This is a genomic window from Pseudomonas sp. GW822-FHT02E03, assembly GCF_058802325.1.
In genome coordinates this window covers 1-48,114 of sequence record NZ_JBXAOA010000041.1, presented here as the reverse complement: position 1 = coordinate 48,114, position 48,114 = coordinate 1, and the positions used below count along the sequence as shown (strand labels likewise).

General features: G+C 57.8%; 46 protein-coding genes and 1 pseudogene. 21 read left to right on the top strand and 26 right to left on the bottom strand.

Annotation, left to right across the window (positions count from 1 at the left end):
• Positions 1 to 136: 136 nt before the first annotated feature.
• Positions 137 to 1,357: an aspartate aminotransferase family protein gene (locus AC1RQB_RS23130; protein WP_007904683.1), complete on the bottom strand. Its 1,221-nt coding sequence runs from the start codon at positions 1,355 to 1,357 to the stop codon at positions 137 to 139.
• Positions 1,358 to 1,696: 339 nt separating this feature from the next.
• On the opposite strand from AC1RQB_RS23130, the gene AC1RQB_RS23125 reads away from it, so the two are divergent.
• Positions 1,697 to 6,697, top strand: a complete 5,001-nt coding sequence (locus AC1RQB_RS23125; protein WP_310650421.1) for a dermonecrotic toxin domain-containing protein — start codon at positions 1,697 to 1,699, stop codon at positions 6,695 to 6,697.
• A 34-nt stretch (positions 6,698 to 6,731) separates the two neighbouring features.
• Here AC1RQB_RS23125 and argR read toward each other — a convergent pair whose 3' ends face one another.
• From argR to acs, 7 genes are all read right to left on the bottom strand, one after another.
• Positions 6,732 to 7,712, bottom strand: a complete 981-nt coding sequence (argR, locus tag AC1RQB_RS23120) for a transcriptional regulator ArgR (protein ID WP_008071845.1) — start codon at positions 7,710 to 7,712, stop codon at positions 6,732 to 6,734.
• A 245-nt stretch (positions 7,713 to 7,957) separates the two neighbouring features.
• The gene (locus tag AC1RQB_RS23115) at positions 7,958 to 8,722 is read right to left on the bottom strand and encodes an ABC transporter ATP-binding protein (protein WP_007904680.1); all 765 of its coding nucleotides are present in this window, start codon (positions 8,720 to 8,722) and stop codon (positions 7,958 to 7,960) included.
• Positions 8,723 to 8,749: 27 nt separating this feature from the next.
• Positions 8,750 to 9,862, bottom strand: coding sequence for a M14 family metallopeptidase (locus tag AC1RQB_RS23110; RefSeq protein ID WP_008071848.1), 1,113 nt, complete (start codon positions 9,860 to 9,862; stop codon positions 8,750 to 8,752).
• 1 nt (position 9,863) lies between these two features.
• The gene (locus AC1RQB_RS23105; RefSeq protein ID WP_063342829.1) at positions 9,864 to 10,562 is read right to left on the bottom strand and encodes an ABC transporter permease; all 699 of its coding nucleotides are present in this window, start codon (positions 10,560 to 10,562) and stop codon (positions 9,864 to 9,866) included.
• Entirely contained in the window at positions 10,559 to 11,248 is a 690-nt protein-coding gene (locus AC1RQB_RS23100) for an ABC transporter permease (RefSeq protein WP_063342828.1), read from the bottom strand. The genes AC1RQB_RS23105 and AC1RQB_RS23100 overlap by 4 nt, the downstream gene beginning before the upstream one ends.
• A 90-nt stretch (positions 11,249 to 11,338) precedes the next feature.
• Entirely contained in the window at positions 11,339 to 12,112 is a 774-nt protein-coding gene (locus AC1RQB_RS23095) for an ABC transporter substrate-binding protein (protein WP_063342827.1), read from the bottom strand.
• Between the two features lie 701 nt (positions 12,113 to 12,813).
• Positions 12,814 to 14,769 (bottom strand): acetate--CoA ligase, encoded by a 1,956-nt coding sequence (gene acs / locus AC1RQB_RS23090; RefSeq protein ID WP_008071854.1) that lies wholly within the window; start codon positions 14,767 to 14,769, stop codon positions 12,814 to 12,816.
• A 467-nt stretch (positions 14,770 to 15,236) separates the two neighbouring features.
• Here acs and AC1RQB_RS23085 point away from each other — a divergent pair, with 467 nt between their 5' ends.
• The 4 genes from AC1RQB_RS23085 to AC1RQB_RS23070 all read left to right on the top strand — a co-directional run bounded on the left by AC1RQB_RS23085 (position 15,237) and on the right by AC1RQB_RS23070 (position 18,771).
• On the top strand, positions 15,237 to 15,500 hold the full coding sequence (locus AC1RQB_RS23085) for a DUF2790 domain-containing protein (RefSeq protein ID WP_008071855.1): 264 nt from the start codon (positions 15,237 to 15,239) through the stop codon (positions 15,498 to 15,500).
• 190 nt (positions 15,501 to 15,690) lie between these two features.
• A complete protein-coding gene (locus tag AC1RQB_RS23080; RefSeq protein WP_008071858.1) occupies positions 15,691 to 15,963 on the top strand; it encodes a hypothetical protein in 273 nt (90 codons plus the stop codon).
• Between the two features lie 645 nt (positions 15,964 to 16,608).
• Positions 16,609 to 17,859, top strand: coding sequence for a ribonucleotide-diphosphate reductase subunit beta (locus tag AC1RQB_RS23075; protein ID WP_007905373.1), 1,251 nt, complete (start codon positions 16,609 to 16,611; stop codon positions 17,857 to 17,859).
• 366 nt (positions 17,860 to 18,225) lie between these two features.
• Entirely contained in the window at positions 18,226 to 18,771 is a 546-nt protein-coding gene (locus tag AC1RQB_RS23070; protein ID WP_404943021.1) for a BRO-N domain-containing protein, read from the top strand.
• Positions 18,772 to 18,828: 57 nt separating this feature from the next.
• Here the strand turns inward: AC1RQB_RS23070 and AC1RQB_RS23065 are convergent, their stop codons facing one another.
• Both AC1RQB_RS23065 and AC1RQB_RS23060 read right to left on the bottom strand, forming a co-directional pair.
• Positions 18,829 to 20,130 (bottom strand): McrC family protein, encoded by a 1,302-nt coding sequence (locus AC1RQB_RS23065; protein ID WP_063342824.1) that lies wholly within the window; start codon positions 20,128 to 20,130, stop codon positions 18,829 to 18,831.
• Positions 20,127 to 21,686: an McrB family protein gene (locus AC1RQB_RS23060; RefSeq protein WP_063342823.1), complete on the bottom strand. Its 1,560-nt coding sequence runs from the start codon at positions 21,684 to 21,686 to the stop codon at positions 20,127 to 20,129. The genes AC1RQB_RS23065 and AC1RQB_RS23060 overlap by 4 nt, the downstream gene beginning before the upstream one ends.
• A 253-nt stretch (positions 21,687 to 21,939) precedes the next feature.
• Between AC1RQB_RS23060 and AC1RQB_RS23055 the strand changes: the two genes are divergently transcribed.
• Complete coding sequence (locus tag AC1RQB_RS23055; protein WP_063342822.1) at positions 21,940 to 22,929, top strand: hypothetical protein; 990 nt, start codon at positions 21,940 to 21,942, stop codon at positions 22,927 to 22,929.
• Between the two features lie 61 nt (positions 22,930 to 22,990).
• Here the strand turns inward: AC1RQB_RS23055 and AC1RQB_RS23050 are convergent, their stop codons facing one another.
• The 4 genes from AC1RQB_RS23050 to AC1RQB_RS23035 all read right to left on the bottom strand — a co-directional run bounded on the left by AC1RQB_RS23050 (position 22,991) and on the right by AC1RQB_RS23035 (position 25,608).
• Positions 22,991 to 23,224 carry a hypothetical protein gene (locus AC1RQB_RS23050; protein WP_032830393.1) on the bottom strand — a complete coding sequence of 78 codons (234 nt, stop codon included), beginning with the start codon at positions 23,222 to 23,224 and terminating at the stop codon, positions 22,991 to 22,993.
• Positions 23,221 to 23,415, bottom strand: coding sequence for a T6SS effector amidase Tae4 family protein (locus AC1RQB_RS23045; protein WP_238543572.1), 195 nt, complete (start codon positions 23,413 to 23,415; stop codon positions 23,221 to 23,223). Before AC1RQB_RS23045 ends, AC1RQB_RS23050 begins: the two co-directional genes overlap by 4 nt.
• Positions 23,416 to 23,484: 69 nt before the next feature.
• Positions 23,485 to 24,675 carry a hypothetical protein gene (locus AC1RQB_RS23040; RefSeq protein WP_063342821.1) on the bottom strand — a complete coding sequence of 397 codons (1,191 nt, stop codon included), beginning with the start codon at positions 24,673 to 24,675 and terminating at the stop codon, positions 23,485 to 23,487.
• Positions 24,676 to 24,789: 114 nt separating this feature from the next.
• The gene (locus AC1RQB_RS23035; RefSeq protein WP_063342820.1) at positions 24,790 to 25,608 is read right to left on the bottom strand and encodes a sulfite exporter TauE/SafE family protein; all 819 of its coding nucleotides are present in this window, start codon (positions 25,606 to 25,608) and stop codon (positions 24,790 to 24,792) included.
• Between the two features lie 271 nt (positions 25,609 to 25,879).
• Between AC1RQB_RS23035 and AC1RQB_RS23030 the strand changes: the two genes are divergently transcribed.
• Positions 25,880 to 26,647 (top strand): AraC family transcriptional regulator, encoded by a 768-nt coding sequence (locus AC1RQB_RS23030; protein WP_063342819.1) that lies wholly within the window; start codon positions 25,880 to 25,882, stop codon positions 26,645 to 26,647.
• Between the two features lie 130 nt (positions 26,648 to 26,777).
• Here AC1RQB_RS23030 and bglX read toward each other — a convergent pair whose 3' ends face one another.
• Entirely contained in the window at positions 26,778 to 29,006 is a 2,229-nt protein-coding gene (gene bglX / locus AC1RQB_RS23025) for a beta-glucosidase BglX (RefSeq protein ID WP_404943053.1), read from the bottom strand.
• Positions 29,007 to 29,344: 338 nt separating this feature from the next.
• On the opposite strand from bglX, the gene AC1RQB_RS23020 reads away from it, so the two are divergent.
• Positions 29,345 to 29,662 carry a helix-turn-helix domain-containing protein gene (locus tag AC1RQB_RS23020; RefSeq protein WP_063342818.1) on the top strand — a complete coding sequence of 106 codons (318 nt, stop codon included), beginning with the start codon at positions 29,345 to 29,347 and terminating at the stop codon, positions 29,660 to 29,662.
• An 11-nt stretch (positions 29,663 to 29,673) separates the two neighbouring features.
• Positions 29,674 to 29,928, top strand: coding sequence for a helix-turn-helix domain-containing protein (locus AC1RQB_RS23015; protein WP_081235287.1), 255 nt, complete (start codon positions 29,674 to 29,676; stop codon positions 29,926 to 29,928).
• Between the two features lie 93 nt (positions 29,929 to 30,021).
• On the opposite strand, the gene AC1RQB_RS23010 is transcribed toward AC1RQB_RS23015, so the two are convergent.
• Complete coding sequence (locus AC1RQB_RS23010; protein WP_063342817.1) at positions 30,022 to 31,080, bottom strand: MBL fold metallo-hydrolase; 1,059 nt, start codon at positions 31,078 to 31,080, stop codon at positions 30,022 to 30,024.
• A gap of 215 nt (positions 31,081 to 31,295) precedes the next feature.
• Between AC1RQB_RS23010 and AC1RQB_RS23005 the strand changes: the two genes are divergently transcribed.
• Both AC1RQB_RS23005 and AC1RQB_RS23000 read left to right on the top strand, forming a co-directional pair.
• Positions 31,296 to 31,904, top strand: coding sequence for a TetR/AcrR family transcriptional regulator (locus AC1RQB_RS23005; RefSeq protein WP_008071884.1), 609 nt, complete (start codon positions 31,296 to 31,298; stop codon positions 31,902 to 31,904).
• Between the two features lie 141 nt (positions 31,905 to 32,045).
• Positions 32,046 to 32,222 (top strand): annotated as a pseudogene (locus AC1RQB_RS23000) (DUF1003 domain-containing protein); the annotation flags it as partial.
• A 78-nt stretch (positions 32,223 to 32,300) separates the two neighbouring features.
• Here AC1RQB_RS23000 and AC1RQB_RS22995 read toward each other — a convergent pair.
• A complete protein-coding gene (locus tag AC1RQB_RS22995; protein WP_081235286.1) occupies positions 32,301 to 33,242 on the bottom strand; it encodes a LysR family transcriptional regulator in 942 nt (313 codons plus the stop codon).
• A 15-nt stretch (positions 33,243 to 33,257) separates the two neighbouring features.
• Here AC1RQB_RS22995 and AC1RQB_RS22990 point away from each other — a divergent pair, with 15 nt between their 5' ends.
• Both AC1RQB_RS22990 and AC1RQB_RS22985 read left to right on the top strand, forming a co-directional pair.
• Positions 33,258 to 33,965, top strand: a complete 708-nt coding sequence (locus AC1RQB_RS22990; RefSeq protein ID WP_063342814.1) for a CTP synthase C-terminal region-related (seleno)protein — start codon at positions 33,258 to 33,260, stop codon at positions 33,963 to 33,965.
• On the top strand, positions 33,962 to 34,285 hold the full coding sequence (locus AC1RQB_RS22985) for an antibiotic biosynthesis monooxygenase family protein (RefSeq protein ID WP_063342813.1): 324 nt from the start codon (positions 33,962 to 33,964) through the stop codon (positions 34,283 to 34,285). The genes AC1RQB_RS22990 and AC1RQB_RS22985 overlap by 4 nt, the downstream gene beginning before the upstream one ends.
• Positions 34,286 to 34,430: 145 nt before the next feature.
• On the opposite strand, the gene AC1RQB_RS22980 is transcribed toward AC1RQB_RS22985, so the two are convergent.
• A complete protein-coding gene (locus AC1RQB_RS22980; RefSeq protein WP_063342812.1) occupies positions 34,431 to 34,757 on the bottom strand; it encodes a DUF2025 family protein in 327 nt (108 codons plus the stop codon).
• A gap of 233 nt (positions 34,758 to 34,990) precedes the next feature.
• Here AC1RQB_RS22980 and AC1RQB_RS22975 point away from each other — a divergent pair, with 233 nt between their 5' ends.
• Together AC1RQB_RS22975 and AC1RQB_RS22970 are read left to right on the top strand one after the other, a co-directional pair.
• Positions 34,991 to 36,118, top strand: a complete 1,128-nt coding sequence (locus tag AC1RQB_RS22975) for a glycerophosphodiester phosphodiesterase (RefSeq protein ID WP_063342811.1) — start codon at positions 34,991 to 34,993, stop codon at positions 36,116 to 36,118.
• Positions 36,119 to 36,802: a helix-turn-helix transcriptional regulator gene (locus AC1RQB_RS22970; RefSeq protein WP_008071895.1), complete on the top strand. Its 684-nt coding sequence runs from the start codon at positions 36,119 to 36,121 to the stop codon at positions 36,800 to 36,802.
• Between the two features lies 1 nt (position 36,803).
• On the opposite strand, the gene AC1RQB_RS22965 is transcribed toward AC1RQB_RS22970, so the two are convergent.
• Positions 36,804 to 37,691 (bottom strand): sterol desaturase family protein, encoded by an 888-nt coding sequence (locus tag AC1RQB_RS22965; RefSeq protein ID WP_063342810.1) that lies wholly within the window; start codon positions 37,689 to 37,691, stop codon positions 36,804 to 36,806.
• Positions 37,692 to 37,849: 158 nt separating this feature from the next.
• On the opposite strand from AC1RQB_RS22965, the gene AC1RQB_RS22960 reads away from it, so the two are divergent.
• Both AC1RQB_RS22960 and AC1RQB_RS22955 read left to right on the top strand, forming a co-directional pair.
• Positions 37,850 to 38,155 (top strand): PepSY domain-containing protein, encoded by a 306-nt coding sequence (locus AC1RQB_RS22960; protein WP_008071898.1) that lies wholly within the window; start codon positions 37,850 to 37,852, stop codon positions 38,153 to 38,155.
• Positions 38,156 to 38,313: 158 nt separating this feature from the next.
• Entirely contained in the window at positions 38,314 to 39,492 is a 1,179-nt protein-coding gene (locus AC1RQB_RS22955; RefSeq protein ID WP_063342809.1) for a GAF domain-containing sensor histidine kinase, read from the top strand.
• Here the strand turns inward: AC1RQB_RS22955 and AC1RQB_RS22950 are convergent.
• The 3 genes from AC1RQB_RS22950 to AC1RQB_RS22940 all read right to left on the bottom strand — a co-directional run bounded on the left by AC1RQB_RS22950 (position 39,489) and on the right by AC1RQB_RS22940 (position 41,888).
• The gene (locus AC1RQB_RS22950) at positions 39,489 to 39,923 is read right to left on the bottom strand and encodes a hypothetical protein (protein WP_063342808.1); all 435 of its coding nucleotides are present in this window, start codon (positions 39,921 to 39,923) and stop codon (positions 39,489 to 39,491) included. The genes AC1RQB_RS22955 and AC1RQB_RS22950 overlap by 4 nt on opposite strands.
• 111 nt (positions 39,924 to 40,034) lie before the next feature.
• A complete protein-coding gene (locus AC1RQB_RS22945) occupies positions 40,035 to 41,660 on the bottom strand; it encodes a methyl-accepting chemotaxis protein (protein ID WP_063342807.1) in 1,626 nt (541 codons plus the stop codon).
• A 66-nt stretch (positions 41,661 to 41,726) separates the two neighbouring features.
• Positions 41,727 to 41,888, bottom strand: coding sequence for a hypothetical protein (locus tag AC1RQB_RS22940; RefSeq protein WP_157893829.1), 162 nt, complete (start codon positions 41,886 to 41,888; stop codon positions 41,727 to 41,729).
• 47 nt (positions 41,889 to 41,935) lie between these two features.
• Here AC1RQB_RS22940 and AC1RQB_RS22935 point away from each other — a divergent pair, with 47 nt between their 5' ends.
• The gene (locus AC1RQB_RS22935) at positions 41,936 to 42,958 is read left to right on the top strand and encodes a transporter (protein WP_008071907.1); all 1,023 of its coding nucleotides are present in this window, start codon (positions 41,936 to 41,938) and stop codon (positions 42,956 to 42,958) included.
• A gap of 107 nt (positions 42,959 to 43,065) precedes the next feature.
• Here the strand turns inward: AC1RQB_RS22935 and AC1RQB_RS22930 are convergent, their stop codons facing one another.
• Positions 43,066 to 43,503, bottom strand: a complete 438-nt coding sequence (locus AC1RQB_RS22930; RefSeq protein ID WP_063342805.1) for a multidrug/biocide efflux PACE transporter — start codon at positions 43,501 to 43,503, stop codon at positions 43,066 to 43,068.
• Between the two features lie 89 nt (positions 43,504 to 43,592).
• Between AC1RQB_RS22930 and AC1RQB_RS22925 the strand changes: the two genes are divergently transcribed.
• Positions 43,593 to 44,447: a LysR family transcriptional regulator gene (locus AC1RQB_RS22925; protein ID WP_008071910.1), complete on the top strand. Its 855-nt coding sequence runs from the start codon at positions 43,593 to 43,595 to the stop codon at positions 44,445 to 44,447.
• Positions 44,448 to 44,586: 139 nt separating this feature from the next.
• Here AC1RQB_RS22925 and AC1RQB_RS22920 read toward each other — a convergent pair whose 3' ends face one another.
• The 3 genes from AC1RQB_RS22920 to AC1RQB_RS22910 all read right to left on the bottom strand — a co-directional run bounded on the left by AC1RQB_RS22920 (position 44,587) and on the right by AC1RQB_RS22910 (position 46,769).
• Positions 44,587 to 45,822 carry an RNA polymerase sigma factor gene (locus tag AC1RQB_RS22920; protein WP_063342804.1) on the bottom strand — a complete coding sequence of 412 codons (1,236 nt, stop codon included), beginning with the start codon at positions 45,820 to 45,822 and terminating at the stop codon, positions 44,587 to 44,589.
• Between the two features lie 76 nt (positions 45,823 to 45,898).
• The gene (locus tag AC1RQB_RS22915) at positions 45,899 to 46,243 is read right to left on the bottom strand and encodes a YciI family protein (protein ID WP_063342803.1); all 345 of its coding nucleotides are present in this window, start codon (positions 46,241 to 46,243) and stop codon (positions 45,899 to 45,901) included.
• Between the two features lie 100 nt (positions 46,244 to 46,343).
• Positions 46,344 to 46,769 carry a YybH family protein gene (locus AC1RQB_RS22910; RefSeq protein WP_063342802.1) on the bottom strand — a complete coding sequence of 142 codons (426 nt, stop codon included), beginning with the start codon at positions 46,767 to 46,769 and terminating at the stop codon, positions 46,344 to 46,346.
• Positions 46,770 to 46,910: 141 nt separating this feature from the next.
• Between AC1RQB_RS22910 and AC1RQB_RS22905 the strand changes: the two genes are divergently transcribed.
• On the top strand, positions 46,911 to 47,396 hold the full coding sequence (locus AC1RQB_RS22905; protein ID WP_008071919.1) for a GNAT family N-acetyltransferase: 486 nt from the start codon (positions 46,911 to 46,913) through the stop codon (positions 47,394 to 47,396).
• A gap of 18 nt (positions 47,397 to 47,414) precedes the next feature.
• Positions 47,415 to 48,020 carry a pyridoxamine 5'-phosphate oxidase family protein gene (locus AC1RQB_RS22900; protein ID WP_063342801.1) on the top strand — a complete coding sequence of 202 codons (606 nt, stop codon included), beginning with the start codon at positions 47,415 to 47,417 and terminating at the stop codon, positions 48,018 to 48,020.
• Positions 48,021 to 48,114: the final 94 nt, after the last annotated feature.

Here is a 48,114-nt window from a genome sequence, read left to right as displayed (position 1 = left end):
CCCCCCCCCCCCCCCCCCCCCCCCCCCCCCCCCCCCCCCCCCCCCCCCCCCCCCCCCCCCCCCCGCTCCCACATTTGATCCGGCCCGGTACAAAAATTTGGTTCGACGCCTGAACAGTCAGGCGTCGAAAGGTCTATCAGGCTTGCGTCAGTTTTGCTGCCGCACGCTCGAAGCGGTCCAGACCGGCATCGATATCGGCGTCTTCAACCACCAGGCTTGGGGCGAAACGAATCACGTCCGGGCCGGCTTGCAGAATCATCAGGCCTTCACGCTCGGCGGCGTTGAAGATGTCTTTGGCCTTGCCTTTCCAGGCATCGCTCAGCACACAACCGAGCAGCAGGCCCAGACCGCGGACTTCAGTGAACAGGCCATACTTCTCGCCGATCTGCTCAAGACGGGTCTTGAACTTGTCGTGCTTGGCATTGACGCCGTTCAGCACTTCGGGCGTGTTGATCACATCGATCACCGCTTCAGCGACAGCGCACGCCAGCGGGTTGCCGCCATACGTGGTGCCGTGGGTGCCGACGACCAGGTGTTTGGCCAGGTCTTCGGTGGTCAGCATCGCTGCAATCGGGAAACCTCCGCCCAGGCTCTTGGCGCTGGTCAGGATGTCCGGGGTCACGCCGTAATGCTGGTAGGCGAACAGCTTGCCGCTGCGGCCCATGCCGGTCTGAACTTCGTCGAACACCAGCAGCGCGTTATGCGCATCGCACAGCTCACGGGCGCCTTGCAGGTAAGACAGCTCGGCCGGCAGTACGCCGCCTTCGCCCTGGATCGGCTCCAGAACCACCGCGCAGGTCTTGTCGGAAACAGCGGCTTTGAGCGCGGCCAGATCGTTGTAAGGCACGTGGGTGATGCCGGTGATCTTCGGACCGAAGCCATCGGAGTACTTCGACTGGCCACCGACGTTCACGGTGAACAGGGTACGGCCGTGGAAGCTGTTGAGCGCGGCAACGATTTCGTACTTCTCGGTACCAAAACGGTCGTGGGCCACGCGACGGGCCAGCTTGAAGGCAGCCTCGTTGGCTTCGGCGCCGGAGTTGCAGAAGAACACGCGCTCGGCAAAAGTGGCGTCGACCAGCTTATGGGCCAGGCGCAAGGCCGGCTCATTGGTGAACACGTTGGACACGTGCCACAACTTGTTCGCTTGCTCGGTCAATGCAGCGACCAGCGCCGGATGCGCATGGCCCAATACGTTAACGGCAATCCCGCCGGCGAAGTCGATCAGCTCACGGCCAGACTGGTCCCAAACACGGGAACCGGCACCACGCACAGGAATGAAAGCGGCTGGTGCGTAGTTGGGAACCATTACTTGGTCGAAATCGGCGCGTTCTACCGCAGCGTGCTCAACGGACATCGGAGTCTCCTGAAAAGGAACACTCGCCTGAAACTGGCGAGCTTGGTGAGGATTGTAAGGACAGTTTTCAGCCCGGCCTTGCCGCCAAGCGACAACTTCTTATAGCGCAAACACAGGTTTTGCCCGGGTTTACGGCAATGCGACAAATAGCGTCGCAAAGGCGCAGTTTAAACTGCTGACGGGGTTTGCGGCAGGCGTGCTCAGTTCTATCTGATGCGGTGTTGCCGATGGCGGTAAATATGTACCGCACGCCGTTCAGGCTGATGGGTTTTTCTAGAGGTCTTTCGAACCCAGACGACCTCTTCCATGAACATGAACACCGAACACCCAGACGCTTGGATGCCATCTTTCAGGCCGGATGCGCACTATCAGCACCTGATGAGCGTCATTCCTTCCTGGCTGATGCAGGCGAACGCACAAAAGCGCGAAGCCTTGCTGAAGGTCAAATCGCAGCTACCCGCTGAACTCAAGGCAGCCTCCAGGGCACAGCACGTCGAACTGGGCAAACTCAATGCACGGCATTGGGAGGCGCAAAACCGTGTCGATCGGGCCTTGGCGCGCCTACAAAACGCCAGCACCTTTGCCGAGCCAATACTTGCAGCCGAGATCAAGAAACGCTTTGGGCTGGAACTGGATGTCAGCCATACCTTTTTGCGTCTTTATATTCCTGCCCGCATTCCCTGGCTGCGATTGAAGTCCGGGGCAGCACGCATCTGGACCGTGTCGCTGCTGGATGCCGCCCTGCACAATTTTGAAAGCAGCGAGACGACAGACCAAGCCTTTGAGTCCGCTTCCACCTATATCACCCCGCCTTCTTCCACCGGGCAATTCAAACAACTGCCGCATATCCTGCAAAAAATGCCCATCGCTGCATTTACCCGATTGTGCCGGGAACTGGATATTGGCGAGCGCTACAAAGAGCACCTCGAAGAAAACCTGGGCCTGCGCAATCCGGTGGCGACAGCGGTCATGCAATCCAAAGTTCGCAACAGCCAGAAAGCGGCACTCACCGCCGCCCTGCAAATGGCGTACATGCAAAACAAGCTTGGCGGTGCTGTTCATCAACTGATCCTTGGCTTATTGGATGGCCTGCAACACTTGCGCCTGCGCGGCCAGGAATGGGGCTGCCATGAACTGACAATCATGAACGCCAACCTGACCGGTATCGTGCTGTTTGCCCCGGATCTGGAGCGTTCGCACGAAACGGTTCGGGTAGTGGCCTATATTCCCGACGACCCCGAACACCCGATCAAGGAGTATTCCTCCACCGGCGCATTCGCCCAGGAACTGATCCAGCGTTTGCGCAATCATGACTATCAACAATTCTTCAGTCGCTTTATCGACCATGAGGATCGCGGGCACTTTTTCGCTCAGTTGAACAACCGCCTCACCCCCATCACCTGGCAACCGCTTCAACCTGGCGATTCGCGCCCCACGTGGAGAGACAATCCAGACCAGCGCGTGAACCTGCAAATGGCGGCAGTGCCAATCCAGGGCGATCTGTGGACTCATCTCTACCAACGCAAACTGGACAAGATCCTCAACGATGCACGGGTCATCGCAGTATCCACTGCCCTGGTCGACCAAAAAGCCCGATGGGCGTTATGGGACTCCTTCACCGACGTTGCCTCGGCGCTGCTGAACATTGCAGCCTTTGTCGCCCTGCCGTTCGTGCCGTTCCTCGGCGAACTGATGCTGGGCTACATGGCATATCAATTGCTCGACGAAACCTTCGAAGGCATCGTCGACTGGGCAGAAGGCCTGACAGATCAAGCGCTCGAGCATTTTATGGAGACGGTTCAGTCCGCGGTCCAACTGGGCACTTTGGCAGTAGGAGGCGCCCTTGTCGTAGGGGAGTTTCGCTCAGTCCTGCCTCGAGAAGTCGTTGAGTTCATTGACCGTTTCAAACCGGTCAAGACACCGAATGGCGAAACCCGCTACTGGAAGCCCGATCTGGCGCCGTTCGAACAACGCGCAGAACTGCCCAAGGGTTCGCCAACCGACGAACGCGGGCTGCACAACCATCAGGGCAAATCCCTGTTGAGGCTGGAAGACAAACTCTATGCCGTGATCGAGGATCCGCAAACCGGCCAGCACCGCATCGACCACCCGACTCGCCCCGACGCCTATAAACCAGCGCTTAAACACAATGGCGAGGGCGCCTGGCAAACCGAGCTGGAGCAACCGCTGGAATGGGATCAGGCCAAGTTGTTGCGCCGTATCGGTCCCGACATGGAACGTTTTTCCGTCATCGAGCGTGAGCGCATGCTCAAGATCAGCGGCGACGATGAAAACACGCTGCGCAAGATGCACACGGATGTCGAACGGCTGTCACCCATGCTTGCCGACACCCTCAAACGGTTCAGGATCGAACAGGACATTCAAACCTTTATCGAACAGATGAACAGCGACCGGCCTGAAGACTTCCTCAAGGCCGATCCCGTGACACAGCTGGAATTACTCCACGAAAACGGCTACTGGCCCGAGCGCAAAGGCCTGCGCCTGATTGATGAAAAGGCTCAAACCCTCTGGCAAAGCCCCGGCTCCGCGGTGCCGGACCTGCAAATCGATGTCACCCAAATGAACGACGGCGACTTGCTCAAAACGTTTCTTCTGACACTGGATGAAGCCGAAATAAAAACGCTGATGGGCGAGGAGTTCGGTGCCCCCGTCGCCCGTCTCGACACCCGCACTCGCACACTGCGTCGCACGCTGGCTGAGATTGTCGAACGCAAAAGAGCCATCTTGTTCGACTATCGCTATCGCAAACTCGAACGCGGCGCTCGCGCCCTGGCACACACCATCATCAATGCCGAACCCGGCCTGCCGACGAGCCTCGCAGAAGCAGTGCTCGACACGGCGAGCGATCAGGAACTGCAACAGCTCAAACAGGGAACATTGCCCGGACGACTGGTGGAACTGAGCCGTGAGGCCGCTTTGCAAACACGGGTGACACGCGCCTACGAAGGCCTTGAGCTTAAGTCGACCGCCGATAACCTCGACACACAGCGACTGGCCCTGCACTCGCTCGAACGTTTACCGGGCTGGTCGGGGCAACTGCGCATCGAACTCCGGCAGTACCGCTATGAGGGACAGCTGATCGACAGCGTCGGCAACGTAGATGCGTCGCTGCGCAAAGTCCTGGTCATGACTGAAGAGGGCTCGTTTCAGGCCTATGACGAGACAGGCCAGGCACTCAATTCCGCCAGCGACCTGTATGCCAGCCTGCTGCAGGCATTCCCCGACCCGGAGCGTACCGCGCTGAAGATCCACATCGGCGAGGGTGAAAAACTCAAACAATCGATCCGCGAACATGCCTTAAGCCGCGATGAGTTGCGCACACGACTATCGCATCACCCCATCTTCAAACCCACTTACGACCCGTCAGTGATGCGCCTGTTGGGCGGCTCCGACGGCTATCGGCGTATGCCGAGCCAGTCACCGACGTTACAAGACAGAGCCCATAGTCTGTTCCCCCATCTTTGGGCCGAGGAACTGCAGGCGTACGTCGAACGGCTACAACTGCATCCGAGCGGACCGCGAGCAGAATTGACGCGACTGATCGGCGAACACGAAAGGCTCGTCGATGAACTGCAACTCTGGACCGGCGATATCCCGCTGTATATCCCGGATACCGATGTCAGAATCGTCGCCAACCAGTTCACCACACAACAACGCAATCGCAGGCAGTTCATGAACCAGCTGCTCGACTGCTGGCGTCGGCAGGCCTCCCACCCCCTGACCGACACCTGGCACGTCGATTTTATTTTTTCACGGCCGATTTTGGGCGAACTCCCGGTGCTGAGCGCCGATTTCACGCACGTGAGCAACCTCTCATTGACCGGCCATCGAGCCACTCGGGGCGTGAATGGATTCTTGAAACGCTTCTTCGGGCTGCATCGTTTGGCCCTGCGCAATTTCAACCTTGGCAATCTCCCGGACGCCATCACCCAATGGCCGCACCTCAACGAACTGATTATCAGCGACTGTGCGCTCACCCTCACCCCGCAGAGCCAGGCGACACTCGCTGCGCTGGGCGAGCTGACAACACTGGATCTGTATCAAAATCCGCTGGGGTTACTCCCCAACGTCGAAAACATGCCCTATCTGGATTACATCGATGTGGCAGGGACCGGCGTCTCCAGCATCCCCACCGGTTTGCTGACGCGCCCCCACCTTCGAACCGCCCTGCTCAATGACAATCGAATCCCGGAACTGCCTGCCGCCCTCTTCGAATTGCCACCGGACATACAGAATGGCTTTGACTTGGGCGGCAACCCGATTTGCGCAGCAGATCGCGAACGCATCAAGCGCTACTTCGTCAAGACCGGCCGTGACTTCGGTGTCTTTGCTGAACAGGCGGATATCCAACGACTACAACGACTCTATCCGCGACTGGATCAAGAGCGAGCCAGCGATTTCATTTATCGCCTGCCTGGCACACTGCAAGAAGGTCAAACAGAGCTGACACGCCTGGAAGGCGAGTTCGAAACGCTGAGGACCACCCTGGAAATCTGGACCCAGGACATTCCCACCCACCACCCGGTTTCTGGCCAAGCCTTGACGGACGTGGAGCGGGTATTCGAAGAGTTGAACCGAATTGAAACCAAACGGATTCTGGAGCGTTGCTGGCGCCATGAAACCAATGTGGATGGCTTCAACGCGACACTGACACCCACCTATGATTTGACACTGACCATCAACATCACTGGCAACCTGCCGGTGCTGAGCGCCGACTTCAGTCACGTCACACTGCTCTATTTACACAGTAGCGCCGGCATGACCTCAGGGGCCGGGCGTTTTCTGGAATGCTTCCCCCGTCTCAAAAGCCTGACCATCCGCGAATACACACTGAACGAAATCCCCGACGCCGTTTTCAGGATGGGTGATCTGACAGCATTGGCCCTGACCCGGTGTCAACTCACCCTGACCACGCAAACCCTGCTCGAACTGGCGCAAATGGAGCGCCTTGACTATCTGGAGCTGAGCAACAACCCATTGGGGCTGACACCTGACGTCAGTCAGATGCCCGAGCTTACCGTACTGCTGTTAAACAGCACCGGCATCACTGAGTTTCCCCCGGGGCTGCTGCAACTTGAGTTTCTGGAAGTGGTCGATCTGAGCGCAAACGCGATCATTGAGATACCCAGCGACATTCTGGAGCTGCCGATGGAAATTGGCGAAAGCCTCAACCTGAGAGGGAATCCGTTGTCCGAAGACAGCCTTCGACGACTCTTTGATTACTTCAGGTTGAACAACGTTGACTTCGGGCATGATGAAATCATCGATAACGCGCAACTGGAGATGTCATCTTCTGGAAACTCAGAGGTTGAGGAATAATCAACGCCTGATTCGAGTGCAGCCCGGCGCAGATTCAACCGCGCTCTGACGGCACCGATGACAACTCGAACGGGCTGCTGCTGCGCCGCTGGTTGCGATCTTCCCGGGGCGTGGCGCCGAAGAAGTTGCGGTAGGCGCTGGAGAAATGCGGCCCCGAAGAAAAGCCACACGACAGGCCGATCTGGATGATCGACTTGCTGGTTTGCATCAACATCTGCCGGGCCTTGTTCAGGCGCAGCTCCAGGTAGTACTGGCTCGGCACACGGTTGAGGTATTGCTTGAAGATGCGCTCCAGCTGCCGACGCGATACGCACACGTGCTGGGCGATTTCGTCAGTGGTCAGCGGCTCTTCGATGTTGGCTTCCATCAGCAACACCGCCTGGGTGAGCTTCGGATGACTGGAACCGAGGCGGTTCTGCAGCGGAATGCGTTGGCGTTCGCCGCCCTCGCGGATGCGCTCGACCACCAGCTCTTCCGACACCGCACCGGCCAGTTCGGCGCCGTGATCGCGGGCCAGCACCGCCAACAACAGGTCGAGTACCGACATGCCGCCGCACGCGGTCAAGCGATCGCGATCCCAGTCGAACAGGTGACTGGTGGCAATCACCTTCGGGAAACGCTCGGCGAAATCGTCTTGCCAGCGCCAATGCACGGCAGCGCGATAACCGTCGAGCAAACCCAATTGCGCCAATGGGTAAACACCGGCCGACAACCCGCCGATTACACACCCGGCGCGCACCAGTTGTTTCAGTCCACTGCTGAGCGCTGGCGCGAGCGAGGTCGGCGGCTCATCGGCGAGCAGGAACAGTTTCTGGAAGTTTTCGAGCTTGCCGGCCCACGGTTCACCCGGCAATTGCCAGGCGCCTTCGGTCGGTGGTTCGGCCTGCAAAAACGACAGTTCGTAAACAACGTCCGGATGCACACGCTGGGCAACACGCAAGGCCTCCTCAGCCAGCGCAAGCGTCAGAGCTTTAGTGCTGGGCCAAATCAGGAAACCAATTCGATGGGCAGTCATGGCGGGCAATCCGAAGCAAAGAACAGAATGAAGGCATGGGCCAAGGCTAGCCCGTAAATGAACACAAATCTTGAAACCGATGGAAATCAAACTGTGGGAGCTGGCCTGCCAGCGATGGCGGTGTGCCTGTGCCAAAGATGCAAACTGGCCCCCCCCTATCGCTGGCAGGCCAGCTCCCACAGGGATCGGGACCGGCCTCTAAATCGCGAAGCATGCACTATCCCGGTGCACAACGGCAGTCCTGATTATTTCAAGCTGCCGGACAAAAATTGTTGCAAACGCTCGGACTGCGGATTGACCAGCACTTCGCGCGGGTTGCCGCTTTCTTCGACGACGCCTTTGTGCAGGAACACCAACTGGTTGGACACTTCACGGGCAAAGCCCATTTCGTGCGTCACCACCACCATGGTCCGGCCTTCCTGCGCCAGGGCCTGCATGACTTTCAGCACATCACCGACCAACTCAGGGTCGAGGGCCGAAGTCGGTTCGTCGAACAGCATCACCTCAGGCTCCATCGCCAGCGCACGGGCAATGGCCACACGCTGTTGTTCACCGCCGGACATGTGGCCCGGGTAAGCGTCTTTGCGATGAGCAACGCCGACCTTGTTCAGGTAGTGCTCGGCCTTCTCGCGGGCTTCGGTCTTGGACATGCCGAGCACGTGGACCGGCGCTTCCATGATGTTTTCCATCGCGGTCATGTGCGACCACAGGTTGAAATGCTGGAACACCATCGACAGGCGCGAACGCATGCGTTGCAGCTGTTTCGGGTCGGCGGCTTTCAGCGCGCCGTCCTTGTTGGCGACCAGCTTCAGCTCTTCGTTGTTAAGCAGAATCTTGCCGGCGTGCGGTTGCTCGAGCAGGTTGATGCAGCGCAGGAAAGTACTTTTGCCGGAGCCACTGGAGCCGATGATGCTGATCACATCGCCAGCCGCCGCTTTCAGGGACACGCCCTTGAGCACTTCGTGACTGCCATAGCGTTTATGCAGGTCTTGGACTTCAAGTTTGTACATGCGGTCGGTTCTCACAAAAACAGTCAGTCAGTCGTTGAGCAAGCGCCCGTGACGCAGCGCTTCGCGCCCCGCCACCTTGGCCAGCCAGAAACCGGGTTGGGCATAACGCAGCCGTTCAATGGCAAACAGCACCCCGGACGTACCAGCACACACCGTGCTGACCCGATCCGATAACGGATCGATCACTTCAAAAATCTCGTCGCCCGCCTCAACCCACTCACCGGGTTTACGCAGGAAACTCACCACGCCCGGATGCGGCGCGAACAGCAATTCAGTGCCTTCGAACGGCAGGCCTTCGCAAGCGTCTTGCGCAGGTTTTGGCCACTCGCCGCTGATCAACCCTTGTTCAGCGAGGAACGCCAGAATGCCTTCGGCGTAAGCCTCTGCCTCTGGGCGGCCGGTATCGGATTGGCCGCCCAACTCGATGGTCGTCGCCAGGCAGGCCAGTGGAATCTGGGCATCCGGAAACAGACGCGACAGACGCAGCCATGGCAGCGAACACGCTTCATCAAAGGAGCTGCCGCCGGAATCTTCCGCCAACAGCCCGACCTTGACGTTCAAGTGTGCAGCCAGCGAACGCCAATGCGGCCAGTGTTGCGGCAAGGCGTACATGTGCAGCGCCGCTTCGCAATCGCAGTGCAAATCCAGCACCACATCGGCAGTGCAGGCATGGCTGAGCAAGATGCGCTGCATGCCTTGCAACTGACTCGCGGCAGGCGGCAAGGCAGCCAGCACATCGCTCATGGTTTCACGGATCAAACGGACATTGGCGTGAGGATCGTCACCCAGATGCCCTTGCAGCTCAGCGGCCACAGGCTCACTCAGCTCGACGAAATCCCGGTTGAAATTCTTGCCGCTACCCGCCTCGAATCGCCCCTGATGGTTACCCTGAAGCAGTTGACCCAGGCCCAGTGGATTGGCCACCGGCACCAGTTCGATCACACCGTTGAGCAAGCCTTGGGCTTCGAGTTCGGTCAGGCGCTTTTTCAGCTCCCAGGCCGTGCGCATCCCCGGCAGTTCATCGGCGTGCAGACTGGCCTGGATGTAAGCCTTGCGCTCGCCAGCGCCGAAGCGGAACACCGAAATCCGGCGTTCGCTGCCCAGGTGGCTCCACGGCAATGCATGATCGATGCGTTCCATATCAGTGCTTCCGCGGGGCCAGATAGCCCAGCCAGCGGTGCTCGGCCATCTTGAACAGGCGCACCAGAATGAAGGTCAGGCACAGGTAGAACACGCCGGCGGTGATGTAGGCTTCGAACGGCAAGTAGAACTGAGCGTTGACCGTGCGCGCGGCACCGGTGATGTCGATCAGGGTCACGATGGACGCCAGACTGGTGGTCTGCAGCATCATGATCACTTCGTTGCTGTACTGCGGCAGTGCCCGGCGCAGGGCCGATGGCAACAGGATTCGCTTGTACATTTTGATGCGCGACATGCCCATGGCCTTGGCCGCTTCGATCTCGCCATTGGGCGTGGCACGCAGGCTGCCGGCGATGATTTCAGCGGTGTAGGCGCTGGTGTTGATGGCGAAGGCCAGGCACGCACAGAACGTGGCGCTGGACAGCCACGGCCAGAGGAAGCTTTCACGCACCGCTTCGAATTGCGCCAGGCCGTAGTAGATCAAAAACAGCTGCACCAGCATTGGCGTGCCGCGAATCACGTAGGTGAACAGCCAGGCACTCATGTTGACGACCGGCTGCTTGGAGACGCGCATCAGCCCCAGCGGCAGTGCCGCCAGCAGACCGAAGAACAGCGACAGCGCGAGCAGTTTGAGGGTGGTCACCAGGCCGCCGAGGTACAGCGGCAAGGCCTCCCAAATGACGTTGTAGTCGAAGATCATAGATCAGCCGCCCTTACGCCTACCGAGTAGCGCTTCTCAAGGTGACGCAATGCCAGCAACGAGACGCTGGTGATCACCAGGTACATCGCCGCCACTGCGAGGAAGAAGGTGAAAGGCTCGCGGGTAGCATCTGCCGCCTGCTTGGCCTTGAACATCATGTCTTGCAGACCGACCACCGAAATCAGCGCGGTCGCCTTGGTCAGTACCAGCCAGTTGTTGGTAAAACCCGGAATCGCCAGACGAATCATCTGCGGCACCAACACCCGGAAGAACACCTGAAAACTGCTCATGCCGTACGCCATGCCGGCTTCTGCCTGCCCCTTCGGGATTGCCATGAAGGCACCACGGAAGGTTTCCGACAGGTACGCACCGAAGATGAAACCCAGGGTGCCGATACCGGCGGCCAACGGGTTCAGGTCGATGTAATCGTCATAGCCGAACATCGGCGCCACGCGGTTGAGCAGGTCCTGGCCGCCGTAGAAAATCAGCAGGATCAGCACCAGATCGGGAATCCCGCGGATCACCGTGGAGTACAGGTCGCCCAGCCATGCCAGCCAGCGTATCGGGGACAGACGCAGCGCAACGCCGATCAGCCCCAGAACAATGGCCAGGACCATGGACGACAAGGCGAGCTGAAGCGTCAGCCATACGCCATCGAGGATGACAGCCCCGTAGCCTTTCAACATGATTCAGGTCCTCGAAAGTTGGGATGAAAAAATGGCGCAAACCTCAGAGATCCTGTTGCTTGCGCCATTTCGCACGTGTTGCGGGGACGATTACTTGCCGTAGATATCGAAGGCGAAGTACTTGTCCTGGATTTGCTTGTACTTGCCGTTCTCGCGAATGGCCGCGATCGCAGTGTTGATCTTGTCTTTCAGCGCGTCGCCCTTGCGAACCGCGATACCCACGCCGTCGCCGAAGTATTTGACGTCGGTGAAGGCCGGGCCAACGAAGGCGAAACCTTTGCCGGCGTCGGTTTTCAGGAAACCGTCATCCAGCAGGGTAGCGTCTGCCACGGTGCCGTCGAGGCGGCCAGCAGCCACGTCGAGGTAGATTTCGTTCTGCGAACCGTAAGGCTTGATCTCGGCACCCAGCGGGGCCAGGACTTCGCGGGCGAAACGCTCGTGGATCGAACCACGTTGCACGCCGATGTTCTTGCCCTTCAACTCAGCCAGGTTTTCGCTGACTGCAGTGCCAGCCTTCATGACCAGGCGAGCCGGGGTGTTGTAATACTTGTTGGTGAAGTCCACGGACTTCTTGCGGTCTTCGGTGATCGACATGGACGACAGGATCGCGTCGATCTTGCGCACCTTGAGTGCCGGGATCAGGCCGTCGAACTCTTGCTCGACCCACACGCACTTGACCTTCATCTCTTCGCACAGGGCGTTGCCGATGTCGTAGTCAAAACCCACGATGCTGCCATCCGGTGCTTTGGAGGCGAACGGAGGGTAAGCCGCTTCGATACCGATTTTCAGAGGTTTTTCATCGGCGAAGGTCGGCAGGGACAGCACGGACAGTGCCAGGGCGCCAAGCAGCACGAGTTTCTTCATCTTGGGACTCCATCGGTAAAGGGCAAAAACGGCAGAGTGAGCGACAGCCCAATATGCGAATGGGTTAAACCGCAAAGCGGTGCTGCGTCCTAGGAACCGTGCGCTGATTTCAACACAGGCAACGACGAGCGAGTGATCGGCATTCTAACGACAGGCCCGAAGCCGATATTTCTTCAATGCGACAACAAATTACAGATGCACTGAGAAAGCCGCTTGAACGCGTTGACAGCCTTGCAATTTCATGCAAGAGCAAAAGACAGTGAACCGATCTATATTGCAAATTGCGGGCCTATTATTGGCAAACCCTTCTAATCCGGCAAGCGCAGCGTAGTGTCTTATTTTTCATGCCGGGTTTAGAGGCCCTGTGACGGGGCTTTGCGTTTCCCAATGCCTCGTTATCGGGCGGGCGGTTACACATTCAGTTACTTGAAGGGTGATGGGTAACAGTGGGAAATGGCCTACATAGGAAGCCGATAATTATTGGTCGTTGTTTATGGGGTGTCGGACCTGGCCTCATCGCGGGCAAGCCCGCTCCCACAAGGATTTGTGGCGTGCGAGCAATCTCAATCAATTCCGAAAACCTGTGGGAGCGGGCTTGCCCGCGATGAGGCCCGCCCGGACAGCCAAAACAAAAATCACAGACCAAAAAAGCCCCATCCGGCACGACACCGGATGGGGCTTTCACTAACTCAGAACCGTGCTTACGCGACGTTCATGGTCTTGTGCGTATCAATCAGATGCTGCACCACACCCGGATCGGCCAAGGTCGAAATATCCCCCAACCCATCGTATTCGGCCGTCGCTATCTTGCGCAGAATCCGGCGCATGATCTTGCCCGAACGGGTTTTCGGCAGCCCCGGCGCCCACTGGATGACATCCGGCGAAGCAATCGGACCAATTTCCTTGCGCACCCAGTTTTTCAGCTCCAGGCGCAATTGCTCGCTCGGCTCTTCGCCAGCATTCAACGTGACGTAGACATAAATGCCCTGCCCCTTGATGTCATGCGGCACACCAACCACCGCCGCTTCGGCGACTTTCGGGTGCGCGACCATCGCGCTTTCGATCTCGGCGGTACCCATGCGGTGGCCGGATACGTTAAGCACGTCATCCACGCGACCGGTGATCCAGTAGTAACCGTCTGCGTCACGACGCGCACCGTCACCGGTGAAGTACATGCCACGGAACGTCTTGAAATAGGTGTCGACGAAGCGGTCATGGTCGCCAAACAGCGTACGCGCCTGGCCTGGCCACGAATCGAGAATCACCAGGTTGCCCTCGGCCTCGCCTTCGACGATGTTGCCCAGGTTATCCACCAGGGCGGGCACCACGCCGAAGAACGGACGCGCCGCAGAACCCGGCTTGAGGGCGTGAGCGCCCGGCAGCGGGCTCATCATGTTGCCGCCGGTTTCGGTCTGCCACCAGGTATCGACGATAGGGCAACGGGATTGGCCGACATTCTTGTAGTACCAGTCCCAGGCTTCCGGGTTGATCGGCTCGCCCACCGACCCCAACAGACGCAGGCTGCTGCCATCGGCGCCTTCAACGGCGGCGGTGCCCGAGGCCATCATCGCGCGGATCGCGGTCGGTGCGGTGTAGAGAATGTTGACCTTGTGTTTGTCGACGATCTTCGCCACCCGGGTGATGTCCGGGTAATTCGGTACGCCTTCGAACAGCAACGTGGTCGCGCCGTTGGCCAGCGGGCCGTAGACGATATACGAGTGGCCAGTAACCCAGCCGACGTCGGCGGTGCACCAGTAGATTTCACCCGGACGGTAGTCGAACACGCGCTCGTGGGTCATCGCCGCATACAGCAGGTAACCGCCGGTGGTGTGCTGCACGCCCTTCGGCTTGCCGGTGGAACCGGAGGTATAAAGGATGAACAGCGCTTCTTCAGCGCCCATCTCTTTCGGTGCACACACGGTGCCCGCCACTTTCATCAGGTCTTCAAACCAGATGTCGCGGTGCTGGTTCCACTTGATGTCGCCACCCGTGCGCTTGCACACGATGACTTTCTGGATGCTGCTGGTTTCCGGGTTGGTCAGCGCGTCGTCGACGTTGGCCTTGAGCGGAATCTTCTTGCCGGCACGTACGCCTTCGTCAGCGGTGATCACCACTTTCGAGCGGCAGTCGATAATGCGACCGGCCAGGGCTTCCGGAGAGAAACCGCCGAACACCACCGAGTGAATCGCGCCGATCCGGGTGCAGGCCAGCATGGCGACCACGGCTTCGGGGATCATCGGCATATAGATCGTCACCACGTCGCCGCGGTGCACATCCTGGCCGCGCAAGGCGTTGGCGAACTTGCAGACTTGTTCGTGCAGCTCGCGGTAAGTGATGTTGCGGCTTTCGGCAGGGTCATCCCCTTCCCAAATGATCGCGATTTGATCGCCGCGCTCGGCCAGATGACGGTCGAGGCAGTTGTAGGAAACGTTCAGCGTGCCGTCGGCGAACCATTTGATGTCGACATGGTGATCGTCGAAGGACGTCTGCTTCACCGTAGTGAAAGGCTTGATCCAGTCGAGGCGCTTGGCTTGTTCACGCCAGAAGCCGTCCGGGTTGACGACCGACTGCTGGTACATGGCCTTATAGGTGGCCTCGTCAGTCAGCGTGTTGGCTAGAACCTCGGGACGAACGGGATACAAAGAAGCCGCACTCATCTTTCTTACCTCGGTGGAATAGTTGTTTTTGTATGCCCCCAGTTGTAGCCGGGCGGGGCCTATAGAACCATTCGACGATGGTAGTAACAAGCCCCTACAAAATGTGGCTATACCGCAACAAGGCGCTCAAACCCGGCTATTAGGGCCTGCGTGGAAGCAGGCGAAGCCTGTGATCTTTTGATCTTCGGCTTTTTAAGTCGAAAGATCGCAATCTTCGGCAGATTCTACGCAGTGGATTCGGGCGGGCTCTCGGGGATTGTTACCAAATCTGCCAAAAGTGTTTATCAAAAGCACGGCTATATGCACGCCCCCCTCAGGCCTAAAATCGGTCTCGCCAACACGGCAACGTGATTAACCCAGTTGCAGCCCCCACGAAGGCAGTTAATCCAAGACTCTTTATTAAAGCTCCACACGCAATCCCAAAAAGATTGCGTGACCCCATTCGACCTCAGAAAGGTAAATTTGAAATGAAAGCTTTATGGGTTCTGGTCCTCAGCAGTCTGTGCTTAACCGCCATGGCGGATGAGGTCCCGACTGATGTCGCACAGCAACAACCCGCTATCGAGGAATACACCTACTCCACCCACCTGGACATCGCCAAAGTCATATCGATGAGCGAAATCCCGAATGTCTGCGAAGTGGTTCCAGCCAAAATGGAATACGACGACTCCAAAGGTCAGCGACACATTCTGCGCTACAGCGTCATGGGCAACGGCTGCTCTAACGGCTGATCCGCCCCCCTCTTATTTATCAAGGCTCGACCCACCCCCCCCCCCCCGCCTTCAAGGCAGATGAAGCGCCGAGCATTACATCTACAAATACGATTGTTTTAAGCGTTTATTTGCGCTTTTTAATCAAAATAGTTGGCGTAGGATGAATTCCACACAAGGCACACACGCCAACGAACCTGGAGATACCACCATGAAAACCAAACTGATCCTCGCCCTGACCCTTTCCGTCCTGGCCGCCAACACCTTCGCCGCCGATGGTTACGACCACACTGGTTCGGCTACTTTCACTGAAGCGGCTGTCGCTTCTGACGGTTACGACCACACTGGCTCGGCCTCTTTCGCTTCCGATGGTTTTGATCACACTGGCGCTGCCAAAGTCGCTGCTGACGGCTTTGATCACACCGGCGCTGCCAAGGTCGCTGCCGATGGTTCTGATCACGTAGGTGCCGCTCGTTTCAGCTGAAAACCGAAAGCGACATCACAGCCCGACTTAGGTCGGGCTTAGTTGTGTCTGGAGTGGTCAAAAATCGACCAAAACCACTACATGTAGTAAAAAATGCCGTTTCTGGTTGTTTTTTGAGCAATCGATTTCAAGAACATTTTTAGCCAAAAACTCCCCCCACAAAAACGGCTCCTCTCCCCCGAAAGCCCCGCCCCACCTGGCTTGCAACACAACAGCAGACCATAACCACGCGAACACCCAGCCCTCACCGTCAAAAACCAGCCAAAACAGGCGAAAAAAAAACTTCCTCCGCCAAAGCCCTGTAAACCCTCGCTCCAACCTGAAAACGCCCCCCACCGACCGCTGCGAGTGCCATTTCGCCGCACCACGGGGCCGAAAATTTCCTTATAATGCGGACTTAAACGGGCCTGCAATATTCCCTTACAGGGGTGAAAAGCCAGTCTGAAGCCCACGCAGAGCGGTTCACATTTTCTGCGCCCATCGGCGGCTTCGGAACACCCGTACAAAATTCTGTTTATTGCCTGCGTTGTACTGCTGCAAAAAACGATTCCTTTAGATCCAACGCGGCCAGAAACGGCTGTGTGAAAAACCAACCTATCAGTTTTCACACGGGCAATCTGGCCCTCACGCAGGAGACGACACGTCATGCTGAGCTGGGACGAATTCGACAAAGAAGACAGCGGCGAGACCGTGGTAAAAGGCGCCAACGCCGGCCACGCGACTGAAGCCAACATGGACCGACTCGACACCGCTGGTGGTGTCGCCGCTCAAGAAGCTCGCGCTGTTACCGCGACCGACTCTGCCGCAATCGCCCGTGCCAAAGCTGCCCTGGACACCCTCGACGTCGCCGAAGGCCTCGCCGAACTCGAAGGCGCCTCTGCCCGCGTTGCTGTCGACGAAAAGCGCATGATCAACTGCCGTGCCGACCTCAACCAACTCGTACCGTTCAAGTACGACTGGGCCTGGCAGAAGTATCTGGACGGTTGCGCAAACCACTGGATGCCGCAAGAAGTCAACATGACCGCCGACATCGCCCTCTGGAAAGACCCGGAAGGCCTGACCGACGACGAGCGCCGCATCGTGATGCGCAACCTCGGCTTCTTCTCCACCGCCGACTCCCTGGTTGCCAACAACCTGGTCCTGGCCGTGTACCGCCTGATCACCAACCCGGAATGCCGCCAATACATCTTGCGCCAGGCCTTCGAAGAGGCGATCCACACCCACGCTTACCAGTACTGCATCGAATCGTTGGCCATGGATGAAGGCGAAATCTTCAACATGTACCACGAGATCCCATCGGTCGCGAAAAAAGCCACCTGGGGCCTGAAATACACCCGTTCGATCTCCGATCCGAAGTTCGAAACCGGCACCGTCGAAACCGACAAAGAGCTGCTGCGCAACCTGATCGCCTACTACTGCGTTCTGGAAGGCATCTTCTTCTACTGCGGCTTCACCCAGATCCTCTCCATGGGCCGCCGCAACAAAATGACCGGCGTCGCCGAGCAGTTCCAGTACATCCTGCGCGACGAATCCATGCACCTGAACTTCGGCATCGACGTGATCAACCAGATCAAAATCGAAAACCCGCACTTGTGGGATGCTGAGATGAAGGAAGAAGCTTCGCAGATGATTCTGCAGGGGACTCAGCTGGAGATTGAATACGCTCGTGACACCATGCCTCGTGGGGTGTTGGGCATGAATGCGGCGATGATGGAGGATTACCTCAAGTTCATTGCTAACCGTCGGTTGTCGCAGATTGGTTTGAAGGAAGAGTATCCAGGGACGACTAACCCGTTCCCTTGGATGAGCGAGATCATGGACTTGAAGAAAGAGAAGAATTTCTTTGAGACGAGAGTTATTGAGTATCAGACTGGTGGGGCGTTGAGCTGGGATTAATAGCCTCGCTCGCCACGTTTTGACGATTTGCTGCCTGAGTCGACAAGTCAAAAAAGCAAAGCCCCGATCAGATCGGGGCTTTTTTATGGGCCATGAGTAGTCCTTTTTCATCCCTACGCCACAGAGCTAAATCTCCTACAGCACTTACAGCTGTTTCTCCATTGATACCCGCTAAAAGCACCTCTAAGCTCCATCGCAGGTGCCTAAGAAACGCCCAACGTAGAAAGCTTGGTCAATCACACAGATTCGCAATTCACCCTTTGGTGGTTTGTCGTTGGTATGTGATGGCTTTGCTCGTTGGGATTTCTTAATTCCACTCTACGTTGGGTCTGGCCCTGCCCCCTTAATACGTAGAGGTCACGGATTATGTCCACTCAACTCGCATCCAGAAATTTATCCGCACCAATGAACGACGAGTGGGAGCCTCTCCCATCCACCCTATTCACTCGCCACGACATTCATCTCCACGCCCTACTCTTCGAAAACCAAGCCTGGTTTTGCGCGCGCGATATAGGGCGGTTGATGGGCAAGTATTTGGACGAGCGAATGTCCCGAAAACTCGATATGGATCAGCGACGGATGTTATTGGTACATGCTCATGGAGCAGCAGAGGAGCGACTGATGCTCAGCGAGTCGGGCGTGTATGCATTATTGGTTTATCACTATTGCCCGGAATATCGCTCACTACGCGAATGGCTGACGCATCAGGTTGTAGCTGCACTGCGTGACGCAAGACCGGCGCAGGCAGTTGAGCGTCCAACCTTGAGCGTTTTGGATTGGCCTCAGATGCAACTAAGTTTGCTGCACTGGCGGAATGAACCATGGATACGGATGCGGGACATGCCTTGCATCCTGCTGCCCCAACAGCAAACATCTTGGTGGAGGAAAGCTTCACGGCTATTTCTATTTTAGAAAGCCGCTAAAGATGGGTGCAGCTTTCTGCACCCATTTGATTGGGAGCGTTGAGCATCACGCCAACCGTTCACTTGATCGCTGTTGCTGAGAGTGAAGCGGGAACCCTTCAGGAGCCCCTAACAATACGCCACGTTCCATATCAAACGGCAGCACCCAAAGCTTGAGTTGCGATGCAAACTCAAATACCTGCAACGGCGCATCAAACGCAGATCGTCTTGGATAAATCAGCACCAACTCCCCCTCACCCGCTAGGTATTTGTGGCCATAGGCGAACAACTGATAGAAATCGGACTGCTTCAAACCGTAGTTCTTATCCTCACCAGATGAGTTCAACCGCTTCCATTTTGTGTCCAGCACCCAGCTTTTATTCTGATGGTGAACCATCAAATCCGGCCGCAATTGAAAGAAGTTTTTGCCTTTGTGCTGACACAAATATTCAGTGTGGGCTTGAGTTTGAAGTCGAGCGTCTTGCAGCAGATCCCTGTCTAGACTCGCAGCTACATAGCGCTCAAACAGCTTCTCCATAGGAAACAACAAGCTCATGCCATGCCACTCCCCTGCGACCGCCAAAGGCATCTTTTGCTTGATAATCAGCTCACACCAGGGTTTCACTGGCATGTAGTGCGCCATCAGCCGCTCGCTGCTCCATTGGTTGAAATCCTGCTGCACATTGCGACTTGTAGGAACCTCTAACAACACACTTCTTAACTCGTGAGCCAGACGCCAGTTACCAGCATCTTTTGTTGCTTTGCAGACCTCATCTAACGCGAATTTGAGTAAGCGGTTTTCTGGTCGGTCGGGCAAATAGACATCGTGTCGAATCTGGAAATGGTGCTGGCGTCCAGGGGGTTGACGCATTTGCTTAACCACATCCAATTGACCACGTAGGAACCGTTGTTCCTCCTCTACGCACTGGTAGTCAAAGCGTAGACCTCGCTTGATCAAGTGATCCAGAGTCAGTAGGAATCGGCCCATGACCCATTCGCTCAGCGGTGCATCGAAATTTTGAAGATCTGCCGCGCCGACTTCACGGGTGGGTAAATTTAAAGAAGCTTGGATCATGCGCCGCAACAACACTCTGCTCTGCTTAATGCAGTTCTCTCGCTCAAAATGCTTGGGGAGAATTTCAAGACGCGTGCCACAGGGTGTTTCCAACACACCAACGTAGTTGTCGAGTTTAAGTAAACACCGATTTTCAAGCTGAACCAGTGCAGCTCCAGCATTGCTGAAAGTAGCATTCAATTTGCACAGCCAGTCAAAGGCAGAAATCGATACCTGAGCAAGATCCAACGTCGGCTCAGTGATTTTATCTGTCGTCAGCCTCGCGTACTCGCGGACCGTGATGACGGGTTTCACACCGTCACGCCTTTCAATGCGCTGATTACGGCCGCGCCAAGATGGCGAGTATTAAACTCAAGACCACTTGCATGGTGTGTTGTCAGACCATGCGCTGCGGCAAGCTCTCGCAAAATAGGTTTAGATGGGCTGACGATCTTCCCAGACTTTAAAACCTCGATTGATCCGCTTTCAAGCTGACGAACCTGAATGTCGTCTTTTTCAACTTCAATAGCCTCCTGGACCTTTGGAGGTACTGCTTGGTGATCAATGACACCCCAGAAAGACTCAATCCGAGCAAAGGCGTCTTCGTTGATAATCCATTGATTATTTTGGTTACTTAGAACCACTTGATCGCCAAACAAAGATCCTGAGTTGAATAGCGCCTGCGCGATAAAGCAGTTTTCAGGGGCCTTGCGATGATCGTTAAGGACCCATTGAATCCGTAGCCAATCTTCGAAAAAATACTCTTGCAGCAATGGGAGCACTTGCTCGCGAAAGATTTGCCCCAATCGTTCCAGCGTACAATCCTCCACTAGCGGCATAAAGTACGCGTGCCCTAAACAATGATCTCGATCTAACAGCATCTCAATTCGTTGATTCATCACTATTAGAAGTTGGGCAACATTGAGTTCCCCCACAGTGACGTCTTTCAGCAGCTCAGGCTTAGGCGGCATTTCGCGGAACGTGAAACGACGACGCAGCGCGATATCTAGACCAGCCAATGAACGATCAGCGGTGTTCATGGTGCCAATGAGGTAGACATTACTCGGAACGCTGAAATGATCCTTCGAATACGGCAGCGTAACCTTTAATGCCTCATCAGCTCCTGCACGCTTGGATGGCTCGATGAGAGTAATCAGCTCACCGAAGATCCGAGAGATATTGCCGCGATTTACTTCATCGATGATGAGTACGCGTGCGTCGCTGGATTGAGTTGTCTCCTTGACCTTTGCGTCTTCGGATGACGTATCCAAAATGCGCTGAACCAAAACCGGCAAAATATTGTTGTAGCCATTGATGAGATATGGTTCCAGCTTAGTTTCTGACACTTTGTCAAAAACCAGCTTGTTGCGGACATCTGCGACGGTTAACCGCCCTGCGCGCACATATTCAGCGAGCGTGTGAAGAATACTCATCCCAATCGGTAGCTCTTTACCATTAGGTTTAACCAAGCTCAGTAACTCAGCAGATGCACTCGCGACTATGTACCCAGAACCAAATGACTCCCCCTTTATAAATAGAACACCGGGGCTCTTTACCTTGGCCATGGCAGAGGTGCACATTTTTTTGAACACACCATCGACAACTTCGTAGTGCAATTGCCCATCTTCTCCGCTTTCAGCACGTAGACCTTCGACGAAGTCCTCGTAGCTGAAGCTTTGATGAAAGGTGACGAACTCAACGTGCCCATCTTCGGCTAACTCATCAAAGCGCTTCTTTAAAGCCACCCGTTTGCCTTTGTTGGCCCGAAGAAACTCAGGAACAAGAATTTCCAGCGCAGCCTCGATAGTGGCGTACGTCTTACCGGTTCCCGGAGGGCCAAACAAGATTTGGTTAAGTGCAGGCGAAGTCATCGAGTCGCTATCCTTGCTACGAGAGCAAATGGTCATCGCGGGATGCGGCTCAATCACTGTCGACACGGGTTGCAGAAACCGAAACTCGACGTAGGAAATAGCGCACAGCCGCAGGAAATTTATCCTACAACGGTAGCTACATTGCCATCACTGGTAAAGCCGCACAGAGAAGTAGATCGCGCTGTGGAAAAAGCTGTGCAGGACGAGCGCTTAGCGACTATAAAAACGATCCCCTCAAAGAGCCCGATAGCCCATGAAATTCGACCTCGCCTACTGCCTCAGCCTCGACGACAAGCTGTCGATCTATGACGTGCGCGATTTGAATTTCGACGAGACGATGGAGTTCGATTCCGCCAAGGAGCACTTCCAGTGCCCCAACGATGCCTGCCGTTCGGCGTTTGATGCGGCCAACGTGTTGGGGACGTTCAACGCCAAGAATGTGAATTACGTGCGCACGCCGCACTTCAAGAACATCCCCAGCACGCGGCATGTCGAGGGTTGTCCTTATGTCAGTCTGAAGACGCCGGCGTCGGGCCTGGAGGCGGACGGTGCGGAATCGGATGACGGTCGCGAGGAGCATTTCCCGTCGGAGTTGTTGCTGACTCGGCGTGAGTATGTGCGTAAGCCTGCGAGCCCGGCGGTGGCGGCGGATGTCATGCGGGATGACCCAAAACCAGCTTCAGCGGCCAGTAACGTCGAGCAGCCGAGCCGGGAGTCGGCGCCGGACAAGACCAGTGTCTTCGCCCATCCGGTGGAGTGTTTTGTGTCGAACTTCGAGGACAAGGAACTGCTCAAGCGCATGCCGCTGAAGATTGGCGAGCACTCGGCGCCTTATGGGTCGTTCTTCAAGAAGATTGAGTATCTGCAGGACAACAAGGGGCTGATTTACTGGGGCAAGATCAAGGAGATCAAGGATTACACCCAGAGCTTTCGCATCGATTTCGAACAGAAGGTCTGGTTCAAGCAACCGGATGAGGCGAAGAAGAAGCCTTTTTCGGTGAACGTTTATTTGAGCAAGAAGCTGATCGACAACTACCGCAAGCGCAAGGCGTTTCTGGAAGAGATCAAGCACGCGGTCGATAGTGACGCCGAGTTGTATTGCTTCTTTTATGGGGTGACTCCGGAGTTGAAGCAAGTGCCGAGCAAGAAAAACCCCGAACAGACGTTCGGGGTGTTCAGTGCCAATATTGAGAACCTGGATCACTTCATCATTCGTGAAGCGCCGGGGTTGGCGGGTAAGTAATCGGTGTCACAGCGTTATTGCTGTGGCTGATATTGCGTCGGGACGACGGCCATCGTGTCGTTCAAACACGTGCTCTGCGCAGATAACGCCGATACAAAACAACCCCCATAACAATCGAAAGCATCCCAACCCCCGCATTACCCAAAAGCCAAATTGCAAAGTTCCGATGTTGGTCCGCTTCACTTTCGTAGAACGGCCCAAAGTAGTCAGACACTGCCACGAATAACAAATTAAATGCCCCAACGGCCAAGGCAACCATAAGGATGACGAACAAGGCCCCTTTAACAATTTTCATATGACCTTCCAAAACCATATTTCCTTCGACTCGTGGTAGTCGGAGAAACTGCCCTCAATGGAAAACCCCAACTGAATACGAGGGTAGCTCAGCCAGTCCGTTAGTCTTCGCCCGTTCCATAGGTCGATATGATCGCCACTGCGATTGCCGATGGTCTCGCTTCCTCGGCGCCAGAAGTCTTTGAAGAAAATGATGCCTTGCTGCCCTTCAAGATCATCCTCGAAGTCCTTCGGCTTTATCGTTTGGCGTCGGGCTAGGGATTAGTCCTGAGGCAGTTCAAGTTTGACCGCGCCGGGATGTTGCTTGACCACGGCGTACGGCAGCACTGACCAGCCCGGGTCATCGCAACTGCGTTGCACGCGGGCGAAGTACGGTCCCAGGTACAGGCCTTTTGCGGTGAAGTACCAGTTGGAATAACCCCAAACGCTTTCGTGGGTGTAGTCGCAGCTGTCCTCATCCACCGGCTTCTGCATGTCGTTGGGGTACAGCGCGGTGAATTGCTTGATCAGCCACGGTACGAACACTTCGCGCTGATAGGTGAATCGTGCTTTGCTCTCTTCCTCGGTCAGGGCTGTGTCGCCCGTGCCGTCGCGATCGGCGTGCAGCAGCGGCTTGCCTTTGCCAACCCACAACACATCTTCCAGCGACAGGTTATGACCGGTATGAACGTCGAGGTTGATCGGCGAATTGCCAAAATCCGGGTGAGCGCCGCCGCAGTAATAGCTGGTGGAGATGTTCAGGCTGACCACATCGGGCGACAGGAATTGGGGACTGACACCTTGATCGAACTCGGCATTATCTGACCCCTGCAGCACACAACCGTGGTAGCTGATGACTTCGCTCCAGAGCCGCCCCAACAATTGCTGATTGATTCGCTGCTGGTCGGCTTTCGGGTAGCCGGACTCGACGCTGAACATGGAGAGACTGGACTCGGGCTGCGTCCACCATTGCAGGTCGTAACCCATGAAGGACTCTTTCTTGCCCGGTTTGAGCTTCAAGCCTTGCAGGCGCAGATATTCGTAGGGGTCGCTTTTCGGCAGCGCGGCGATGAAGGGCAATGTGTCTGCCGCCGGTGTCGGGAGCTTGGCCTCGGTCAACTGCATTTGCAGAATTTTGCCCTTGGGGCTTTTCCATTCGCCCTGCCAGCCGTTGGCCGTTTCTTGCAGCTTCAGGATTGGCAGGGGTTTGTCGTCACCGTAGCGGTTGTTGCCTTCGGTTAGCGTCAGGGTCTTTTCTTGCAGCGAGCCGCTCAGCTCAAGGTCGCGATGGTATTTCTCATAGAAGTAGCGGCCGGTGACTCCGTTCTCCTCGCTGGTATTGAGTTCCAGCACGATCGGCATTTTGCCCAGGGTGCCGGTGAACACTCGTCTCCCATCCTCGGCATGAGCAGTGGAACACAACATGAGTAACAACGCGGCGACTGGCGCCAGGCGTAACAATCCTTTGAGCATTGATCGATCCCTGAATAAGTCGGAAGCAGCGCCGGGCAGATTGAAGGCGGCGCAGGTTGAACGAGGACGGATTATGGCGAGGTTGCAGGGGGGAATCGAGCCTCATTGCACGCCTCACTTCATCGCCATGCTGAGCATCACTACCACCAGCAAACCAATATAAACCCGCGCATGCACCCGATCCGGTATCCGCCCGATCCACGACGTCGCCAGGCGAATCCCCACCAGCGATCCAACCGTCAACACCGCAAACGCCAGCACATCCACATAACCGACAAACCACCGCCCCAGATCAAACCCGGCAAACCCCGCCATCGCCATGTAAGTCAGCGTCCCAGCCACCGCAACCGGCAGACTCAACGGATTGGCCATGGACGTCGCCTTGGACATGCTCAGCCCACAACGCCGCAACAACGGCACGGTCATGACGCTGCCGCCCACGCCGAGAAACGTGGCGATGGTGCCGATACCTACACCGCCGCCCGACACTTCTGCCCTGCCCAATCGCCGTGGGATTACAGCGTCGGACTGTGTGAGAAATCCGCGTCGGAACAGGCAGTCCAGAATCGTCACGCCGAGGTAGGCGATGAAGGCAAAACGAATCAACTCGCCACTTGCCCACATCGCTGCAACGGCGCCGATGATCGCGCCCAAACCGATGAACCCGCCCAACGGCCACAGGTAATGGCGAATGAGGTTTCCGGCGCGGTGATGCTTTGCGCTGGCGATCAGGGCGTTGACGATCATCACGCAGGTCGAGGTGGCTACGGCGATGTGCATCGCCGATTGACTGATGGGATCGTCGGCACCGTGGCTGGCCGTGAGCATGCGGTACAGCAAGGGCACGACGACGAAGCCGCCGCCGAAGCCGAACAGCACGGCGGTGACGCCGGTCATGCAGCCGAAGAGTGCCAGTAAGAGATAGAAGAACATCGCGCATCGTCCGTTGGTTGAGAGTGGCCGACGATAGAGCGATGGGGCTTGGCCTATCGCCGGTAAGTTAAGTAAGAGCACTCCATTGTGGGAGCGGGCTTGCTCGCGAAAGCGGTGTGTCAGGCGACATTAATGTTGGCTGTGCCGCCGTCTTCGCGAGCAAGCCCGCTCCCACATGGATTGCTCTTAACTTACGGGTATTAGGGCTTGGCCTGCCTCAGCAAGTCAGCCAATAATGTTTGCGTTTACGCCAACCGCTGGATACCGCTCGATGCGCAATGTTTCGATTGATTTGCTGGACGACACGCCACGGCGGGTGGTGGCCCTCGGCACGGATTACCGTGATGGGCAGCTGTTGCCGCGCCATACCCATCGGCGGGCGCAGTTGTTGTACGGCGCCACCGGGGTGATGCAGGTGAGTACGCACGACGGCAATTGGGTGGTGCCGCCGCAGCGGGCGGTGTGGATTCCGCCGGGGGTGGCGCATGAGGTGTTGATGCTGGGGGTGAGCACTCGCAGCTTGTACATCGAACCGGGGGCGGTTGATTTGGGCAATCGCTGTCAGGTGATCAGTGTTTCGCCGTTGATGCGGCATTTGCTGATGGAGGCGGTGGAGGTTGCGCTGGAGTACGACGAGGCCGGGCGCGACGGTGCGCTGATCGACTTGCTGCTGCACGAGTTGGCCCGTAGTGCTCACTTGCCGTTGCACATTCCGCTGCCTATGGATTCGCGGCTGCTTGGGTTGTGTCAGATGTTTCTCCAGCATCCGAACATTCATCTATCGCCGCAACAGTGGGCTGATCAGTTGCATATCAGTTTGCGTACTTTCAATCGGTTGTTCCGCCAACAGACCGGGCTGAGTTTCAGCCAATGGCGGCAGCGGGCCTGTGTGGTGCTGGCTTTGGCGCGGCTGGCGGTGGGCACGCCGGTGACGCGGATTGCCCTGGATTTTGGCTATGACAGCCCGGCGGCGTTCTCGACAATGTTTCGTCGCGTGCTGGGGCAGGCACCGTCCGTTTGGTTGGAGGGGGCGAAATAGAGAGCTCGCGGCAAGCGCAGAACCTGTGGGAGCGTGGCTTGCCCGCGAAGAACGATGACGTGTAATACCTGAAAAACCGCGGTGCATCCTTCGCGGGCAAGCCACGCTCCTACAGGTTCTGCGCTTGGCCTTAGCCACTGCCTTGTTCTGACAGCAACTCAAAACTCTGTTCCTTCACATCCTGGGAATCCAGACCGATTTGCACCCGGAACTCACCCGGCTCGGCGGCGTACTCCAATTGGCTGTTAAAGAACTTCAAGTCGTTCTCATTAATGCTGAAATGGACTGCTTTTTCCTCTCCGGCCTTGAGCATGATTTTTTGAAAGTTCTTCAGTTCTTTCACCGGACGGCTGACGGATCCCACAACATCGCGGATATATAGCTGAACCACCGTTTCACCATCGCGCTGGCCGATGTTCTTCACCATGACACTAGCGACGAGGTTGTCGGTCTTGCTCAGTGTGGTCGAGGACAGAGCCATGTCGGTCAGGCTGAAGTCGGTATAGCTCAGCCCAAAGCCGAAGGGGTAAAGCGGACCGTGGGATTGATCGAAATATTGCGACGTGTAGTTGCGAAGCGCACCCGCTATGTAGGGGCGACCGGTGTTCAAGTGGCTGTAGTAATTGGGGATCTGCCCCACGGAGCGTGGAAAGGTGATGGGTAACTTGCCGGACGGGTTGTAGTCGCCGAACAACACATCGGCAACGGCGTTGCCTCCCTCGGAGCCGCTGTACCAGGTTTCCAGAATTGCATCGGCCTGTTTCTGCTCCTTGCCGATGGACAGTGGCCGACCGTTCATCAACACCAGTACCAGCGGTTTGCCGGTGGCTTTCAGGGCGGTGATCAATTCACTCTGGCGCCCAGGCAGGTCGAGGCTGGTTCGACTGGCCGCTTCATGAGACATGCTGCGGGGCTCGCCTACCACTGCGATCACGACATCGGCTTGCTGTGCAGCCTTCACCGCTTCATCAATCATTTCTGCTGCCGGACGCGCGTCATTCTCGATTTTGGACACGCCCTGGTATTCCAGGTATTTAACGACCTCCTGATCCTCTTCGAGATTGGCGCCTCGGGCATAGATCAGCGAGCCCTGGGTCATTGCGTTTTTCAGCCCGTCATAAATCGTCACCGATTGCTCGGCCACGCCGCTTGCAGACCAACTCCCCATGATGTCGACGGCACTTTTTGCCAATGGGCCTATGAGTGCGATCACGCCCTCTTTTTTCAGCGGCAAGAGGCCGTTTTCATTCTTGAGCAGCACCAATGTCTTGCGTGCTACTTCACGGGCCTGGGCTCTGTGCAGACGGTGTTCGGCATTGTTATCAGCGGGGTCTTCACTGGCAATGCCGATGCGCCGGTAAGGGTCTTCGAACAGCCCCATGTCGTACTTGGCCCCCAGCACTTCCCGCACTGCGTTATCGATATTGCTCTGGGAAATAGCGCCCGACTCAAGCAGCCCCTGTAGCTCCGGACCATAGGAGAAGTCGTTCATGCTCATATCGACGCCGGCCTTGATCGCGAGCCTGGCGGCTTCGCGGTGATTCTTCGCCACGCCATGCTGAACCAGATCGTTTATCCCGTTATGGTCGCTGATGACCAGCCCCTTGAAGCCCCATGCCTTGCGCAGCAGGTCTTGCATCAACCAGGCGTTGGAAGCGGCTGGCACGCCATTTATCGAGTTAAGCGCGACCATCATCGCCCCCGCGCCCCCCTCAATTGCCGAACGATAAGGTGGCAGGTAATCCTGGTGCATTCTGGCCAGGCCCATGTCGACGCTGTTGTAGTCGCGCCCACCCTCGACAGCCCCATACAACGCAAAATGTTTGGCGCTGGCCATGATGCTGTCGGGTGCATTCGGGCTTGCGCCCTGGTAGGCCTGAACCATCGCTTTGGCAATGCGCGAAACGAGGTAGGTGTCTTCGCCAAAGCCTTCGGAAGTGCGTCCCCAGCGAGGATCCCGGGCGATATCTATCATCGGGGCGAAGGTCAGGTCGATACCGTCCGCACTGGCTTCTTTTGCCGCTATCCGACCGCTTAGCTCAATAGCGCCAATGTCCCAACTGGAGGCCAACGCCAGACCAATGGGGAAAATGGTTCGATGGCCGTGTATCACGTCCCAGCCGAAAAACATCGGGATTTTCAGGCGGCTTTGTTGAGACGCGTCCTGCATGGGGCGGTTTACGAAACGGCTTACAGAGCCGTAGGTACCACCGATTCGCCCGGCGGCGATCTCTTCGCGTATTTTTTCGGGCGTCATCTTTTCATCAATAGCGATCAGCCGCAGTTGGCCGATTTTTTCCTCCAGGGTCATTTGATTTATCAGGTCGCTGACAAAGGCCTCTTTGCTCAACGATGCCATATCAGCCGCGACGGGCAAGCTTGTAAAACCGATCAGGGCACATAACAGACGTAGTCTTTTCATGATTCCCTTCCCTGCATAACGCTGTGGCGCACTGCGTCATAAACGCCACCTTCCCTGAATTGAAAATCAGAAAGCTGACGTTCAATCATTGCTGCTCACGGGCGTTGAAAGCCTTGAGCTTTCAGGTTCCCGCATAGAAACAGCGTAGTCGCTCCCCAGCGCCTGCCGGAGCAAAAAATAGAATCGATCAAAAAAATGAGTTTGATCCGGGATCAAAACAACTGTACAAAAACACAGTACATTTTGAATCAGCACTCTCGAGCCCGGAGAACACCATGGCCACTCTTGCGATGAAAATCACCCTGGAACGTATCGCCCTCTTCCAGTTCACCCCCGCCCACTGTGCCCAGGCCCGAGCGATGCTGGGCTGGAGTGTTGAAGAGTTGTCCGAGGAATCCGGGGTTTCCGTTGACGCCATTCAGCGCTTCGAGGCAGAACGCGATGTGTTCGATGTCACCCGGCTGGCGTTGGCGTATCGGTTTGAGTCGCAAGGCCTGGTGTTCTTCCCGGGATTTGCACCGGGCAGAGGGATGAATGTGAGAGGGTCGACACCGGATCCGGTGGGGCGGGCGGATTATGCAATGGTTGAGTGAGGTGTCAGCAAATGAATGAAATCGATGGAAGCAACCGCTGCGTTCATGAGGCGCCGGGCTATCCCGAGGCGGGTGAGATGCGAGCCAAAGCCGGACACGTTATGAAGATTGGCCTGCTCCTCCAAAACGGTCGGCTGAGCAAGACTGAGGCCGCGCTAAGGCTCGGATTGTCTCAGGAAGAACTGGACGAATTACTGAGTGGAATATTTCGCGATTTGACCGTGGCAAAAATCTCGGAATATCCAAACCTGGGCGAACGCAGATAGATGGGACCGCACACATCCTCTTTGTAGATTGCATTCGGCATAACTTACCGGAATTGGGGCCGCTCCCACGGCAAGCGGCCCGGCAGCACAACATCAAGCGTTCTGAGGCGCCGCCTGATTGCTTTCACCTTCCAACCCAAACCACCACGCACTACCCCGTTGCGGATACATCACGTTGAACGCTTCGCCCATCTGCGGCGTGGTGATCGACACGTTTCGCTCCCAGGCCAATGCCAAAATACGGTCGAAGGGTTCGTACCAGGCGTGCATCGACAGGTCGAAGGTGCCGTTGTGGATCGGCAGTAGCCAGCGCCCTTTAAGGTCGATGTGCGCCTGCAAGGTTTGCTCGGGCTGCATGTGAACATGCGGCCACTCGACGTTGTAGGCGCCGGTTTCCATGAGTGTGAGGTCGAACGGGCCGTACTGTTCGCCAATGCGTTTGAAGCCGTCGAAGTAGCCGCTGTCGCCACTGAAGAAGATCCGCGTGTCGCCGTCGATCATTACCCACGACGCCCAAAGGGTGCTGTTACCGTCGAACAGGCCACGACCGGAGAAGTGCTGCGACGGGGTGGCGACGAATTGAAGGCCATCGACCTCGGTGCTCTGCCACCAATCCAGTTGGCGCACTTTGCTGGCATCGATTCCCCATTTGATCAGGGTGTCGCCCACACCCAGCGGGGTGAGGAAGTATTGCGTTTTGTCCGCCAGTTTGAGCACGGCCTGATAATCAAGGTGGTCATAGTGGTCGTGAGACAGAATCACCGCTTCAATCGGCGGCAGGTCTTCGAGGCTGATCGGTGGCTGATGGAAACGCTTCGGGCCGGCCCATTGCACTGGTGAGGCGCGCTCGGCGAAGACTGGGTCGGTGATCCAGAACTTGTCTCGCAGTTTCAGCAGTACAGTGGAATGACCAAGGCGATAGACGCTGTGGTTGGGCGCAGCGATCAACGCTGCCTGGGTCAGGGTTTGCACCGGGACGGGAGCGGACGGACGGGTGTCGCGCGGTTTGTGGAAGATGATGTTCCACAGGATGCGCAAGGTTTTGCGAAAGCCTTCGCGCTTTACCGGTACATGATTTCGATACTGCCCTTGCGCCTGTCGTGAAGCTTCAAGCGTTGAGGCGTTATCCGCTGGAGAAGTTAAAGTGGCCATGACTGAATGACTCCAGGAAAACCGCAGTTCGCGATTTTCCCCCTTGGGGACGATAGATGGCCAAAGCACGCACGCATCAGCCGCAGATTCTATTTTTTACTGGGCAGGATTAACAAAACATTACACTGCACAGTGTAGTTTCAAGGTTGCATCAAAGCCGTTCACAAGTAAACTGCCAAGTGTAGTTCTCCACTTCTTCCTGCCTAAGCGTATTTATGACAGCTCCACAACGCCTCACCGACCGTAAACGCGAAGCCATCATCCAGGCGGCGATTGCTGAATTCCGTGCCAATGGTTTCGACATCACCAGCATGGACAAGATCGCCGCCACCGCTGGCGTGTCTAAGCGCACCGTGTACAACCACTTCCCGAGCAAGGAAGAGTTGTTCGCCGAAATCCTCAATCAACTGTGGGCGCGGGTAACGGCCGAACAGGAAACCGCCTACCGCCCTGACCTGCCCCTGCGCGACCAGCTGCGTCGGATGTTGCAGGCGAAATTGCAGATGCTGGCCGATGACAATTTTCTCGACCTGGCGCGAGTGGCGATCGCCGCCACCATCCATTCTCCCGAGCGCGCACAGAACATGGTTGCCCGAATGGGTGAACGCGAAGAAGGAGTGACTGTATGGATTCGCGCCGCTCAGGCCGATGGCCGATTGAAACCGGTCGCACCCGAATTCGTCGCACAACAGGTCCAGGGATTGCTCAAGTCCTTTGCGTTCTGGCCGCAGATCTCCATGGGCCAGCCAGGCTTGTCGCCCGAGATGCAGCACACCGTTGTGGAGTCGGCCCTAGACATGTTCCTGGCCTGTTATGAGCTCTGAATCGGGTTGCAAAAAATGACAATGTCCGCGGCTTTATCGCTGACCGATCGCTGTAATTAGAAACACCGAAATGTGTTTCAGAATGAAACTGGCGCCGGGGCTATAGTGAGCTGCAGTCCCAGCGGCCATGCAGAGAGCACCATGAGCACCCCGACCCGCGAAATCGAAACCGAACCCACTGGCCCCGTCGATCACCTGCGCTTTCATCGCCCTCACGCTCATCTGGCACCTACTTTCGGTACCGACCGTTTTGCCCTGCGCGCCGAGGCCTTTGCGCGATTCTTCGGCACGCCGACTTTTCTCGGCGCCCAAACCCTGACCGAGCGTATCGAAAGTCTGACGTCGGAAATGCATCAACACTTCGTAGGCAAAGAGCCACCGAAGGCGTGATCCGACTCAAGGCAACTTCAGCGCGCGCCCCAATTCATCGAACAACGTCACCACCGAGCGCAATGCGCGGCAGTCTGGGCGAGTCAGCAGCCACAGGGCCGTGTCGTAACCGTGCAAGGGCTCGGTCAACGGTTGCAGTCCGTCACCGATGAGGAAGTCTGGCAACGCCGCGACACCCAGCCCGGCCCGCACTAACTCGGTCACTGACAACATGCTGTTACAGCGATAACCAGGCGTCACGCCAGGCAACTGCTGACGCCTCCATGCGACGGTGGGGTGATCGGGCAAGAAGTCGTCCGGGGCGATCCAGGTCAATGCAGCCAGGTCGTGGGAATCGACTGATTGCAGATAGGCCTCGCTGGCACAGACCCGGTAGGAAATATCCGCCAACCGTCGACCCACCAAATGTTCGGGCGGTGTGCGGGTCAAGCGCAAGGCGATGTCGGCGTCGCGACGGCTGAGATTGGCGAAGTCGTTGGAGGTGCACAGTTCAATGGTCAGCGCTGGATAGGACGGCATGAACCGCGCCAGCGCCGGCAACAACAAACTTTGCAGGACTGAATCGGTGCACGTCAGGCGCACAGTGCCGCTGATGATTTCACCGCCCTGCTCCACGCCAATGCGCGCCGCCTCCAGCGCTTGTTCGGCGCGCTCAGCCTGCTCGGCCAGAGTCTGCGCCAGCGTGGTCGGCAGGTAACCGGCGCGGCTCTTCTCGAACAGTTGCTGCCCCAACGCGGCTTCCAGTCGGCGGACGGCGCGAAACACCGTCGACACGTCGACCTTCAACAACGCCGACGCCCGGGCCAGAGAGCCGCCGCGCACCAGGGCGAGGATCAGGGACAGGTCCGGGTAGTCCAGCCGATAGTGCGTCGGTGCATTGATCACTTGGGATAACGCCAATATTGATTGCGTGAACGCCAATCTATAGTGGGTGCCAGGAATCAACAAGCGTCGAGATCACTCATGGAAACCAACGCCATCCGCATCGCCCTGATCGGCGATTACGACCCACAGGTCACCGCCCACCAAGCCATTCCCGTCGCCCTCGGCATGGCCGCCGAACACTCAGGCCAAGACATACAGTTTCAATGGTTGGCCACCAACAGCATCAACGCCGAGACGCCACTGGATGGCTTCGATGGTTTCTGGTGCGTGCCCGCCAGCCCTTATCGCGACATGGACGGCGCATTACGGGCGATCCGTTTTGCCCGCGAGCAGCAGCGACCTTTCCTCGGCACTTGCGGCGGTTTTCAGCACGCAGTACTCGAATTCGCCCGTAACGTTCTGGGCTGGAGCGATGCCGAACACGGCGAGACATCGCCCAATGCCGCGCGGGCGTTACTCACACCGCTGACCTGTTCGCTGGTGGAAGCCGTCGACAGCATTCATTTGGTTGAAGGCTCGTTGATCGCCAAGGCGTACGAAGACGCTGAAATTCGCGAGGGATATCGCTGTCGTTATGGGGTGAATCCTGAGTTTGAACAGGAGCTACTGAAACAACAGTTGCACGCGGTGGGCCACGATTCGATGGGAGGGCTGCGGGCGGTGGAGCTAAAAGATCATCCGTTCTTTGTCGCAACGCTGTTCCAACCGGAACGCGCCGCGCTTAAGGGTGTTCTGCCGCCGTTGGTCCAGGCGTTGATCGAGGCCTGTGCGAGGCACCCATCATGACCGCCCAGACACCTGCAACGCCTTACTACGCGGTGATTTTTACCTCGCTGCGCACCGAGGGCGATCACGGTTACGAACAGGCCGCCGAACGCATGGTGCAATTGGCCCGTCAGCAACCTGGCTTTCTTGGCGTGGAATCGGCCCGTGGCGCGGACGGGCTCGGGATTACGGTGTCCTACTGGGCCAGCGAAGCGGCGATCCTGGCCTGGAAACACCATCCCGAACACAGCGCGATTCGTGAGCGCGGACGGTCGACCTGGTATTCGACGTGTCATACGCGGGTGTGCAGGGTTGAGCGGGCATATGCGTTCAAACAGTAAATGATGCGGTGTTCCGGAGGCCGTCTTCGCGGGCAAGCCCGCTCCCACAGGAGATCTCCTGCGCACACAAGATTTGTGCCCAACAGGAATCAAATGTGGGAGCGGGCTTGCCCGCGAAGGGGCCCGACCTGACACCACAAAACCCTCAACCCCGCACCAAACTCCTCACCGCCGAAATCTGCGGCACTTCCCGCCGATTCATATACACCCGCAACGGTTCGGTGATGTTGATCCGGTCGTCGATGTTCTGGTCCAGCAGCAACTGGATCAGTTCGCGCTTGAGCGTCATGGTCTGCTCGGGGCCAGGAGCCCAGACGAATTCACTGGTGGGGATGATGCCGTCATCAGCCACGTCCATGCCGAACGAGTCTTCGCTAAAACGAACGATGTACTGGCCGGTCTTGCGATTGAGGCCGACGAAGCCTTTGAGTTGGTCGGCGGCCTGGCAAATGAGCTGGGAAGTGATGCGCATGGTAAACCTCACAAAAGGTCGAAGGACCGGTGATCGATGGTTTACACGCAGGGCAAGCGAACGGGTTTCCCTCTGCCGGGGAAATTGCCGGGGCCAAGAATACTGCAAAGAACCGCACAAATGCGCTGAAAAAACTCCTTTAAACACGTTTATGTCGGTCTGGCGATAGCGCAAGCGGCGCTCAGTTGTTAAAAGATACGTCTTTGAAAACCCATCGCAAAAGGACTTCGAGCATGCCTGTTAACTTCACCAAGAGCGCCTTGCTGCTGAGCCTGATGCTCGGCCTCGGCCAGGCACAGGCCACCAACGAACCAGGCCCCACCGCACTGGCGACCCGTCTGGGCATTCCGCACCCGGCGGTGATCGCCCACCGCGGCGCGTCTTTCGATGCACCGGAATCCACCGCTGCGGCCTACAAACTGGCCCGTGATCTGGGTGCCGATTACCTGGAATTGGACCTGCAACGCAGCAAGGATGGTGTGCTGTTCGCCCTGCACGACAACAACCTGCAACGCACCACGGATGTCGCCACCAAGTTCCCTGAGCGCAAGGACAGCCTGGCCAACGAATTCACTATCGCCGAACTCAAAACCCTGGATGCCGGCAGCTGGTTCAACCGCGCTTACCCGGATCGCGCGCGTCCGGGCTACGCGGGTCTGAAGATCCTGACCCTGGACGAAATCATTGACATCGCCCAAGGCAACCCGTTGCACAAGCCGGGCCTGTACATCGAAACCAAAGAGCCGAAGCAGTTTCCCGGCATCGAGCGCGACCTCAAGGAGAAACTCCAGGACCGCGGCTGGCTGAGCCCGGCCGGTTCAAAACTGGCGAAGAGCAATCTGGCGGTCGGTCAGGGCAAAGGTAAAGTGGTGTTGCAAACCTTCGAGAAGAGCAGCCTCGAACTGCTTGAGAAGGAAATGCCGCAAGTGCCGAAAATCCTGCTGCTGTGGGTGGGCGAAGGCAGCATCGAGCCGAAATCCAAAGTGACGTTCGCCGAATCCGGTGACAAGGATAAAGCGACCTACTACGCCAGGCAGGAACCGAAAGACAAAGCCGAATTCCAGCAATGGGTCGAGTACGCCAAGGCCCAGGGCGCCATCGGTACCGGCCCTTCGGCCGCACTGACCAAGGGTGGCGATCAGAGCTATTCCGACCTGGTACAACCGTGGATGAACCAGTACACCCACGATCAGGGCCTGCTGGTGCATGTCTACACTATCGACGATGCGGTGGATTATCAGAAAGTGGCGGATGCGGGGGTCGATGGCATCTTCACCAACCGCGCCAGCGAACTGCTGAAGTTCTATAAGCGTCCGGCGGCGGCGAGTGTTGCGCAGTTGTTGCAGAACAACGGTTACTGAGTGACGCAAAATACCGAGTGGACAGGCCACCTGTGGTTAGGGCGTGATTATGGTCTGATCCACGGAAAGCTGGGGCGCACTGCGCCCCATGCCCATTACGCCCATCAACTGATCCTGGCCCCTGATCGACCGGTCACCGTCAATCTCGACGGCGTGAACCAAACGGCCCATCGCCTATTCATCCCCTCTCAAATCTGCCACTCCATTGTCGAGGCGCCGGATGTGGTGTTCACGGTCTATGCAGAACCACTCATGTTCGACAACCAGGTGCTGAACAACGTCGTCTTCAAGGCCGCATTGTCCCTTGAAAGCCTCGACCACGCCGTTCGCCATTGTCCACGCCGATCCCTTGGCGATCCTCGGATCGAGCGCGCCTTGTCCACCCTCGACGGGTTGCTGACGACCAAGGTGCCGGCAAGCGCATTGGCTGCCGAGGCACACCTGTCCTTAAGTCAATTGCAACGGCTGTTCGCCAGCCACCTCGGCCTGCCTGTGCGCAGGCTGGTGCTATGGCGGCGACTGCGGCTGTCGATGGTGCTGATCCTGGCCGGCAGCGCCGTGACTGACGCCGCGCACGAGGCCGGGTTTGCCGATTCTGCGCACTTCTCCCGGAGTCTGAAAAAGCTCTTCGGCGTGACCGCTCGCCAAGCGTTGCAACACATCGATCTTCGTCTACTGGCTTGATTCAGCGCCGCAACGGCTCAGGTACCGAGGGTTCTTTGCTCAACGACACCGGCCCGAACGGGTCCAGCAGTTGCGCTACATAGTCCCGAGGGAAGTCTGGTCGGCTGCCGATGCCCAGGTCGCCCTGACGGATTTCATAATCCGCCGTGTAGAACCCGGTCCCCAGAAGCCAGTCCCACAGGTTGAAGAACAAGGCGAAATTCACGTCGCCGGCCCGTCCATATTTCATGTGATGAAAGCGATGCACCGGCGCCCAGGCGAATATCCAGCGCAAGTACCCCAGCTGCATATCGACATTGGAATGTTGCAGCAGCAACTGGATGGCGATGGCAAATGCCAGCAGTGCCGCCACGTCCAGCGGGATGCCCAGCAGCAACAACGGCAACAGCCCCGCAGAGGCTTCCAGCAGTTGATGCAACGGATGTTTCATCAAGCCATTGAAGCCGTATAGCCGTTGAACGCTGTGATGCACCGCATGCAGACGCCACAACCACTGCACGCGGTGGCTGGCGTAGTGCATCAAGCTGAGACCGGCGTCGGCGATGAAAATCGCCAGCGCCAGTTGCAACCACAGCGGCCACCCCCTTGGCCATGCCCCGTCGAACGACAGCAGCGCCACCAGGCCCGGTAACGCCAGCAAACCGAGAGCATTCAACGCCTCGTTGACCAACCCGTGAACGATGTCACGAGCGCGATCACCGACCGAGCGATTCCAGCAAACCTCATAGGGTAAAGCCCATTCGGCCAGAAACGACAGGGCCAGGGCTGCGAGAAACAGCGGCAACAGCCACCCCTCTCTTAACCCGGCAACTCCCGTTAGCCAAAGGCTGGCCCCAATAAATCCGCCCCAGAACGCTGGGGCATAGATCCGCGCAAAGATGTATTTCATCACCACCTCCATTGATCGAGGTCGCAGCATGAAAGATTGTCGGGATGACGGAATTGAACAAACGGCGCAATCGAAGCCCGAAACGTTTTTTAAGGGTGAATTAAGTTGCGCGAGCTAACCTGATCCCACTTAAACAGTTCACCCAAGGAAAGAACTTCATGAAAACTTTAACTGCCCTGTTCACCGCTGCTGCCCTGACCCTCACCGCTGGCCTGGCCCAGGCTGACGTTCGTGTCGACCAGATCCCCGAGTTGGTCAAGAGTGGCAAGATCAAACCCCTGGAAGAACTGAACCAGGCTGCCTTGAAGTTGCACCCGGGTGCCACGATTACCGACACCGACCTGGATAACCACTTCAACGGTTACGAATACGAAGTTGAACTGCGCTTGGCTGACGGCACTGAGTGGGACGTGGACTTCGATGCCACTACCGGCAAGGTTCTGAGCAACAAACAAGACAAGTGATTTATCTGCAAAAAGCCGCACGATCCTCGGGTCGTGCGGCTTTTTTGCGTTCGGCGTCAGGCCGTTGACTGAGGCGACGAACGAAGCCGCGACAATTCGCGCAAGCCCGCTAGAATCCCTCAAAACCATTTGGCATGTTGAAGCAGAGAACCAAGGATATGGGGCAAACAGCGGCAGCAGACATCGCCACAATCGGCCGGATCAGCGCGGTGCCGGCGATTCTCCGGGTGATCAGTGAGTTGACCGGTTTGCGGTTCGCCGCGGTGGCCCGTGTTACCGAAGACTCCTGGACTGCCTGCGCGGTGCTTGATCGACTGGATTTAGGTTTGAAGGTGGGCGACAAACTGGACCTGGTGTCCACCCTGTGTAACGAAGTGCGCCAGTGCCACCGCTCGGTGATCATCGACAAAGCCAGTGAGGATCCGCTCTACCGCGATCACCACACACCCAGCACCTATCAATTCGAAAGCTACATTGCCGTGCCGATTTTGCGCACTGACGGACGCTTTTTCGGCACCATTTGTGCCCTTGATCCCAATCCGGCGCCGCTCAAGTCCAGCACGATCCAGAGCACCATGGAATCGTTCGCCCGGATGCTCGCGCTACAGATCGAGGCCGAAGAAAACCTGCAACGAACCGAAACGGCGCTGATCAAGGAACGCCAAACCGCCGAAATGCGTGAACAATTCATCGCCGTGCTCGGCCATGACCTGCGCAACCCCTTGTTTTCCATCAGCGCCGGCGCCGAAATGCTCCTGCGCAAAGTCTCCGACCCGGCGAATGAGCAACGGGCCCGGCACATCCTCACCAGCGCTCGACGGGCGACCAAACTGGTGGACGATGTGCTGGACTTCGCGCGGGGTTCACTGGGCCGAGGCATCCCGGTGAACATTGAGCCGTGCCCGGACTTGGCGGACGCATTGCGGCATGTGATTTCCGAGATCCAGAGCATTCACCCAAAACGCATCATTCAGTCGTCGATTGGCGACCTGAGCAACATCCATTGCGATCGCGAACGGGTCGCGCAATTGCTATCCAATCTGGTGGCGAATGCCGTTGTCCACGGAACTCCCGATGACCCGGTCGAGGTCAGTGCGCAGGTCGAAGATGGACACTTTGTGTTGAGCGTGAAGAACCAGGGGCTGATTGCCGAAGATGCGCTGCCGCATCTGTTCCTGCCCTACTCGAAACCAGCCGGCGGCACACCGCAGGTCGGCCTCGGGTTGGGGTTGTACATTGCCAGTCAGATTGCGCAGTCCCATGGCGGGAAACTGGAGGTGCAATCGACCGAGCAACAGGGCACGACGTTCACCTTCAGCTTGCCCTCACGGGCTTAAGCGGTGGTGCTGACCACCGAACCCGACGTACTGCCACCCTCATCCTGCAATGCCTGCAACAACGCCGCTGTCACCGTCTGCAACGAAGCCGAAGTGGCCGCAACTTGCGATTGAGCCGCCGCAACGTTCGCAGCTTTGGCTTCGGCGCTTTCCTGCTTGGCCTGGGCCGCTTGCAGTTGTTGCTGTTGTTCCTGCAATTGCTTTTGCAGCTCGGCGATCTGCTTGCGCAGTTGTTTCACCGTATCGGATTCGCTGCTGGTGGAACTGCTGTCGCTCGATGCGGGTGCACCGCCAGCGGCAACCTTGGTGGTATCGCTGGACGCCTCAGCCGTCGCTGCGACAGAGGTGTCTTCGGTGCTGTCGTTGATCGCGACTTTGCTTGAAGAGGTCGACAGGGTCTGGTTGATCGAAACGGAACTGATGCTGACCATGAGATTTATCCAATGTGGCGTTTGGGTAAATCCGTGATCGACGGGCGCGGCACGAACTTGAGAGTGACTGTGTACCGACTCGGTAACCGAACCAATACACAGCCCATTTCACTAGGCGCTCAACCGCGCCGTCACTTCATTCAACTGCCCCGACAAGCCATGCAGATTGTGGCTGGCCGCTTCGGTGCGCTGCACGTTGTCCAGGTTGGTACTGGCGATGCTGGTGATTTCGGTGAGGTTGCGCGAAATGTCTTCGGCCACTGACGTCTGTTCTTCGGCGGCGGTGGCGATCTGGCGGTTCATGTCGCGAATGGCTTCCACGGCATGGGTGATGCGCTCGAGCATGGCGCCGGCCTGGGTCACTTGCTCGACGCTTTCTTCGCTGCGCGACTGACCGCTTTCGATAGCCTGGGCCGCGTCCACTGCGCCGGTTTGCACGGTTTGAATGATTTGGTTGATCTCGATGATCGACGCTGCCGTACGCTGGGCCAGGCTGCGCACTTCATCGGCGACCACCGCAAAACCACGCCCGGCTTCACCGGCACGGGCCGCTTCGATTGCGGCGTTGAGTGCAAGCAGGTTGGTCTGTTCGGCGATGCCGCGAATCACTTCCAGCACTTTACCGATGCGCCCGCTGTCGGCTTCCAGACGACGGATGACCGTGGCGGTGTTGGCGATTTCGCCGCGCATTTGGGTGATGGTGTGAATGGTGCCCTGCATGACTTTTTCGCCCTGCTGGGCGGACTGGTCGGCGTCATCGGCCGCACGTGCCGCGTCGGCTGCGTGACGCGCGACTTCTTGCGCGGTGGCGGACATTTCGTTCATCGCCGTGGCCACCTGATCGGTGCGGTTGAATTGCTCGTTGGTACCGCTGGCCATGAGGCCGGCAATCGAGTTCAACTCGCCGCTGGCGCTGTCCAGATCCGTCGCGCTGCGCTGCAAACGGCTGAAGGTTTCGGCGAGGAAATCGCGCAAGGTGTTGGCGGCCTTGGCCAGGTTGCCCAACTCGTCCTGACGGGTGCTGGCCACGCGCTCGGCGAAGCGCCCTTGGCTGAGCTGCGCCACGTAGTCGATCAGTTTACGGATCGGTTCCACCAGGTTGCGGTTGACCAGCCACAGACTCAACAGGCCAATCAGCAGACCCGACACCAGCATCACGATGATCCCCAACCACACCGTCTGATCGGCGCTGGCGCTGATCAGCTTCGATTGCTCGGTACCCTGCTTGCGCAACTCGCTGACCAACTCGCTCATCTGTTCACTGGCTGCACGGTCCACGCCTTTGACCGCGTTGTCGCCAGCCGTCGGATCAGCGCCGGCAGCGACGTAGGCATCACGGCCTTTCTGATAGGCCGTACCTAATACACGATGCTCTTCACGCAAGCGTTCGATGCGGGTCTTGAGTTGCGGCTCGATGCCTTTCTGCCCGGCCAGTTCACCGAGGATGCCCTGCACGTCGCGCTGGCGGTCCTCGAACTGCTTCCAGTATTTGTCCAGGTTCGCAGGTTCCTTGCCACGCAGCAGAACGTTCTTCCACTCCTGAACCTGCACCTTGAATTGCAGGTTGGCTTCATCGATCAATTGCGATGTGTGCAACGGACCTTCGATCAGGTTCGCGTAGTTCTGAACGCCATTGGACAGGAAGTGAAAGCAAGCCAAAGCGATCAGCAACATCGCCAACAGGCTGCCGCTCAACAGCGCGAGGATTTGCGCTCTCAGGGATTTTTGCAAAAACATCGAGTGATATCTCATGACAGGGATAAGGCACGCCCAAGGGGCATGCAAGATGTCTGGACATCCCTGTCAGCGACGCTGGTTCACCACCAGAATCGGAAGATCGACATCAGCCTCATCGGCGCGCCAGGGCCTTTCTTGAGCGCTCTCCGACGACCGGTAGAAGGTAGATTTGCGGCGCTGTCCAACCGTCACAAAACCTTCAAGTTGCGTTGCGATGATGAGGCTCAAGTGAACCTGTGAAACCCGCGACAGGCGCTTCCTCGCAGCGAGACCTCATGAACCACAGCATTGACCAGCGCCATCGCGATTCCGACCTGTTCGGCCTGCTTTACGGTTTCAGTTTTCGCCCTGGTGAGCGCGGCCGGGAGATCGACTCGGCCAAGGCGCTGCACTGCCTGCAACAACCGGACGACAGTGATGAATTCCTCTGGCTGCACCTGAACCTGGCCCATGCCGCGTGCGAGCGCTGGATGAAAAGTCATCTGGCATTGCCCGATGAATTTTTCGAAGCACTGCACGAAGGTTCTCGCTCGACGCGCATCGAGCATGTCGATTCGGCGTTGCTGGCGGTGGTCAACGACGTGGTGTTCAACCTCAGCAGCATGGTCTCCTCGGATGTCTCGACGCTGTGGGTCTGTGCTCGCAGTCGGCTGATCGTCAGCGCACGCCTGCAACCGCTGCACTCGGTGGACAAGCTGCGTTCTTCGGTGAAGGCCGGTGAATGCTTTCGCTCACCGCTGGAACTGCTGGTGCATTTGCTGCGCGATCAGGGCGAAGTGCTGACGCAGATCGTGCGCAAAACCAGCCTCAGTGTCGATCAGATCGAAGATGAGTTGTTGTCTTCGCGCCTGTCGACCAACCGCGCTGAACTGGGCGCCAACCGCCGGGTGCTGGTGCGCCTGCAACGCTTGCTGGCGCTGGAGCCAGGGTCGTTGCTGCGCCTGCTCAATCGCCCGCCGCAATGGTTGCAGAAGGAGGACGTCAAGGAGCTGCGCAAGTCCACCGAGGAGTTTGCGCTGATCATCAACGACCTCACGGCCCTCGGTGAACGGATCAAGCTGTTGCAGGAAGAAATCGCCGCCAACCTCAACGAACAGAGCAACCGCACGCTATTCACCCTGACCGTGGTCACGGTGCTGGCGCTGCCGATCAACATCATTGCCGGCTTCTTCGGCATGAACGTCGGCGGCGTGCCGCTTTCCGGTGATCCGGAGGGGTTCTGGATTCTGGTGGCGCTGGTCGCGACGTTTACCCTGATTGCCGGGCGCTGGGCGTTTCGCAAGCGGCAGGATTATTAAGATCAAAAGATCGCAGCCTTCGGCAGCTCCTACGCCGATTGGGTACATCCGTGATTATGGTTGTACTCAATCAATGTAGGAGCTGCCGAAGGCTGCGATCTTTGCTTTTAAACCTCGCAAGCCCTGCGCACCAACAGCCGCTCACGCACCACGTCGTAACCCCAGTGATAGACGTAGGTGTACGGCAGGAAAAACAGCAGCACGCCGATGTCCAGCAGGAATGCCTGCCACAGGCTGACCTTCAGCCACCAGGCAATCAACGGCACGCCGAACGCGACCAGGCCGCCTTCGAACAACAGCGCATGCACCACACGCACCCAAGCGTTACGCACAATCGCAAAGCGCTTGAGCAACCGGTCGAACAGGCCGTTGAAGACCACGTTCCAGGCCAGCGCAAGGGCTGCAATGGCCATGGTGACCGCTCCCATTTCCAGCATGGGTTTGTCCATGATCCAGGCCAGCAGCGGGGTACAGATCAATATCGCCAGCAGTTCGAAACCGATGGCCTGGAAAATTCGTTCAGTGATGGATTTGTTGGCGTTCATGGCCAGACTCCCTGAGTGACTGTGGTTGCCATGATCCGTGATCACACCGATACTTCATAACCAATAACCATCGATCAAGGCGATAGTTCATGGCTTCCCACGAAGTGCTGCTGGCGTTTGTCCAGGCGGCGACTCAAGGTTCGTTTTCCGCCGCGGCGCGCAAGCTCGGTCGCAGCCAGTCAACCATCAGCGCCGCCGTGGCCAGCCTGGAAATCGACCTGAACCTTGCCCTCTTCGACCGCAGCAGCCGCAAGCCGAGCCTCACCCCGGCCGGGCACGTCATGTTGCAGCGGGCCGAGGAGATTCTGGCCGCCACCAGCCGCCTGGAAATGACCGCCAGCCAGCTGTCCCAAGGCGTCGAGCCGAAGCTGACCGTGGCGATTTCCGACACTTACCAGTCCGACCGTTTTGAAGCGGCGCTCAGTGCTTTCGAGCAGCGTTATCCGGACCTGGAATTGGAATGCCTGATCGCCGAATGCGATGACCTGGTGGCACTGGTGCAACGCGGTCGAGCGCATGTCGCCTTCGCCGAGATGCAGGACAGCTACCCACCAGACCTGGTCAGTTCAACGGTGGACGAGCGCACGGAAATCGCCCTGTTCGTGTCCCACGCTCACCCGTTGGCGAAGCTGAACGCAATCGATCAAGACGTGCTGCAACAGCACCGCGAGCTGCGTCTGGCGACAATCGTCAATCCGTACGAAAGCCGGGCGAAGGGGCGCGTCTGGTCGGCACCGAGTTACCTGATGCTGCTGGAAATGGCCCAAGGCGGGTTCGGCTGGGCACCGTTGCCCCGCTGGTTGGTGGGGCGGTTCGGGGCCGGGTCATTGATGGAACTGAATGTGCGCGGCTGGCCGAAAGCGGTGTACGTCGATGCGCTGTGGTCACGGCTGCACCCGCCGGGGCCGGCGGGGAGTTGGTTATTGAGCAAGATGCTGGAGTGAAGGTCCTGCGGCCCTTATCGCGGGCAAGCCTCGCTCCCACAGGGTTCTGCGTCGGACACAGATTTTGTGCACATCATCAATCCACTGTGGGAGCGGGCTTGCCCGCGATGGGGCCAACTGCCGCGCTGCACATCTATGATCACTCCAACGCCCTGAGCCGCCCCTCGATAAACCGCCGTTCCGGCACCTGCTGCGTCAATTCCAGCGCCCGCTCATACGCCGCTCGCGCCTCTTCCACCCTCCCCAACTGCCGGTAAAACTCTGCCCGCGCCGAGTGCGCCAGGTGGTAATCCAGCAATTCGCCCCGCGCTAGAATTCCTTCGATCAACATCAACCCGGCCAGCGGGCCATCGCGCTTGGCCAGCGCCGCCGCGCGGTTGAGTTCGATCACCGGCGACGGCACGGCACGCAGCAGCACGTCATACAAACCGACAATCTGCGGCCAGTCCGTCTCCGCGGCCGTCGGTGCTTCAGCATGCACCGCCGCAATTGCCGCTTGCAGGCAATAAGGCCCGAAACGCCGCGTCGTCAGCGCCCGTTCCACCAATGCACAGCCTTCGGCAATCAGCTCGGCGTCCCACAACGAGCGATCCTGTTCATCCAGCACAATCAGTTCACCGCTTGATGAGGTTCTGGCCGGGCGCCGGGACTCATGCAACAGCATCAGCGCCAGCAGCCCCATCACCTCCGGTTCGGGTAGCAATTCCATCAACAACCGACCGAGACGAATCGCTTCGCGCGTCAGGTCTTCGCGGGTCAATTCGTTACCGATAGACGCCGAGTAGCCTTCGTTGAACACCAGGTAAATCACCCGCAGCACGCTGTCGAGACGTTCGGGCAGTTCCGTCAGGGTGGGCACCTGATAAGGGATTTTCGCGTCACGAATCTTCGCCTTGGCCCGCACGATGCGTTGGGCGATGGTGGCCGGCGCCGAGAGAAACGCCCGGGCGATTTCTTCGGTGGTCAGGTCGCAGACTTCGCGCAGGGTCAACGGCACTTGAGCATCCGCCGCCAGTGCCGGGTGACAACAGGTGAAGATCAGCCGCAGGCGATCGTCTTCCACATCTTCATCACTCCAGTCAGCCTGCTCCAGCTCTTCCAGTTGAGCGATCAACATCGGCCGGGACGCGTTAAAACGCGCGCGCCGGCGCAACACATCGATGGCCTTGAAACGCCCGGTGGACACTAGCCAGGTGCGCGGATTGTCCGGCACACCGTCACGCTGCCAGCGTTCGACCGCGACGAAGAACGCCTCGTGCAGCGCTTCTTCGGCGAGGTCGAAATCGCCGAGCAGACGGATCAGGGTCGCCAGAATCCGCCGCGAATCTTCGCGGTAGACCTGCTCGACTCGCGCCCGTACCGACTCGCCGGGCATCAGTGCGGCATGCCTTCGACGGGCTTTCGTTGCACGGGTTGCGGACTCATGAAAGAACTCCTGTTGTGACGGTTATTCAGGGATTGAGCTGGCGAACGGGCCGCACCTCGACACAGCCGACCCGGGCCGCCGGGATGTTGCCGGCGACCTGGAGGGCTTCATTGAGGTCCTTGGCATCGATCAGGTAGAAACCGGCCAACTGCTCCTTGGTTTCAGCGAACGGGCCATCGGTGATCGACATCTTGCCGTTGCGCATACGCACGGTGGTCGCGGTCTGTACCGACTCCAGCGCTTCGGCGGCGATCATCCGCCCGCTGCCCTGGATCGATTCGGCGTAGGCCATGCACTCGGCGTCCTGGGGGCTTTCGGGCCGCGAGTGCAATTCCTGCTCATTGCTATAGACCAGGCATAAATACTTCATGGGGGCTCTCCATTTCTTGGGGACTGTGCCCTGATCGAACGGATCAACTATGGCTGCGGATTGGCATTTTGGCGCCCTTTCCCGACGATCAGCCCGACGATCAGGGTTCCAGGTTGAACAGCACCGCGCCGCTTGTCATGTCGAACGGCGCCGACCAGTGTTCGTGGACGATCTGCCATAGCCCCGCTTCCTGGCGGTAGCACGCGGTGACGCGCATCCAGCAGGCCTGGGTTTCACCCTTTTCATTGGTGCCGCCGCAATGCGCCAGCCAGTGAGCGAAAGCGATCTCCTGCGACGACACGATGTCGATCTCGTGGAACTCGAAAATGTGCGGGCCAGGGCACATCTCCATGCATTCCTGCCAATGCGCACGGTAAGCCGCCTTGCCCTTGAATTGCAGGGCCTTGACCGCGTCGAAGGAAACGATGTCGTCGGCGTACAGGGCCATGACCTTTTCCACGTCCTTGGCCATGACTGCCTGGCGGTAGTTCTCGATCAGGTTATGAATTTGTGTCTGAGCATTCATGATGGTTCTCCGTGTTTTTTTTGTTGAAGACACCCTTAGTCGTCTGACGAACAGCCAAATCGACAACCGAAATAAAAATAATCCACGGGAGCAAATTCGCTAGAATCCGAGGCTCATTTCCGTTGGAAAAAGGACACTCCAGTGACAGCCCGACTCGTGCCTTACGAAAGCCTGAACGCCCTGCAGCGCCAACAGGTCGAGGCCATCGAAATCCACGCCGAACAAATCAAATTCTCCGGCGACATTCATGGTGCGTTGCACACTTTGCTGTCCAAGCCGGGGCCAGGCGTCAAAGGTTTTGCCCTGCTGGTGGAGGATGTTCCGGTGGCCTTCCTGCTGCTCAAGCGCCCGCCGGTGTTGCCGGCCTGGGCCGATGAACACAGCGCCACCCTGCACGCCCTGCAAGTCGATCGCCGCGCCCAGGGCAAAGGCTATGGCAAAGCCTGCCTGCAAGCCCTGCCCGAGGTTGCGCGCCAGGCCTGGCCGCAAATCAAAGGGCTGGAGTTGTCGGTGGATGCAGACAATGAGTCGGCCATCGCGCTGTATGCCAAATATGGCTTTGTCGACAGCGGCGAAGCGTACAAAGGCCGGATCGGTTATGAACGGCGGATGGGGCTGGTTTTCTGATTCGTAGAGGGATGAACGATGTTGAATTCAATCGAAGCGCTGGAAGCGATCTACGGCCTGCCCCATGACCGCGCGGTGCGCAAGCAGATCCCGTTTCTGAACGAGGACTATCAGGCGATGGTCCGCGCCTCGCCACTGGTGATAATCAGCTCGGTCGGCCCCGACGGCATGGACGGCTCGCCGCGTGGCGATACGCCGGGGTTCGTGCGGATCGTCGATGAACGCACGCTGGCGATTCCGGATCGACCGGGCAACAACCGCATCGACACGCTGCGCAATGTCGTGGTCGATTCGCGAGTATCGCTGCTGTTCATCATCCCGGGGATCGGCGAGACACTGCGGGTCAACGGCACGGCGCAGATCAGCGCCGAGCCCGAGTTGCTGGAGAGTTTTGCAGTCAATGGCAAACCGGCGCGCACGGTGATGCTGGTGACGGTGCAAGCGGCGTTTTTTCACTGCTCGAAAGCGATTGTGCGTTCGGATCTGTGGAACCCGCACAAACACCTCGAACGCTCTGCCCTGCCGACCGCCGGGGCGTTTCACAAGCGCCTGAACGATGGACAGTTCGATGCCGAGACGTATGACCGGGAAGCACCGGCGAGAGTGCGAGATAGCCTCTACTGATCACCTGACACCACCATTCAATGTGGGAGCGGGGGGGGGGGGGGGGGGGGGGGGGGGGGGGGGGGGGGGGGGGGGGGGGGGGGGGGGGGGGGGG

Coding starts and splice junctions, on each gene's coding strand:
- AC1RQB_RS23015 (WP_081235287.1), top strand. CDS start 29,674: ATGAATGAAATCGATGGAAGCAACCGCTGCGTTCATGAGGCGCCGGGC.
- AC1RQB_RS23075 (WP_007905373.1), top strand. CDS start 16,609: ATGCTGAGCTGGGACGAATTCGACAAAGAAGACAGCGGCGAGACCGTG.
- AC1RQB_RS23040 (WP_063342821.1), bottom strand. CDS start 24,675: ATGCTCAAAGGATTGTTACGCCTGGCGCCAGTCGCCGCGTTGTTACTC.
- AC1RQB_RS23030 (WP_063342819.1), top strand. CDS start 25,880: ATGCGCAATGTTTCGATTGATTTGCTGGACGACACGCCACGGCGGGTG.
- AC1RQB_RS22935 (WP_008071907.1), top strand. CDS start 41,936: ATGAACCACAGCATTGACCAGCGCCATCGCGATTCCGACCTGTTCGGC.
- AC1RQB_RS22920 (WP_063342804.1), bottom strand. CDS start 45,822: ATGCCCGGCGAGTCGGTACGGGCGCGAGTCGAGCAGGTCTACCGCGAA.
- AC1RQB_RS22915 (WP_063342803.1), bottom strand. CDS start 46,243: ATGAAGTATTTATGCCTGGTCTATAGCAATGAGCAGGAATTGCACTCG.
- AC1RQB_RS23050 (WP_032830393.1), bottom strand. CDS start 23,224: ATGAAAATTGTTAAAGGGGCCTTGTTCGTCATCCTTATGGTTGCCTTG.
- AC1RQB_RS23115 (WP_007904680.1), bottom strand. CDS start 8,722: ATGTACAAACTTGAAGTCCAAGACCTGCATAAACGCTATGGCAGTCAC.
- AC1RQB_RS23035 (WP_063342820.1), bottom strand. CDS start 25,608: ATGTTCTTCTATCTCTTACTGGCACTCTTCGGCTGCATGACCGGCGTC.
- AC1RQB_RS22930 (WP_063342805.1), bottom strand. CDS start 43,503: ATGAACGCCAACAAATCCATCACTGAACGAATTTTCCAGGCCATCGGT.
- AC1RQB_RS23085 (WP_008071855.1), top strand. CDS start 15,237: ATGAAAGCTTTATGGGTTCTGGTCCTCAGCAGTCTGTGCTTAACCGCC.
- AC1RQB_RS22950 (WP_063342808.1), bottom strand. CDS start 39,923: ATGGTCAGCATCAGTTCCGTTTCGATCAACCAGACCCTGTCGACCTCT.
- AC1RQB_RS22955 (WP_063342809.1), top strand. CDS start 38,314: ATGGGGCAAACAGCGGCAGCAGACATCGCCACAATCGGCCGGATCAGC.
- AC1RQB_RS22960 (WP_008071898.1), top strand. CDS start 37,850: ATGAAAACTTTAACTGCCCTGTTCACCGCTGCTGCCCTGACCCTCACC.
- argR (WP_008071845.1), bottom strand. CDS start 7,712: ATGACTGCCCATCGAATTGGTTTCCTGATTTGGCCCAGCACTAAAGCT.
- bglX (WP_404943053.1), bottom strand. CDS start 29,006: ATGGCATCGTTGAGCAAAGAGGCCTTTGTCAGCGACCTGATAAATCAA.
- AC1RQB_RS22980 (WP_063342812.1), bottom strand. CDS start 34,757: ATGCGCATCACTTCCCAGCTCATTTGCCAGGCCGCCGACCAACTCAAA.
- AC1RQB_RS22910 (WP_063342802.1), bottom strand. CDS start 46,769: ATGAATGCTCAGACACAAATTCATAACCTGATCGAGAACTACCGCCAG.
- AC1RQB_RS23010 (WP_063342817.1), bottom strand. CDS start 31,080: ATGGCCACTTTAACTTCTCCAGCGGATAACGCCTCAACGCTTGAAGCT.
- AC1RQB_RS23110 (WP_008071848.1), bottom strand. CDS start 9,862: ATGGAACGCATCGATCATGCATTGCCGTGGAGCCACCTGGGCAGCGAA.
- AC1RQB_RS23055 (WP_063342822.1), top strand. CDS start 21,940: ATGAAATTCGACCTCGCCTACTGCCTCAGCCTCGACGACAAGCTGTCG.
- AC1RQB_RS22975 (WP_063342811.1), top strand. CDS start 34,991: ATGCCTGTTAACTTCACCAAGAGCGCCTTGCTGCTGAGCCTGATGCTC.
- AC1RQB_RS22945 (WP_063342807.1), bottom strand. CDS start 41,660: ATGTTTTTGCAAAAATCCCTGAGAGCGCAAATCCTCGCGCTGTTGAGC.
- acs (WP_008071854.1), bottom strand. CDS start 14,769: ATGAGTGCGGCTTCTTTGTATCCCGTTCGTCCCGAGGTTCTAGCCAAC.
- AC1RQB_RS23060 (WP_063342823.1), bottom strand. CDS start 21,686: ATGACTTCGCCTGCACTTAACCAAATCTTGTTTGGCCCTCCGGGAACC.
- AC1RQB_RS23020 (WP_063342818.1), top strand. CDS start 29,345: ATGGCCACTCTTGCGATGAAAATCACCCTGGAACGTATCGCCCTCTTC.
- AC1RQB_RS23105 (WP_063342829.1), bottom strand. CDS start 10,562: ATGATCTTCGACTACAACGTCATTTGGGAGGCCTTGCCGCTGTACCTC.
- AC1RQB_RS23080 (WP_008071858.1), top strand. CDS start 15,691: ATGAAAACCAAACTGATCCTCGCCCTGACCCTTTCCGTCCTGGCCGCC.
- AC1RQB_RS22900 (WP_063342801.1), top strand. CDS start 47,415: ATGTTGAATTCAATCGAAGCGCTGGAAGCGATCTACGGCCTGCCCCAT.
- AC1RQB_RS23100 (WP_063342828.1), bottom strand. CDS start 11,248: ATGTTGAAAGGCTACGGGGCTGTCATCCTCGATGGCGTATGGCTGACG.
- AC1RQB_RS23125 (WP_310650421.1), top strand. CDS start 1,697: ATGCCATCTTTCAGGCCGGATGCGCACTATCAGCACCTGATGAGCGTC.
- AC1RQB_RS22990 (WP_063342814.1), top strand. CDS start 33,258: ATGGAAACCAACGCCATCCGCATCGCCCTGATCGGCGATTACGACCCA.
- AC1RQB_RS23095 (WP_063342827.1), bottom strand. CDS start 12,112: ATGAAGAAACTCGTGCTGCTTGGCGCCCTGGCACTGTCCGTGCTGTCC.
- AC1RQB_RS22925 (WP_008071910.1), top strand. CDS start 43,593: ATGGCTTCCCACGAAGTGCTGCTGGCGTTTGTCCAGGCGGCGACTCAA.
- AC1RQB_RS23070 (WP_404943021.1), top strand. CDS start 18,226: ATGTCCACTCAACTCGCATCCAGAAATTTATCCGCACCAATGAACGAC.
- AC1RQB_RS22965 (WP_063342810.1), bottom strand. CDS start 37,691: ATGAAATACATCTTTGCGCGGATCTATGCCCCAGCGTTCTGGGGCGGA.
- AC1RQB_RS22985 (WP_063342813.1), top strand. CDS start 33,962: ATGACCGCCCAGACACCTGCAACGCCTTACTACGCGGTGATTTTTACC.
- AC1RQB_RS23005 (WP_008071884.1), top strand. CDS start 31,296: ATGACAGCTCCACAACGCCTCACCGACCGTAAACGCGAAGCCATCATC.
- AC1RQB_RS23130 (WP_007904683.1), bottom strand. CDS start 1,357: ATGTCCGTTGAGCACGCTGCGGTAGAACGCGCCGATTTCGACCAAGTA.